This is a genomic window from Streptomyces sp. NBC_01717 (genome assembly GCF_036248255.1).
GTDB lineage: Bacteria > Actinomycetota > Actinomycetes > Streptomycetales > Streptomycetaceae > Streptomyces.
Map to the genome: position 1 here is coordinate 5610673 of NZ_CP109178.1, position 56585 is coordinate 5667257.

General features: G+C 70.2%; 53 protein-coding genes and 1 tRNA gene (2 of these 54 only partly in view). 32 read left to right on the plus strand and 22 right to left on the minus strand.

Annotated features, from left to right (window positions below; all coding sequences use genetic code 11):
* Positions 1-21: the beginning of an ABC transporter ATP-binding protein gene (locus tag OHB49_RS25455; protein WP_093776545.1), read on the minus strand. It extends 750 nt beyond the left edge of the window; the window shows 21 of its 771 coding nt (coding positions 1-21); its start codon is at positions 19-21; its stop codon lies beyond the left edge, outside the window.
* Between the two features lie 243 nt (positions 22-264).
* Positions 265-1284 (minus strand): LacI family DNA-binding transcriptional regulator, encoded by a 1020-nt coding sequence (locus OHB49_RS25460; protein ID WP_329163292.1) that lies wholly within the window; start codon positions 1282-1284, stop codon positions 265-267.
* Between the two features lie 223 nt (positions 1285-1507).
* Between OHB49_RS25460 and OHB49_RS25465 the strand changes: the two genes are divergently transcribed.
* From OHB49_RS25465 to OHB49_RS25500, 8 genes are all read left to right on the plus strand, one after another.
* Positions 1508-3244 (plus strand): ABC transporter substrate-binding protein, encoded by a 1737-nt coding sequence (locus OHB49_RS25465; RefSeq protein WP_030976947.1) that lies wholly within the window; start codon positions 1508-1510, stop codon positions 3242-3244.
* 86 nt (positions 3245-3330) lie between these two features.
* On the plus strand, positions 3331-4326 hold the full coding sequence (locus tag OHB49_RS25470; RefSeq protein ID WP_030926889.1) for an ABC transporter permease: 996 nt from the start codon (positions 3331-3333) through the stop codon (positions 4324-4326).
* Positions 4323-5222, plus strand: coding sequence for an ABC transporter permease (locus OHB49_RS25475; protein ID WP_329163295.1), 900 nt, complete (start codon positions 4323-4325; stop codon positions 5220-5222). Before OHB49_RS25470 ends, OHB49_RS25475 begins: the two co-directional genes overlap by 4 nt.
* 4 nt (positions 5223-5226) lie before the next feature.
* On the plus strand, positions 5227-6171 hold the full coding sequence (locus tag OHB49_RS25480) for an ABC transporter ATP-binding protein (RefSeq protein WP_329163296.1): 945 nt from the start codon (positions 5227-5229) through the stop codon (positions 6169-6171).
* On the plus strand, positions 6153-7064 hold the full coding sequence (locus OHB49_RS25485; RefSeq protein WP_329163298.1) for an ATP-binding cassette domain-containing protein: 912 nt from the start codon (positions 6153-6155) through the stop codon (positions 7062-7064). The genes OHB49_RS25480 and OHB49_RS25485 overlap by 19 nt, the downstream gene beginning before the upstream one ends.
* Positions 7061-9469, plus strand: coding sequence for a glycoside hydrolase family 2 protein (locus OHB49_RS25490; RefSeq protein ID WP_329163300.1), 2409 nt, complete (start codon positions 7061-7063; stop codon positions 9467-9469). Before OHB49_RS25485 ends, OHB49_RS25490 begins: the two co-directional genes overlap by 4 nt.
* Before the next feature lie 415 nt (positions 9470-9884).
* Positions 9885-9970: transfer RNA gene (locus OHB49_RS25495), tRNA-Leu, on the plus strand.
* 148 nt (positions 9971-10118) lie between these two features.
* Positions 10119-11006, plus strand: coding sequence for a Bax inhibitor-1/YccA family protein (locus OHB49_RS25500; RefSeq protein ID WP_329163301.1), 888 nt, complete (start codon positions 10119-10121; stop codon positions 11004-11006).
* Between the two features lie 78 nt (positions 11007-11084).
* Here the strand turns inward: OHB49_RS25500 and OHB49_RS25505 are convergent, their stop codons facing one another.
* Complete coding sequence (locus OHB49_RS25505; RefSeq protein WP_030976961.1) at positions 11085-11312, minus strand: DUF4287 domain-containing protein; 228 nt, start codon at positions 11310-11312, stop codon at positions 11085-11087.
* A 100-nt stretch (positions 11313-11412) separates the two neighbouring features.
* Between OHB49_RS25505 and OHB49_RS25510 the strand changes: the two genes are divergently transcribed.
* Positions 11413-11730, plus strand: coding sequence for a hypothetical protein (locus OHB49_RS25510; RefSeq protein WP_329163304.1), 318 nt, complete (start codon positions 11413-11415; stop codon positions 11728-11730).
* Between the two features lie 101 nt (positions 11731-11831).
* On the opposite strand, the gene OHB49_RS25515 is transcribed toward OHB49_RS25510, so the two are convergent.
* The 3 genes from OHB49_RS25515 to OHB49_RS25525 all read right to left on the minus strand — a co-directional run bounded on the left by OHB49_RS25515 (position 11832) and on the right by OHB49_RS25525 (position 15757).
* The gene (locus OHB49_RS25515) at positions 11832-12662 is read right to left on the minus strand and encodes a hypothetical protein (RefSeq protein WP_030976965.1); all 831 of its coding nucleotides are present in this window, start codon (positions 12660-12662) and stop codon (positions 11832-11834) included.
* A 506-nt stretch (positions 12663-13168) separates the two neighbouring features.
* Positions 13169-14389 carry an acetyl-CoA C-acetyltransferase gene (locus OHB49_RS25520; protein ID WP_313937637.1) on the minus strand — a complete coding sequence of 407 codons (1221 nt, stop codon included), beginning with the start codon at positions 14387-14389 and terminating at the stop codon, positions 13169-13171.
* Between the two features lie 198 nt (positions 14390-14587).
* Positions 14588-15757: a GDSL-type esterase/lipase family protein gene (locus OHB49_RS25525; protein WP_329166615.1), complete on the minus strand. Its 1170-nt coding sequence runs from the start codon at positions 15755-15757 to the stop codon at positions 14588-14590.
* A 156-nt stretch (positions 15758-15913) separates the two neighbouring features.
* Here OHB49_RS25525 and OHB49_RS25530 point away from each other — a divergent pair, with 156 nt between their 5' ends.
* A complete protein-coding gene (locus OHB49_RS25530; protein ID WP_030976970.1) occupies positions 15914-17317 on the plus strand; it encodes a cystathionine beta-synthase in 1404 nt (467 codons plus the stop codon).
* Positions 17318-17615: 298 nt separating this feature from the next.
* On the opposite strand, the gene OHB49_RS25535 is transcribed toward OHB49_RS25530, so the two are convergent.
* Entirely contained in the window at positions 17616-18452 is an 837-nt protein-coding gene (locus OHB49_RS25535; RefSeq protein WP_329163307.1) for a helix-turn-helix transcriptional regulator, read from the minus strand.
* 152 nt (positions 18453-18604) lie between these two features.
* On the opposite strand from OHB49_RS25535, the gene OHB49_RS25540 reads away from it, so the two are divergent.
* On the plus strand, positions 18605-19366 hold the full coding sequence (locus OHB49_RS25540; protein WP_329163309.1) for an SDR family oxidoreductase: 762 nt from the start codon (positions 18605-18607) through the stop codon (positions 19364-19366).
* An 11-nt stretch (positions 19367-19377) separates the two neighbouring features.
* On the opposite strand, the gene OHB49_RS25545 is transcribed toward OHB49_RS25540, so the two are convergent.
* The 6 genes from OHB49_RS25545 to OHB49_RS25570 all read right to left on the minus strand — a co-directional run bounded on the left by OHB49_RS25545 (position 19378) and on the right by OHB49_RS25570 (position 24823).
* Positions 19378-19800: a hypothetical protein gene (locus OHB49_RS25545; RefSeq protein ID WP_030976976.1), complete on the minus strand. Its 423-nt coding sequence runs from the start codon at positions 19798-19800 to the stop codon at positions 19378-19380.
* Between the two features lie 190 nt (positions 19801-19990).
* Positions 19991-21397 carry a purine-cytosine permease family protein gene (locus OHB49_RS25550; protein WP_329163311.1) on the minus strand — a complete coding sequence of 469 codons (1407 nt, stop codon included), beginning with the start codon at positions 21395-21397 and terminating at the stop codon, positions 19991-19993.
* A gap of 17 nt (positions 21398-21414) precedes the next feature.
* On the minus strand, positions 21415-22374 hold the full coding sequence (locus OHB49_RS25555) for an ABC transporter substrate-binding protein (RefSeq protein WP_329163313.1): 960 nt from the start codon (positions 22372-22374) through the stop codon (positions 21415-21417).
* Between the two features lie 11 nt (positions 22375-22385).
* Positions 22386-23048 (minus strand): ABC transporter permease, encoded by a 663-nt coding sequence (locus OHB49_RS25560; protein ID WP_313937631.1) that lies wholly within the window; start codon positions 23046-23048, stop codon positions 22386-22388.
* A 3-nt stretch (positions 23049-23051) separates the two neighbouring features.
* Positions 23052-23696 (minus strand): ABC transporter permease, encoded by a 645-nt coding sequence (locus OHB49_RS25565; protein ID WP_030976984.1) that lies wholly within the window; start codon positions 23694-23696, stop codon positions 23052-23054.
* Positions 23693-24823 (minus strand): ABC transporter ATP-binding protein, encoded by a 1131-nt coding sequence (locus OHB49_RS25570; protein ID WP_329163314.1) that lies wholly within the window; start codon positions 24821-24823, stop codon positions 23693-23695. The genes OHB49_RS25565 and OHB49_RS25570 overlap by 4 nt, the downstream gene beginning before the upstream one ends.
* A 156-nt stretch (positions 24824-24979) precedes the next feature.
* Here OHB49_RS25570 and OHB49_RS25575 point away from each other — a divergent pair, with 156 nt between their 5' ends.
* The 3 genes from OHB49_RS25575 (at position 24980) to OHB49_RS25585 (ending at position 28169) form a co-directional block, all read left to right on the plus strand.
* On the plus strand, positions 24980-26557 hold the full coding sequence (locus OHB49_RS25575; RefSeq protein ID WP_329166617.1) for an aromatic amino acid ammonia-lyase: 1578 nt from the start codon (positions 24980-24982) through the stop codon (positions 26555-26557).
* Positions 26554-27396 (plus strand): MurR/RpiR family transcriptional regulator, encoded by an 843-nt coding sequence (locus OHB49_RS25580; protein ID WP_030976990.1) that lies wholly within the window; start codon positions 26554-26556, stop codon positions 27394-27396. The genes OHB49_RS25575 and OHB49_RS25580 overlap by 4 nt, the downstream gene beginning before the upstream one ends.
* Before the next feature lie 185 nt (positions 27397-27581).
* Positions 27582-28169, plus strand: coding sequence for a hypothetical protein (locus tag OHB49_RS25585; RefSeq protein WP_329163319.1), 588 nt, complete (start codon positions 27582-27584; stop codon positions 28167-28169).
* Between the two features lie 16 nt (positions 28170-28185).
* On the opposite strand, the gene OHB49_RS25590 is transcribed toward OHB49_RS25585, so the two are convergent.
* The 4 genes from OHB49_RS25590 to OHB49_RS25605 all read right to left on the minus strand — a co-directional run bounded on the left by OHB49_RS25590 (position 28186) and on the right by OHB49_RS25605 (position 30412).
* The gene (locus tag OHB49_RS25590; RefSeq protein ID WP_030976993.1) at positions 28186-28560 is read right to left on the minus strand and encodes a hypothetical protein; all 375 of its coding nucleotides are present in this window, start codon (positions 28558-28560) and stop codon (positions 28186-28188) included.
* Positions 28561-28638: 78 nt separating this feature from the next.
* Positions 28639-29106, minus strand: coding sequence for a roadblock/LC7 domain-containing protein (locus tag OHB49_RS25595; RefSeq protein ID WP_329163321.1), 468 nt, complete (start codon positions 29104-29106; stop codon positions 28639-28641).
* A 38-nt stretch (positions 29107-29144) separates the two neighbouring features.
* On the minus strand, positions 29145-29888 hold the full coding sequence (locus OHB49_RS25600; protein WP_329166619.1) for a helix-turn-helix domain-containing protein: 744 nt from the start codon (positions 29886-29888) through the stop codon (positions 29145-29147).
* A gap of 95 nt (positions 29889-29983) precedes the next feature.
* On the minus strand, positions 29984-30412 hold the full coding sequence (locus OHB49_RS25605; RefSeq protein ID WP_329163323.1) for a hypothetical protein: 429 nt from the start codon (positions 30410-30412) through the stop codon (positions 29984-29986).
* Positions 30413-30680: 268 nt separating this feature from the next.
* Here OHB49_RS25605 and hutU point away from each other — a divergent pair, with 268 nt between their 5' ends.
* The 4 genes from hutU to hutI all read left to right on the plus strand — a co-directional run bounded on the left by hutU (position 30681) and on the right by hutI (position 36281).
* Positions 30681-32342, plus strand: coding sequence for a urocanate hydratase (gene hutU, locus OHB49_RS25610; protein ID WP_329163325.1), 1662 nt, complete (start codon positions 30681-30683; stop codon positions 32340-32342).
* Positions 32343-32485: 143 nt separating this feature from the next.
* Positions 32486-33700, plus strand: a complete 1215-nt coding sequence (locus OHB49_RS25615; protein ID WP_329163327.1) for an allantoate amidohydrolase — start codon at positions 32486-32488, stop codon at positions 33698-33700.
* Positions 33691-35076: a formimidoylglutamate deiminase gene (locus OHB49_RS25620; protein ID WP_030977002.1), complete on the plus strand. Its 1386-nt coding sequence runs from the start codon at positions 33691-33693 to the stop codon at positions 35074-35076. Before OHB49_RS25615 ends, OHB49_RS25620 begins: the two co-directional genes overlap by 10 nt.
* A 32-nt stretch (positions 35077-35108) precedes the next feature.
* Positions 35109-36281, plus strand: coding sequence for an imidazolonepropionase (gene hutI / locus OHB49_RS25625; protein WP_329163330.1), 1173 nt, complete (start codon positions 35109-35111; stop codon positions 36279-36281).
* 113 nt (positions 36282-36394) lie between these two features.
* Here hutI and OHB49_RS25630 read toward each other — a convergent pair whose 3' ends face one another.
* Entirely contained in the window at positions 36395-37363 is a 969-nt protein-coding gene (locus tag OHB49_RS25630; protein ID WP_329166620.1) for an RNA polymerase sigma factor SigF, read from the minus strand.
* Between the two features lie 320 nt (positions 37364-37683).
* On the opposite strand from OHB49_RS25630, the gene OHB49_RS25635 reads away from it, so the two are divergent.
* From OHB49_RS25635 to OHB49_RS25660, 6 genes are all read left to right on the plus strand, one after another.
* Positions 37684-38052, plus strand: a complete 369-nt coding sequence (locus OHB49_RS25635) for an STAS domain-containing protein (RefSeq protein ID WP_030977008.1) — start codon at positions 37684-37686, stop codon at positions 38050-38052.
* Positions 38053-38299: 247 nt separating this feature from the next.
* Positions 38300-38803 carry an ATP-binding protein gene (locus OHB49_RS25640; protein WP_030977009.1) on the plus strand — a complete coding sequence of 168 codons (504 nt, stop codon included), beginning with the start codon at positions 38300-38302 and terminating at the stop codon, positions 38801-38803.
* A gap of 189 nt (positions 38804-38992) precedes the next feature.
* On the plus strand, positions 38993-39658 hold the full coding sequence (locus tag OHB49_RS25645; RefSeq protein WP_030977011.1) for a peptidase: 666 nt from the start codon (positions 38993-38995) through the stop codon (positions 39656-39658).
* A gap of 120 nt (positions 39659-39778) precedes the next feature.
* Positions 39779-40768: a COG1470 family protein gene (locus OHB49_RS25650; RefSeq protein ID WP_329163333.1), complete on the plus strand. Its 990-nt coding sequence runs from the start codon at positions 39779-39781 to the stop codon at positions 40766-40768.
* A gap of 17 nt (positions 40769-40785) precedes the next feature.
* Positions 40786-41925, plus strand: coding sequence for a hypothetical protein (locus tag OHB49_RS25655; protein WP_329166621.1), 1140 nt, complete (start codon positions 40786-40788; stop codon positions 41923-41925).
* Positions 41926-41939: 14 nt separating this feature from the next.
* A complete protein-coding gene (locus OHB49_RS25660) occupies positions 41940-43343 on the plus strand; it encodes a hypothetical protein (RefSeq protein ID WP_329166622.1) in 1404 nt (467 codons plus the stop codon).
* Between the two features lie 106 nt (positions 43344-43449).
* Here the strand turns inward: OHB49_RS25660 and OHB49_RS25665 are convergent, their stop codons facing one another.
* Positions 43450-44940, minus strand: coding sequence for an oligopeptide:H+ symporter (locus OHB49_RS25665; RefSeq protein ID WP_030977018.1), 1491 nt, complete (start codon positions 44938-44940; stop codon positions 43450-43452).
* Between the two features lie 486 nt (positions 44941-45426).
* Between OHB49_RS25665 and OHB49_RS25670 the strand changes: the two genes are divergently transcribed.
* Entirely contained in the window at positions 45427-46104 is a 678-nt protein-coding gene (locus OHB49_RS25670) for a response regulator transcription factor (RefSeq protein ID WP_030926954.1), read from the plus strand.
* Between the two features lie 15 nt (positions 46105-46119).
* Entirely contained in the window at positions 46120-47385 is a 1266-nt protein-coding gene (locus OHB49_RS25675; RefSeq protein WP_030977021.1) for an ATP-binding protein, read from the plus strand.
* A gap of 130 nt (positions 47386-47515) precedes the next feature.
* On the opposite strand, the gene OHB49_RS25680 is transcribed toward OHB49_RS25675, so the two are convergent.
* On the minus strand, positions 47516-48019 hold the full coding sequence (locus OHB49_RS25680) for a GtrA family protein (protein WP_030977022.1): 504 nt from the start codon (positions 48017-48019) through the stop codon (positions 47516-47518).
* Between the two features lie 167 nt (positions 48020-48186).
* Between OHB49_RS25680 and OHB49_RS25685 the strand changes: the two genes are divergently transcribed.
* From OHB49_RS25685 to OHB49_RS25695, 3 genes are read left to right on the plus strand one after another with little or no spacing between them, the layout of a single operon-like run.
* Positions 48187-49326, plus strand: coding sequence for a 5-(carboxyamino)imidazole ribonucleotide synthase (locus tag OHB49_RS25685; RefSeq protein WP_078852935.1), 1140 nt, complete (start codon positions 48187-48189; stop codon positions 49324-49326).
* A complete protein-coding gene (purE, locus tag OHB49_RS25690) occupies positions 49323-49862 on the plus strand; it encodes a 5-(carboxyamino)imidazole ribonucleotide mutase (RefSeq protein ID WP_030977026.1) in 540 nt (179 codons plus the stop codon). The genes OHB49_RS25685 and purE overlap by 4 nt, the downstream gene beginning before the upstream one ends.
* Positions 49863-49883: 21 nt before the next feature.
* Positions 49884-51125: a dipeptidase gene (locus OHB49_RS25695; RefSeq protein WP_329163338.1), complete on the plus strand. Its 1242-nt coding sequence runs from the start codon at positions 49884-49886 to the stop codon at positions 51123-51125.
* A 113-nt stretch (positions 51126-51238) separates the two neighbouring features.
* On the opposite strand, the gene OHB49_RS25700 is transcribed toward OHB49_RS25695, so the two are convergent.
* Positions 51239-52582, minus strand: a complete 1344-nt coding sequence (locus OHB49_RS25700; protein ID WP_329163340.1) for a UDP-glucose dehydrogenase family protein — start codon at positions 52580-52582, stop codon at positions 51239-51241.
* A gap of 189 nt (positions 52583-52771) precedes the next feature.
* On the opposite strand from OHB49_RS25700, the gene OHB49_RS25705 reads away from it, so the two are divergent.
* From OHB49_RS25705 to OHB49_RS25715, 3 genes are all read left to right on the plus strand, one after another.
* Positions 52772-53929 (plus strand): acyl-CoA dehydrogenase, encoded by a 1158-nt coding sequence (locus tag OHB49_RS25705; protein WP_093776593.1) that lies wholly within the window; start codon positions 52772-52774, stop codon positions 53927-53929.
* A 157-nt stretch (positions 53930-54086) separates the two neighbouring features.
* Positions 54087-54563 carry a hypothetical protein gene (locus tag OHB49_RS25710; RefSeq protein WP_329163342.1) on the plus strand — a complete coding sequence of 159 codons (477 nt, stop codon included), beginning with the start codon at positions 54087-54089 and terminating at the stop codon, positions 54561-54563.
* Complete coding sequence (locus OHB49_RS25715) at positions 54560-55366, plus strand: class I SAM-dependent methyltransferase (RefSeq protein ID WP_329163345.1); 807 nt, start codon at positions 54560-54562, stop codon at positions 55364-55366. Before OHB49_RS25710 ends, OHB49_RS25715 begins: the two co-directional genes overlap by 4 nt.
* A gap of 92 nt (positions 55367-55458) precedes the next feature.
* On the opposite strand, the gene OHB49_RS25720 is transcribed toward OHB49_RS25715, so the two are convergent.
* Positions 55459-56585, minus strand: partial view of an LCP family protein gene (locus OHB49_RS25720; RefSeq protein ID WP_329163347.1) — the 3' portion only. It continues 178 nt past the right edge of the window; only the last 1127 of its 1305 coding nucleotides appear in the window; its start codon lies beyond the right edge, outside the window; its stop codon occupies positions 55459-55461.

Here is a 56585-nt window from a genome sequence, read left to right on the forward strand (position 1 = left end):
AGCGGTGGACATGGTGGTCACGGGAGACTCCTGGGTCGGGGCTCGGTTCAGGTACGGGGCCTTCTGCAAGGCACCGCTTCATCCTCTCCGCCGATTCGCCGCCGGTCGTCAGCCCCCGTGCCCGTTCCGGAGGCCCTCTTGAGTCGCATCGGCGGGGTACGCGCGTCCTCCTGCGGTATGACGGCGACCCCGAGGCAGTAGCACGCACGTCACGTGCGGGACGTCACCTCCGGCACGTCGCGCCGGCCGCCCCGCACCCGGCGGTCAGCGCGGCGGCGCCGTGGAGCCGCGCGGGACGAGGCGGGCGGCGGAATCCTCGAATCCGGGTGCGCTGCCCTCCGTGACCAGCGCCATCAGCGTGCGCGCCGCATGACTTCCGTACGCCGGGATGTCCCGGCTCAGCGCGGTCAGTGGTGGCCGGACCACCCGGGAGAGCTGGGAGTCGTCCCAGGCGACCAGGGAGAGGTCGCCGGGGACGTCGAGCCCCATCTCCTGGGCGACCGAGAGACCGGCCACGGCCATGATGTCGTTGTCGTAGATGACGGCGGTGGGCCGCGCGGCGGAGCTGATCAGCCGCCGCGTGGCATGTGCCCCGTCGTCGCCGGAGTAGTCGGTGTGGACGATCAGCGGTTCGCCCAGACCCAGTTCGGTGCAGATCTCGCGCTGGGCCCGGTCGCGCAGCTGCGTGTGGATCAGATCGGGGAGCCCCGCCACCCGGGCGACGGACCGGTGGCCCAGCGCGGTCAGATACGTGAGGGTGTCGCGCACCGCCGCTGCGTCGTCCGACCATACGGAGGTGAGCGGGCCGGCCGCCGAGGGGTGGCCGATCACCACGGCAGGCATCCCGAGTTCGGCGACGCCCTCGATCCTCGGGTCGGGGCTGCGCAGGTCGGCGAGGAACACCCCGTCCACCCGGCCCTCGCCCCACCAGCGGCGGTACACCTCCAGCTCCTGCACCGGATCGTTGACGACCTGGAGCAGCAGGGCGCAGCCCCGCGCGGAGAGCTCGCTCTCGATGCCGCTGATCAGCTCCATGAAGAACGGCTCCATGCCGAGCAGCCGGGCGGGCCGGCACAGCGCGAGGCCGACGGCGTCGGCGCGGGCCCGGGTGAGGGCGCGGGCGGCGCTGTTGGGCCGCCAACCGATCTCCTGCGCGATGGCTTTGATCGAGGCGCGGGTCGCCGGGGAGACCCCCGGCCGGTCGTTCAGCGCGTACGACACCGCGACCTTGGAGACCCCGGCGCGGCGCGCGATGTCCGCGATCGTAGGACGGTGTTTGGGCATGCGACCTCGCTTAACCGGTTCCTGTTCCTCAGCCATCCTAACGACCGATTCTGCCGCCCTGCGATCTCCTGGAGAAGGTCGATGATCGCTCAACTTGCCTGAAAACAAAAGGGATGGGAGCGCTCCCGCTCTCTTGACACGGCCTCTCGGCGGTCTTAACTTCACGGCACTTACCCGGTTCAGTAACTCCGCTCGGCAGGGATGGCGGGGAAAGGGAGAGATGATGGGTACGGGATTCCGGGGACGGATCGCGACCACGCTCGCCGTGATCGGACTCGCCGCCACCGCGTGCACGGGAGGCGGCTCCTCGTCGGGTGGATCGGGCGGCTCCGGCGGCGGTTCGGGCGGCGCGCTTCCGCGTAACGAGACGCTCTACACGACCGGTACGCAGTGGGGGCCGCCGGCCAACTACAACCCGCTGCACGACTGGGACCACGCGACCGGCACCAAGGGGCTGGTCTACGAGACGCTGTTCCACTTCGACCCCGAGGCGGGCAAGCTGACGCCCTGGCTGGCCCGGTCGGGCAGCTGGACCGACGACAGGACCTATGAGCTGAAGCTGCGACCGGGCATCACCTGGTCCGACGGCAAGCCGCTCACCGCTGAGGACGTCGCCTACTCCTACGGGATCGGCAAGATCGAGGCGTCGTCCTTCCACAACCTGTGGACCTGGCTCGACAAGGCGGAGGCGGTGGACGCCACCACCGTCCGCTTCACCTTCAAGCAGGCCCGGTACCAGGAATGGGACTTCACCCTCTACGGCCGCCCGATCGTCCCTGAGCACATCTGGAGCAAGCGCTCCGACAAGGAAGTCCTCGACGGTGTCAACGACAAGCCGGTCGGGACCGGGGCGTACACCCTCAAGAGCCACACCCAGGACCGTGTCGTGTGGCAGCGGCGCGACGACTGGTGGGGTGCCAAGGCGCTCGGCATGAAGCCGGCCCCCCGCTACATCGTCGACGTCTCCAACCCCAGCAACGAAGTGGTCATCGGCCAGCTGGGCCAGGGCCAGCTGGACCTGAGCAACAACTTCCTGCCGGGCGCCTCCTCGCTGATCAAGAGCAAGAAGGTCGTCTCGTACTACGACAAGCCGCCCTACATGCTCTCCGCCAACACCGCCTGGCTGGTGCCCAACACCAAGAAGAAGCCGATGAACGACGCGGCCTTCCGCAAGGCGCTCGCCGCGTCCGTCGACGTCGGGAAGATCGTCAAGGGGGTGTACGGAGAGCTGGTCAAGCCCGCCGACCCGACCGGACTGCTCCCGCAGTGGAACCAGTTCGTCGACCAGGGCCTGGTGGCGAAGGAGGGCTTCTCCTACGACACGGGCAAGGCCAAGCAGATTCTCGCCGACGCCGGGTACAAGGACACCGACGGCGACGGGTTCGTGGAGAACACGGACGGCTCGAAGATCAGCCTCAAGCTGGCCGTGCCGACCGGCTGGACCGACTGGATGGAGGCCGCGAAGGTCATCGCCGCCTCGGGCAAGGCCGCGGGCATCCGGATCACCACCGAGTTCCCCGACCAGAACGCCCTCAACGAGCAGCGCGGCAAGGGCGATTTCGACCTCGTCATCAACAACGAGCGCCAGCTCTCCAACACCCCGTGGACGTACTACGAGTACATGTTCCAGCTGCCGGTCCAGAAGCAGCAGAACACGGTCAACTTCGGCCGGTACGAGAACAAGGAAGCCTGGAAGCTGGTGCAGCAGCTCGGCGGGGTGAAGACCGACGACACCGAGGGCATGAAGCAGGTCATCTCCAAGATCCAGGACATCCAGCTCAAGGAGATGCCGGTCATCCCGCTCTGGTACAACGGCCTCTGGTCGCAGTCCACCACCGGGACCTGGACCAACTGGCCGTCGGACGCCTCGGGAGCGCCCAAGTACGCCCCCGCCCTGTGGCGCAACTGGCTGGAGATGGGCGGCTTTGAAGCGCTCACGCAGCTCAAGCCTGCCAAGTGACACGGCCGTTCTGATTCCATGACCGCCCCGCCGTGCGCGCGCCCTGGCCGCTGTCCGCACGGCGGGGCTCTCCCCGGGGAGCCCCCTTGCGCCGCTACTTCGCCAGAAAACTCCTGATCTATGCGCTGACCTTCGTCGTCGCCGTCACCGTCAACTGGATGATCCCGCGCTTCATGCCGGGTGACCCGGTGTCGGCCATGGTGGCCCGCGCCCGGGTCTCCCAGCCCGAGGCCGTGGAGGCGATGCGCTCCTACTACAACGATCTGTTCGGCTTCGACGAGCCGGTCTGGCAGCAGTATCTGCACTTCTGGAGCGCCCTCCTGCGGGGCGACTTCGGGCTTTCCATCTGGGTCTTCCCCAAACCCGTCGCCGACGTCCTGCTCGACGCGCTCCCGTACACCCTGGGTCTGATGATCCCGGCCATCCTGCTCAGCTGGTTCGTCGGCAACTGGGCCGGCGCCCTCGCGGCCCGCCGCAAGGTCCTGGACAACACACTGCTCCCGGCCGGATATCTGCTGACCGCGATGCCGTACATGTGGATCGCCGTCATCCTCGCCTGGGCGCTGGGCTCCAAGGCCGGCTGGTTCCCCCTCTCGGGCGGCTACAGCCTGAACATCCAGCCGAGCTACAGCATCGACTTCGCCGTGGACCTGCTGCAGCACTGGGTGCTGCCCTTCCTCTCCCTCTTCCTGGTCGCGCTCGGCGGCTGGGCGATCGGCATGCGCAACATGATCATTTACGAGCTGGAGTCCGACTACTCGTCCTATCTGTCGGCCCTCGGCGCACCGCAGCGCCTCATCCGCCGCTACGCCTTCCGCAACGCCGTACTGCCCCAGATCACCGGCCTCGCACTCCAGTTGGGCGTCCTGGTGGCCGGAGCGCTCGTGACCGAGATCGTCTTCGCCTATCCCGGCCTCGGTTCGCTCATCCTGGCGGCGATCCAGAACCAGGACTTCTTCCTGCTCCAGGGAGCCTTCCTGTTCATCGTCATCGGAGTGCTGATCGCCAACTTCCTCATCGACATCGTGTACGTCGTCGTCGACCCCCGTACCCGTACCGGCATGGCAGGAGGCCAGTCGTGAGCACCGTGCCCGAACCGGCCACCGACACCGTCGCCGCACCCGCGCCCCAGCCCACCCGCGAGACGCTCCACTACGCCCTGCGCAACCCCAAACTGCTCGTCGGCTTCACGGTCGTCGCGCTGCTCCTGGTCGTCGGCATCATCGGCCCGCCGCTGCTCGACAACGCCGACCCCAACGAGTACGTGGGACCGCAGGCCGCACCGCCGGACGGGACGTACTGGATGGGCACCACCACCTTCGGTCAGGACGTGTACGCGCAGTTCGTGCACGGACTGCGCGCCACCTTCCTGGTGGGCGTCGTCGGCGGAGCCATCGCCGCCGTCATCGCCATGCTCGTCGGATTCCTCGCCGGCTACCGCGGCGGAGTCGTCGACGAGATCCTCAACATGGTCACCAACGTGGTGCTGGTCCTGCCCGCTCTCGCCGTCCTGCTGATCATCAACGCCTATCTCGGGGTGCGGTCCGTCGCCGTGCAGGGATTGTTCATCGGACTCACCTCATGGCCGTGGGCGGCGCGCGCGATCCGTGCGCAGACCTTCTCGCTGCGCACCCGGGAGTTCGTCGACCTGGCCCGGCTCAGCGGATGCTCCACCTGGCGGATCGTCTTCCGCGAGATCGCGCCCAACATGAGCTCGTACCTCTTCATGATGTTCATCCTGCTCTTCGGCGGCTCCATCCTGATCGCCTCCTCACTGGACTTCATCGGGCTCGGCCCCACCGAGGGCGTCTCGCTCGGACTGATGCTGCAGAGCGCGCAGCAGTGGAGCGCACTCCAACTCGGCATGTGGTGGTGGTTCGTTCCGCCCGGTGCCGGGATCACCGCGATCGTGGGCGCGCTCTACGTCGCCAATGTCGGCCTCGACGAGGTCTTCAACCCGAAGCTGAGGGAGGCCTGAACACATGACCCTGACCGTCACCGATCTGCGGGTCCACTACCGCACCCTGCGGGGCGAGGTCCGGGCGCTGGACGGCGTCAGTTTCGACCTGGCCGACGGGGAGATCCTGGGACTGGCGGGCGAGTCCGGCTGCGGCAAGACGACACTGGGTAAATCGCTCATCCGCCTCGACGGCCGGATGCGGCACGCCGGCGGCACCGTGACCCTCGACGGCGACGACGTCCCGATCGCCGACGACCGCGCCATGAACGCCTTCCGCTTCCACCGGATATCGCTCGTGCCGCAGTACTCGATGAGCGCCCTCAACCCGACCCGGCGCATCGGCCGCATGATCCGCGAACTCCTCGCCTCACGTGGCGTCGGAGTCGACACCGACGAACTGCACCGCCGCCTGGATCTGGTGGGCCTGGACCACGACGTCCTGGACCGCTACCCCATCGAGCTGTCCGGCGGGATGAAGCAGCGCACCGTCATGGTGATCTCCACCCTGCTCGACCCGGCCGTCCTCATCGCCGACGAGGTCACCTCCGCCCTCGACGTCTCCACCCAGCGGGCCGTCGTCGGCGCACTCACCGGGCTGCGCGACAAGGGCCTGGTCACGAGCATGATCTTCGTGACCCACGATCTCGGACTGACCTCGCACATCGCCGACTCCATCATGGTGATGTACGCGGGAAAGATGGCGGAGAAGGCACCCGCGAAGGTCCTGACGACCGAGCCCCGCCACCCGTACACCAAACTCCTGCTCGGCTCGCTCCCGGAGGTCGGGGCCCGGTACGCGGACAAGCCGCTGAAGGGCATCGCGGGCTCTCCGCCCTCCCTGCTCGACCCACCGGCCGGCTGCCGCTTCCGCGACCGCTGCCCCCTCGCCGACGCCCGGTGCGCCGAAGAGCCCCCCGTCGTCGAGGTGGCACCCCGTCACTCCGTCGCATGCTGGAAGGCGGCCTGATGCTGACCCTCGACCGTGTCACCAAGACCTACCGGGCCGGTGCCTTCGGCGGCGGCTCCGTCACCGCCGTCGACCGGGTCTCCTTCGATGCCGCCCCGGGCGAGGTCGTCTCGCTCATCGGCGAGAGCGGCAGCGGCAAATCCACCATCGGCCGGATGATCCTCGGCCTCACCGAGGTCAGCGACGGCCGCCTGACCCTCGACGGGAAGTCGGTCCGCCCCGGCAAGGACTTCTACCGCCGGGTCCAGGGCGTCTTCCAGGACCCCTTCTCCTGCTACAACCCCGTCTTCAAGGCCGACCGAGTCTTCGCGCTCGTCCGTCGCGCCTACCACCCCGGAGTACCGGACAAGGAGTGGGCCGACCGCATCGAGCAGGCGGTACGGGATGTGCGCCTGGACCCCGGACAGGTGCTCGGCCGCTACCCGCACCAGCTCAGCGGCGGCCAGCTGCAACGCCTCCTGATCGCCCGAGCCCTCCTGCTCGATCTGAGCTTCCTGGTCGCCGACGAGATCACCAGCATGCTCGACGCCTCCACCCGCATCGACGTCCTCAACCTCCTGGCCGGGCTCAAGGAGCGCGGCCTCGGCGTCCTCTACATCACCCACGACCTCTCGCTCGGCACCTATCTCGCCGAGCGGACCGTGGTGCTGCGCCGCGGCAGGATCGTCGAGCGCGGCGACACCCAGAAGGTGTTCGGCAACCCGCTCCACCCCTACACCCGCACCCTCCTGGCCGCCGTGCCCCGGCTCAACACCCCGTGGACCCTGCCCGCGCCCGTGGAGACCTGCGCCTTCCACGAGGCGGGAGAGCAGGGCAGCGATCTGCACGAGACCGAACCGGACCACTTCGTCGCCTGCGCCCAGCTCCCCGACTGCGGAAGGACCCCGGCGTGACCCTTCGCAACCTGCTCCTGCACGACGGCTGGACGCTGGGCGCCGACGGCCCCGTGCCCCTCGGGCTCCCCACAGGAGGCGTGCCCGCCACCGTGCCCGGCTGCGTCCACACCGATCTGCTCGCCGCCGGACTCATCGACGACCCGTACCTGGACGACAACGAGACCCGGCTCGACTGGATCGGCCGGACCGACTGGACGTACCGCACCGCCTTCGACTGGACGGACGACGGCCACGACCACGCGGACCTGTGCTTCGACGGGCTCGACACCGTCGCCACCGTCCTGCTCAACGGTACCGAGGTGGGCCGCACCGCCAACCAGCACCGCAGCTACCGCTTCGCCGTCCGCCCGCTGCTCGTCGAGGGCGCCAACACGATCGACGTACGGTTCACCGCTCCGTACACCTACGCCGAGGAGCTGCGGGAACGGCTCGGCGACCGGCCGGGCGCGTACACCGAGCCGTACCCCTTCATCCGCAAGATGGCGTGCAACTTCGGCTGGGACTGGGGGCCGACCCTGGTCACCTCCGGCATCTGGCGGCCGGTCGCGCTTCAGTCGTGGACCGGGCCGCGGATCGCCTCGGTGAAGCTGCTGGCCGACCTCGCGGACGACGGGGTGCCCCGGCTGAGCGTGACCCTGGACGTGGACCGGAGCGGCGACCGGGGCGCGCTGCAGGCCGTCGCGGAGGTGGCCGGGGAACGGGCCGAGCTCACCGTCCCGGCCGGGCAGGACAATGCCACCACCACTCTCCTCGTGCCGCACGCCGAGCCCTGGTGGCCGCACAGCCACGGCGAGCAGCCCCTGTACGAGGTGACCGTCCGCCTCGGCGGCCACACCTGGCACGGCAGGACGGGCTTCCGCTCCGTGTCCCTGGAGCGCGAGGCGTTCCGGATCGCCGTCAACGGCGAACCTGTCTTCGTGCGCGGCGTCAACTGGATCCCCGACGACTGCTTCCCGGCCCGCCTCACCCGGCAGCGGATCTCCGACCGCCTCGATCAGGCGCTGGCCGCAGGCGTCAACCTGATCCGGGTCTGGGGCGGCGGCCTCTACGAGAGCGACGACTTCTACGAGCTGGCAGACGAGAAGGGACTCCTCGTCTGGCAGGACTTCCCGTTCGCCTGCGCCGCCTACCCGGAGGAGCAGCCGCTGTACGACGAGGTGGCGGCCGAGGCCCGCGAGAACGTGGTCCGCCTCGCCCCGCACCCCTCCCTCGTCCTGTGGTGCGGCAACAACGAGAACCTGGAGGGCCACGCGGACTGGGGCTGGCGCAAGGAGCTCGGTGACCGGACCTGGGGCCACGGCTACTACCACGAGCTGCTGCCCGCGATCTGCGCCGAGACCGATCCCACCCGCCCGTACTGGCCCGGCTCGCCCTACTCCGGCTCGCCGGACCTGCACCCCCAGGACCCGGCCCGCGGCACGATCCACATCTGGGACGTCTGGAACCGGGCCGACTACCGCGCCTACGCAGACCGCGTCCCCCGCTTCGTCGCCGAATTCGGCTTCCAGGGCCCGCCCGCCCACGCCACCCTGCGGCGTGCCGTCAGCGGCCCTCTCGCCCCCGACGCCCCGCTGCTCACCCACCACCAGAAGGCCGAGGACGGCAACGCCAAACTGCTCCGCGGCCTCGGCGACCACCTGCCGCAGCCGGGCGGGTCCTTCGACGACTGGCACTGGCTCACCCAGCTCAACCAGGCCCGCGCGGTCGCCTTCGGCGTCCGGCACTTCCGCTCGCACACCCCGTACTGCATGGGAACCGTGGTCTGGCAGCTCAACGACTGCTGGCCGGTCGTCTCCTGGTCCGCAGTCGACGGCGACGGCCGCCGCAAGCCCCTCTGGTACGCGCTGCGTGCCGTGTACGCGGACCGGCTGCTGGTCGTGCGTGACGGCGCGCTGCACCTGGTCAACGACGCGGACCGGCCGTGGGCGGGCACGCTGCGCCTGACCCGGCACGATCTGGACGGCAGCGTGCTGGCCGGGGAGGAGCTGAGGGTGAGCACGGCCCCGCGCCAGGTCACCCGGCTCACTCTGCCGCCGTCCGTCGCGGAGCCGGCGGACCGGACGCGGGAGCTGCTGGTGGCACGGCTGGGCGAGGTGCGGACAGTCGAGTTCTACGAGGAGGACACCCGGCTGGCCCTGCCGCCCGCCCGTTACGACGTGAGGATCACCCGGAGTGAGGGCGATGCGTCCGCATACCGTGTCGAGGTGACCGCCCGGACACTGCTGCGGGATCTCGCGCTCTTCCCCGACCGGCTCGATCCGGCGGCCGAGGTGGACGAGATGCTCGTCACCCTGCTGCCGGGGGAGAGCACCGTCTTCCGGGTGACCGGCGCGGTGATCGAGGACCCGGGGGCACTGGGGACCCGCCCGGTTCTGAGGTGTGTCAACGACACACCGGCCTGAGGGCTGCCCCGTATCCCCGGTGGATCAGCGCGCGGCGTCGGATGCGGTGCATCGCAAGGCGGAGGGACGTCCTCATACCGGTCGTATTCGGGCACCCCGGCAACGCGGCGAGGTGCCGTAGCTGTCGTCGTGCGCCCACCGGGGATGACGGGACAGCCCTTGGCCGGGTGGCGGACCCATGGCGAACCGTGGCGCACCCATGGCGCACTGGGCTGTCCGGGTGCGGCGAGTTTCCGTCAATCCCGATTGTGGGTCTTGGTACCCACTACCCCGGCCAGGCATGTGCCGATGCCCTCTCAGCTATGCTGACGGTCCCTCAAACGGTCAATAAAATAAGACAACATCGAGCCACAGTTCCGCTGATCGGGGGACGTCCACGGATAGGGTCATGTGCCAACGCGGAGCCGCGCGCCAGGCCCGGATGGTGGAATGCAGACACGGCGAGCTTAAACCTCGCTGCCCCTCGGGGGCGTGCCGGTTCGAGTCCGGCTCCGGGCACCACTGCGACATTCAGTGAGGGCACCGGTCCGGACAGGCGTTACTTCAGCGATCAACCTTCATAAAGATCCTCCCCTGGCACTAGGGTGATTCTTTTGCCTACCCATTACTCTTGTGGGAAGGCCACGCAGGGTGGCCATGGAGGAGAGCAATGAGGAGCAGCAACCCGGTCTTCTCGCGACGGGGGTTCAGCCGCGACAACGGCTACGCGGGCTTCAACGCGGCGCCGCAGGCCGGGGCCCCTGTGACGGGCGCCGACCCGTACGCGCAGGGCACCGCCGCGAACCCGTACGCCACCAACCCCTACGCCCAGCAGGACACCCGGTACGGCGTCCCGCAGGCGCCCGCGCGCACCGGCGCGATGACGATCGACGACGTCGTCACGCGTACCGCGATCACGCTGGGCACCGTGGTGCTCGGCGCGGCCCTCGCCTGGGCCCTGCTGCCGGTCGACGAGGCCAACCTCGGCAAGTCCTACGGCATCGCGATCGGCGCTGCCCTGGTGGCGTTCGTCCTGTCGCTCATCCAGTCGTTCAAGCGCAAGCCGGTCCCGGCGCTGATCGTCTCCTACGCGGCCTTCGAGGGTGTCTTCCTCGGAGTGATCTCCAGCGCGGTCTCCACGTACATCGGTCCCGGCGTGGTGATGCAGGCGGTGCTGGGCACCATGTGTGTCTTCGCCGGTGTGCTTCTCGCGTACAAGATGCGCTGGATCCGCGTCACCCGCCGCTTCTACGGCTTCGTGATGGCCGCCGCCATGGGCTTCATGCTCCTGATGGTGGTCAACCTGCTGTTCGCCGTCTTCGGCGGGGGCGACGGCCTGGGCTTCCGCAGCGGCGGTCTCGGCATCCTCTTCGGCGTCATCGGGATCATCCTCGGTGCGTGCTTCCTGGCCCTGGACTTCAAGCAGGTCGAGGATGGCATCGCGTACGGCGCTCCGCGCGAGGAGTCCTGGCTGGCGGCCTTCGGCCTCACCATGACCCTGGTGTGGATCTACCTGGAGATGCTGCGTCTGTTCTCCATTCTCAGCGGCGACGACTGACAGTCACAGCCCCGCACGACGGAACGGCCCGCAGGCAAACCGCCTGCGGGCCGTTCCGCTTGTCCGGATCTCGTACGCCTAGAGCAGCTTCCGTGCCGCCCGCCTCAGGTCGTACTCGTGGATGAGTGCCTTCGCGTGTCCATAGGCGAGGTCGTGTTCGCTCCGCAGCCAGCTGACCTTCTCGTCGAACCGGAGGGCAGGGCCTTCGTCGACGGTGCGGAGCCAGTCGGAGACTTCACGACCGGTGCAGCGGGGGATTCGGGAGAGCAGATTGCGATGGGTCTCTTCGGAGAAGACATGGTTCATCGGCGCCTCCGACGCATTGCGCGTTGCTGGTCCTTCCCGACACCGTGCCTGAGCGTTGGCCCGTTGGCAACCATCACGGACCGGCGCGTAGGGTCACTGGGTGCTCGATACGACCCCGCTGATCACCGCCGTGGACCGATTTGCCGACCGGCTGCGTGCCGCTCCGCAGAGCAGGCTGCAGCGCGGAGCCGCCGCCGAAGGGCTGGCCACGGCCAGGGAATTGGCCGTACGGGCCCAGCGCATCGAGGCGCCGGACCGTGAGCCGCGCATCCTGCCGGACGTCGGGATGTTCGCCATCGGTGACCAACTCGCAGTCGCGGGGCGGGACTTGGCGGTGGCACTGGAAACGGCCCCGTCCGTGGAGCTGGACGAGGCCGTGCGATTCGTCGAGGAAGCGACCGCCCGGGCATTCGCGTAGCGGCCTTCGGGCAGCGGCCGGCGGGAGTCGCTGCGGGGAACCCGGGCTTCCCGGGGGGGGGTCCCGGGGGCGCCAACGGTTCCGGGAGTGCTTCCGGTGGGTCAGAACGAGGCGATGACGCGGTCGGCGAGAATGTAGACGTTCTCCTTGCCGCAGGAGAACGTCAGTGCGTATGCACCGGAGACGCCGGAGCCGCCCAGCAGCACCGGGTGCTCGCCGGCCAGCAGCGCTCGGCCGAGCTGTTCGGCCGTCTCGCGGTGGCCGGGGGTCATGCAGAGCGTGGTGCCGTCGGCGAAGACATAGACATCGAGGGTGCCGAGCGGGCCGGGGCGGACGTCGGCGAGCTCGGTGCGGCGGTCGGCGAGCTCCTCCAGCCGGTTCACGGTGCGCTCGTGGTCGGTGACGACCGGGGTCTGCACCGGCACGAAGTCGGGGTGCGAGGGGTGGCGGCGACGGGCCGCGGCCAGCTCGGGGGAGTCCTCGGGGAACTCCGCCGTCTCGGGCAGCTCGGTTATCTCCGCCAGCTCGGCCAGTTCCGTCAGCTCTTCGAGTGCCTCGGTGGCGTCGAGGTCCATGGCCTCCAGGCCCGCGAAGTCGGCCTGGCGGGGCAGGAAGAACGGCGCGTCCTCGCCGATCCCGGAGAGACCGCCCAGCAGGGACGGGGCGTCGGCGGCGTCGCGTGCCTCCTGGGAGGCCCAGAAGGCACGGGCCTCGGCGAGCTCGCGCTCACGCTCCTCGGCGAGTGCTTCGGCCACAGCGGCGCGTATTTCGGCGGCGGGGGTAGCCGTGGCGCGGCTCTGCGGCGGCACCGAGGCGGTACGGGCGTGGCCCGCGGCCAGTTCGATGCGCAGGGCCGTGACCTGCTTGCGCAGCCCGTGAGCAGCGTGCAGCGCAGCAGCGCCCACAGCCGTCGCGGCGGCGGTGGTCAGCAACAGGGCAAGAGGCATGATGCTCACTGACATACTCCCGGTTTCAATTGATCCCACGACTTCCTACATCAGCTTGGCCCGCACCTGTGCCCGTTGTCAGTGCATTACGTCACGAATTGGACAGTTCTTTGGGGCTCGTGTTTACCCCTGATGTGGGTGTGACCTGCAAAAACACCTCTCCCCCAGGAGATAGGTCACATCCTGGGGGAGATTCGGTCACGGTCGGGGCTCGGAACCAGCCATGTCGTGGGTGGGCAAGCGACCGGGAGAGGTGGACCCGGCAGCTCCGGAAGTGATCAGCTCACTTCGGCTCAGCTCAGCCGCTCGGGCCTGTGCTCGCGTTCGCTTCGCTTCCGCTGCGGGCAGGTGCCGCCTTCGTACCTCAGGCGACCCCTACCCTCCGCTGCAGCTCAGCTCAGCCGCTCGGACCTGTGCTCGCGTTCGCTTCGCTTCCGCTGCGGGCAGGTGCCGCCTTCGTACCTCAGGCGACCCCTACCCTCCGCTGCAGCTCAGCTCAGCCGCTCGATAACCATCGCCATGCCCTGGCCGCCGCCCACGCACATGGTCTCCAGACCGAACTGCTTGTCGTGGAACTGCAGGCTGTTGATCAGCGTGCCGGTGATCCGGGCGCCGGTCATGCCGAAGGGGTGGCCGACGGCGATCGCGCCACCGTTGACGTTGACCTTCTCCAGCGGCAGGCCGAGGTCGCGGTAGGAGGGGATCACCTGGGCGGCGAACGCCTCGTTGATCTCGGCCAGGTCGATGTCGTCGATGGTGAGTCCGGCGCGCTTCAGGGCCTGCTTGCTGGCCTCCACCGGTCCGTACCCCATGATCTCGGGGGACAGGCCGGAGACGCCGGTGGAGACGATCCGGGCCAGCGGGGTCAGACCCAGCTCGCGCGCCTTCGTGTCGGACATGATCACGAGCGCGGCGGCGCCGTCGTTGAGCGGGCAGCAGTTGGCGGCGGTGACCAGGCCATCGGGGCGGAAGACCGGCTTCAGGCCCTGCACGCCCTCCAGCGTGACGCCTGCGCGCGGACCGTCGTCCTGGGAGACGACCGTGCCGTCGGGGGTCGTGACCGGGGTGATCTCGCGCGCCCAGAAGCCGTTCTTGATGGCTTCCTCGGCGAGGTTCTGCGACCGTACGCCGAACTCGTCCATGTCCTGACGGGTGACGCCCTTGAGCCGGGCCAGGTTCTCGGCGGTCTGCCCCATCGCGATGTACGCGTCCGGGACGAGGCCGTCCTCGCGCGGGTCGTGCCAGCTCGCACCGGTCTCCTCGGCGCGCGCGGCGGTGCGGGCCTCGGCCTCGGCGAAGAGCGGGTTGTGCGTGTCCGGCAGGCTGTCGGAGTTGCCCTTCACGAAGCGGGACACCATCTCGACACCGGCCGAGATGAAGACGTCGCCCTCGCCGGCCTTGATGGCGTGCAGCGCCATGCGGCTCGTCTGCAGGGAGGACGAGCAGTAGCGGGTGACCGTACAACCGGGAAGGTGGTCCATCCCCATCTGTACGGCGATGATGCGGCCCAGGTTGTTGCCCTGCTCGCCGCCGGGGAGGCCGCAGCCGAGCATCAGGTCGTCGATGTCCTTCGGGTCCAGCTCGGGGACCTTGGCCAGCGCGGTCTGGATGATCGTGGCGGTCAGGTCGTCCGCCCGCAGGTCCTTCAGCGAACCCTTGAAGGCCCGGCCGATGGGGGAACGGGCAGCAGAGACGATCACGGCTTCAGGCATCACGCGGCTCCATGAGGGCTGGAAGGCTGGCTGTCCGGCAGGACTGACCGGCAGACCTGACGGGCAGGACTGCCTTGGAAGTTACCCGGCCGTATCGCTGAGGTCACCCGGCAGGCCATGTGATGCGGACCTCTTTTCTAAGCGACCGCTCAGTCGAATGGATGAGGTCGGTGGACGGGGTCGAGTGCATGCGGATGTTCAGGCGTGCCGGGGCGCGGGATCCGTGCCCGCGTCCCCGCCTGTGCGTGGGTCCCCGTCCTGGCGCACGTCGGGGTGTTTGCCGTCGGGGTGCTGCCCGTCCGGACGCTGCCCGTCCGGACGCTGCCCGTCCGGACGCTGCCCGTCCGGACGCTGCCCGTCCGGATGGGGACGGGACCGCGCCAGGGGCTGCGACTGCGGCTCAGACTGCGGCTCCGTGGCCGCAGGCAGACGGCGCCGCCTGCGGTGCTTGAGCAGGGCCCAGGGCGCCCGCGCGCCCGTGACCTCCGTACCGGCCTCCCTGGCCGCCTGGGACGCCGCCTTGGCCACCGGCAGCATGTCCTCGCGGCGCGAGCCGTCGAGGCGGTCGGACTCCGGCCACAGCCCCAGCACGGCGCACAGGGTCGGCAGCAGCGCCATCGCCGCCGTCGCGTACCCCTCGGCCGACGGGTGGTAGTTGTCCGGGCCGAACAGCTCGCGCGGGTTCGCCTCGAACTCCGGCCCCAGCAGGTCGCCCAGCGACACCGTGCGCCCGCCCTGTTCCACCGAACCGATCGTCTGGGCCGCGGCCAACTGGCGGCTCGCCCGCCGGGCCAGCCAGCGCAACGGTTGGTAGACCGGCTCGATCGTGCCCAGATCAGGGCACGTGCCGACAACCACCTCCGCGCCCGTCGTACGCAGCCTGCGCACGGCGGTGGTCAGGCACCGCACCGAATGGGTGGCGGGCATCCGGTGTGTCACATCGTTCGCCCCGATCATGATCACGCAGACGTCGGGCGTACGGGAGGCGTCGGCCAGCAGCACCGACACCTGCCGCTCCAGATCGTCCGACCGGGCCCCCGGCTGCGCGACATTCCGCAGATCCACCGGACGCTCGGAGACCGCCGCGAGCCCCGAGGCGAGCAGCGCCCCGGGAGTCTGCCCGGCCCTGCGCACGCCCTGGCCGGCCGCGGTGGAGTCGCCGAGCAGGCCGAGCAGCAAAGGCTCCGCCGGACCGGTGAAGGCCACCCCGTACCGCCCGTCGGCACTCGGCGGGACGGGTGCGATACCGCCACCCACCTGCCGCTTCGCCAGCTGGACCTCCGCCAGCACCACGCCCACCGCCGCCGCACCGAGCAGTCCGATACTGCCGCCGCCGTAGGCGGCCCCTGCCGCGATCCGCCGTGCCACCCTTGCTCTTGACACAGTCCGGTCCACCTCCTCGTCGCCGTACCGCCGTACATAGAGCTAACTGCCCCGTAACGACCGTCGCCCAATCGCTTCGCCCAATCTCATCCCCGTACGCATACGCTTGCCGCACCATCTCGGAGACCCCGGAGTAACACGGTGCAATTTCACGATTCGATGATCAGTCTCGTTGGCAATACCCCGCTGGTGAGGCTGCGCAGTGTGACGGCCGGCATCGAGGCGACGGTGCTGGCCAAGGTCGAGTACTTCAATCCCGGCGGTTCGGTCAAGGACCGCATCGCCCTGCGCATGATCGAGGCGGCCGAGGAGAGCGGCGCGCTGCAGCCCGGCGGCACGATCGTCGAGCCGACGAGCGGCAACACGGGCGTCGGTCTGGCGATCGTCGCGCAGCAGAAGGGCTACAAGTGCATCTTCGTCTGCCCGGACAAGGTGTCCACGGACAAGATCAATGTGCTGCGCGCGTACGGTGCCGAGGTCGTCGTCTGCCCGACGGCCGTCGATCCCGAGCACCCGGACTCGTACTACAACGTGTCCGACCGGCTGGTCCGTGAGACGCCGGGCGCCTGGAAGCCCGACCAGTACTCGAACCCGAACAACCCGCGCTCGCACTACGAGACCACCGGTCCCGAACTGTGGGAGCAGACGGACGGGAAGATCACCCACTTCGTGGCGGGCGTGGGCACCGGTGGCACGATCACCGGCACCGGCCGCTATCTGAAGGAGGTCAGCGGCGACTCGGTCAAGATCGTCGGTGCGGACCCGGAGGGCTCGGTCTACTCCGGCGGCTCCGGACGCCCGTATCTGGTCGAGGGCGTCGGTGAGGACTTCTGGCCGAGCGCGTACGACAGCACGGTCACGGACGAGATCGTCGCGGTGTCCGACAAGGACTCCTTCCAGATGACGCGCCGGCTCGCCAAGGAGGAGGGCCTGCTCGTCGGCGGCTCCTGCGGTATGGCGGTCGTGGCGGCCCTGGAGGTCGCGCAGCGGCTCGGCCCGGACGACGTGGTCGTCGTACTCCTGCCGGACAGCGGCCGCGGCTACCTGAGCAAGATCTTCAACGACGAGTGGATGGCCGACTACGGCTTCCTGGAGGACACCGGCCCGTCGGCGCGTGTGGGGGACGTACTCGCCCACAAGGAAGGCCCGATCCCGACGCTCGTCCACATGCACCCGGAGGAGACCGTCGGCGAGGCGATCGACGTCCTGCGCGAGTACGGCGTCTCGCAGATGCCGATCGTGAAGCCGGGCGCCGGGCACCCGGACGTGATGGCCGCGGAGGTCATCGGCTCGGTGGTGGAGCGCGAACTGCTGAACGCGCTGTTCGCACAGCGCGCCTCGCTCACCGACCCGCTGGAGAAGCACATGTCGCCGCCGCTGCCGCAGGTCGGCTCGGGCGAACCGGTCGAGGACCTGATGTCGGTGCTCAGCGGTGCGGACGCCGCGGACGCGGCGATCGTCCTCGTGGAGGGCAAGCCGAAGGGCGTCGTGAGCAGGCAGGACCTGCTGTCGTTCCTGGCGAAGGACGCCGGTCCCAAGCAGTAGAGCGGGAATCGGGGCTTCGTGAAAACGGTACGAGCACGACACGTACCTGCAGCACCGGCTTAACACGGCTCCGGCAGATTGGTGGGTGTCGGCAGGGAAACCCGCCGGCACCCGAGACGGCGACACGGACTACGGAGCGGCTCCCGGACCTCCATTGTCGCCAGGACGCGATCAGCCGGCCCTGACCCGGACCCGCGTCCCTCGCGGGGACCGCCGTCGTCCCGCCCCCTGGGAAACCGGGGGTGCGGCGGTCCCTGCGACATACCTCCACGCGCGTCCACCAGCGGCCAAGGGCCCGTCATCCGGCGGGCGCGGCCGCCCAGCTCGCCAGGAGCGCGATCCGCTCGGCAGTCTCGGTGTCCGGCTCCGGCGTATAGACGACCAGCGACTGGTCGGGGTCGCCGGGCAGCGCCAGCGTCTCGTACGGAAGCGTCAGTTCACCCGCCACGGGATGCCGGATGCGCTTGACCCCGTACGTCTTCGCCTTGACCTGGTGGTCCGCCCACAGCCGCCGGAAGTCCTCGCTTCGCAACGACAGCTCGCCGACCAGCGTGGCGAGCTGTCTGTCCGTCGGGTGCAGCCCGGCATCCAGCCGTAGATGCGAGACCGTCTCCGCTGCCACTGCCGCCCACTCCGGGTACAGCTTGCGCGCCGCCGGTTCCAGGAACACCTGGCGCGGCATGTTGCGCACGGCGGCGGGCATCCGGGAGAAACCGACGACGGCGTCGCCCAGGGCGTTCCAGGCCAGCACGTCCATGCGGCGGCCCAGGATGAACGCGGGGGCCCGGTCGATGGTGTCCAGCAGCAGCCGCAGCCCGGGCCGTACCCGCTGCGCGGCAGCCGGCCGCTCGCCGCGTGCCTTCGTGCTCGGCCGGGCCACGGTGTGCAGATACGCCAGCTCCGTCTCGTCCAGCCGCAGCACCCGGGCGATCGCGTCGAGCACCGCGTCCGAGACGCTCGGTCCGCGCCCCTGTTCCAGCCGGATGTAGTAGTCGACGCTCACTCCCGCGAGCTGTGCGACCTCCTCGCGGCGCAGCCCCGGCACCCGGCGTCGGCCGTACGCCTGCAGGCCTACGTCCTCGGGCTGGATCCGTGCTCGTCGCGAGCGGAGAAAGTCTCCGAGGTCCCCATCCATGCGTTCGATCCTAGGAGACGGGCCGGAGCGGAGCCTGGTACTGCCGGACCCAGGAAAGACGCATCCCTGGGTAACGGGTGCCGGGCGGCGAAGAGTGGAACCCGCCACCGGGCAGACGCCCGGCGGACACCACGGAACACAAGGAGCACGCCATGTCGTACGAGACCCTCGCAGGCCGCACCGCTGTCATCACCGGAGCCGCCAGCGGCATGGGCGCCGCCACCGCCCTCCTGCTCGCCGCCCGGGGAGCCAGGGTGGCGCTGCTGGCCCGGCGGGCGGACCGGTTGGAGGAAGTGGCCGCCAAGGTCACGGCGGAGGGCGGCGAAGCCCTCGTCGTGGCGGCGGACGTCACCGACCAGGCATCCGTCGACGCGGCTGCCGAGCGTGTCCACACCGCCTACGGCGAGGTCGACCTGGTGGTCAACGCGGCCGGGGTGATGCTGCCGAACCCGGTGGCAGAGGGCCGTACCGACGAGTGGCAGCGGATGCTCGACACCAATGTGTCCGGCGCGCTGCGGATCATCCGTGCCTTCACCCCCGACCTGGTGGCGGCCGCCTCCGAAGGCCGCACCGCGGACCTGGTGAACATCTCGTCGATCGGCGCGCACATCGCGTTCCCCAACTACGCCGTGTACGGGGCGACGAAGGCGGCGCTCAGCTACCTGTCGGCATCCCTGCGCACGGAGTTCGGCCCGCGAGACGTCCGCGTCACGAACATCGAGCCGGGCCTCACCGACACGGAGCTGGGCAGCCACATCGACAACGCGGAGCTGTCGGGCGAACTGGACGGCATGTTCGACGCGATGGGCTCCCTGTCCGGCGACGACATCGCCGATCTGGTCGCCTACGCCACCAGCCGCCCGCGCCACGTCAACCTGCGCCAGCTGATCGTGCTCCCCACACGCCAGGCGTGACCGGCGGCCGCTCAGTCCTCCCAGTCGGACTTCGTGCGTCCCTCCGGGCGCCGGGACGACGGCCGACCGCGGACCACCTGGGCGACATTCACCCCGACGATCCCCAGCCAGGCCACGACGAGCCCCTCCATCCCGGCGTTCGCGACCCCGATCGCGGACAGCGGGATGGCCAGCACCAGCGAGATGATCCCGAACCCGAACCGTTCACCGAAGTTCGCCATCGGCTCCTGGGGCGCCCGGGCCCCTCGGGCGACCGTGATCTGCTGCTCGGCGAGATGACGCCGGACGCGACGGTCGAGTGTCTCGTCGAGACGCCGGTCGACCTTCTCCAGGAACGAGTCGATGAGCGCCGACTCGTACTCGGGCCCCAGCTCACTGCGGGCCTGCAAGGTGGCATTGAGCTCTTTCTCGAGCTCGGAGTCACGGGCTTCCATGGCCCAACGGTACGGAGCGAACAAGCCCGGCACAGTGGGGCTAGCCCCCCTGTTGGAGGTCGGGGGCGCCCCGGGCCGGCCCTCGGTGGAGATGGCCCACCCGTCGATGGTGACGACCTCGCTCTTGACGCCTCGGGCCGTTGCGCCATGGCCCACCGGGTCGTGGTCGGCGACCCGGTGGGGACCGGGCTCAGCCGGCCGGGACCCGGTCCGGCGAGGTGATCGTGGCCGTCGGGATGTGCGTCGTGTCGCGGCGGGCGAGCAGCCAGTACAGCAAGGCGGGTACGAGCAGGCCGATCACCCAGGAGATGTCCGCGCCGCCCAGCGGCTCCACCAACGGGCCGGTGTAGAAGGTCGTCGCCAGGAAGGGGAGCTGGGCGACGATGCCCACCGCGTACACCGACAGTGCGTCCCAGCGCCAGGCGCCGTAGCGGCCGTCGGGGTCGGACAGGGCCGGGATGTCGTACCGCTCACGCGAAATCAGGTAGTAGTCGACGAGGTTGATCGCCGACCACGGGGTGAAGAAGGTCAGCAGGAACAGCAGGAAGTCCTTGAACGAGGTGAGGAAGGTGTCCTTGCCGAGCAGGGCGACCGCCGTGCCCGCGATCATGATCACGGCGATGTACGCGGAGCGGCCGCGCTGCGAGAGCGCCCGCTGCCCGCGGAAGCCGCTGATGCCGGTGACCATCGACATGAACCCGCCGTAGGTGTTCAGCACGTTGATGGTCAGCTTGCCGAGCGCGATCACGAAGTAGAGCAGCGAGGCGATCAGGCCGGTGCCGCCCAGCGAGACGACGTAGCCGACCTGGTCGTCGAGGAACGCCTCGCCCGCGGATGCCGCGACCAGCACGCCGAAGGCCATGGACCACTGGGAGCCGAGCGTCGTGCCGGCCAGTGTCCACCAGAAGGTGGCGCGGGTGCTCGTGTGGCGCGGCAGGTAGCGCGAGTAGTCCGCGACGTAGGGCCCGAACGCCAGCTGCCAGGACGCCGCGATCGACACCGCGAGCAGGAACATCGGCAGGTCGAAGGCACGGTCGGCGAGGGCGGCGCCGAGATCGATCCGGTCCAGCAGCCGGATGCCGAGATAGACGAAGGCCAGTGCGCAGACCACGCTGGCGACCCGGCCGAGGACGTGGACGATCCGGTAGCCGATCGCCGCCATCAGCGCGGTGATCACGGCGAAGACGAGGATGCCGGGGGTCTGCCCGAGGTGGGTGAGCTCGCCGACCGCCTGACCGGCCAGCACGCTGCCGCTGGCGAAGAAGCCGACGTACATCACGACGACGAGGAGCAGCGGCACGACCGCGCCCCGCACCCCGAACTGTGCCCGGCTGGAGATCATCTGGGGCAGACCCAGCCGGGGGCCCTGCGCCGAGTGCAGCGACATCACCGCTCCGCCGAGCAGATTGCCCACCAGCAGGCCGATCAGGGACCAGAAGGCGCCGCCGCCGAAGATGACCGCGAGCGCGCCGCTGACCACTGCGGTGATCTGGAGGTTCGCGCCGAGCCAGAGGGTGAACTGGGAGAACGCGTTTCCGTGCCGTTCGTCGTCCGGTACGACGTCGATCGAGCGGCGCTCGACGAGAGAGTCGGCCATGAGGTGCTCCTTTTCGCTTACTTCTGTGTCAGGCCGTGCGCCGCGGCCCACTCGTGCGCCACGTCCTCCGGGTCCTTCTTGTCCTTGTCCACCAGGCGGTTCAGCTCCGTGAGGTCCTTCGTCGTGAGAGTGGCGCCCAGGCGGGCCAGTGCCTTGCGGACCGTGGAGTCCGCCGCGCGGTCCGCGATCAGGGGGACCACGTGCTGGCCGGGGATCAGGTTCTTGGGGTCGGTGAGGACCACCCAGCCCTCGGCGGCGATGTCCGTGTCGGTGGTGAAGAGGTTGGCGACGTCGACGTCGCCCTTCTTCAGGGCCCCCTTGACCAGCGGGCCGGAGGAGTCCAGCGACTTGAACTCCTTGAACTCGACTCCGTACACGTCCTTCAGGCCCACCGCCCCGACCGTCCGCTTCTTCACCTCGGGGGCCGCGCCGATGACGAGCTTCCCGTTCTGCTTCGCCAGGTCGGCGAGGGAGGACAGACCGTATTTCCTGGCCGTCCTCGTGGTGACCACGAAGGCGTCCGAGTCCTCGGCCATGCCGTACGGGAGGATCTGGAGGCCCTTGGGGAGGGCGATGGCCAGGGCGTTCTGCATCTCGCCCTCCTCGGTGGCTTTCGCCTTCGGGTCGAGGTAGTGCAGGAGGGCGCCCTGGTACTCGGGGAGGAGGTCGATGTCGCCGCCCTCGAGGGCGGGGATGAGGATCTCGCGGGTGCCCAGGTTGGCGCGGACCTCTGTCTTCACTCCGGCGGCCTGCAGGGCTTCGGCGTACAGGTAGCCGAGCACCTGGTTCTCGGTGAAGTTGGCCGTGCCGATCGTGATGCCGCCGGCGCTGGAGCCGGCGCCGCTGCTGCTGCCTCCGCCCTGGCCGTCGAGCGAGGTGATGCCGCTGCTGCAGGCCGCGAGTGCGGGGACGGCGGCCGCGGCGAGGAGGCCGCCCAGCAGGGAGCGACGGGTGGTGCTGTGGGGCTGGTGGGTCATGGGTGGTCTCCTCAGGCGGTGCGGTGACGGAAGAGGATGCGCTGCAGTCCGGACAGGACCAGGTCCAGGGCGACGGCCACGACCGCCACGAGGACCGCGCCGCCCAGTACCTGGACGAGGTCACGCTGGGCCAGGCCGTCGAAGACGTACCGGCCGAGGCCGCCGAAGCTGACGTACGCGGCGACCGTGGCGGTGGCGACGACCTGGATCAGGGCGAGGCGCAGGCCGGTCATGATCAGGGGGAGGGCGAGGGGGAGTTCCACCTGCCACAGGATCTGGTGGCCACGCATGCCCTGGCCGCGGGCGGCGTCCTTCACCTCCGGGTCGACGGCGGTCATCCCGGCGTAGGTGTTGGTGACGATCGACGGGACGGCGAGGGCGACCAGCGCCACGTACACCGGGGTCATCGACAGGCCGCTGGCCAGGAAGACCAGCACCACCAGGCCGACCGTGGGGAGCGCCCGGCCGAACGACGAGAGGTTGATGGCGAGGAACGCGCCGCGCCCCGTGTGGCCGATGAGCAGGCCGATCGGGAGCGCGATCGCCGTGGCGATCAAGGTGGCGAGGAGCGAGTACTGGAGGTGCTCGGCAAGGCGGTGTGCGATGCCGTCCGGGCCCTGCCACTGTTCGGCGCTGGTCAGCCAGGTGCCGAGGTTCGCGAAGAGTTCGTACATCGGTCAGGCCCTCTGCTTCCGCTTCCAGGGGGTGAGCACGTACTGCACGGCCACCAGCGCCGCGTCCGCGACCAGCGCGAGCAGCAGGGTCAGGGCGATGCCGACGACCACCGGGGTCGGGAAGTTGCGCTGGAACCCGTCCGTGAAGAGCTGGCCGAGGCCGCCGTCGCCGATGTACGTGGCCACGCTGACCAGCGAGATCGACATGACCGTGGCGATCCGTACGCCCGCCATGATCACGGGGAGGGCGAGGGGGAGCTCGACGGTGAGCAGGATGCGCAGTGGGCGGGTGCCCATCGCCTTGGCGGCCTCCCTGGTGCGCGCCGGGACGGAGTCCAGGCCCTCGACCGTGTTGCGGAGGAGCACGACCAGTGTGTAGACGGTCAGGCCGATCACCGTGGTGGTGCGGGTGAGGCCGGACACCGGCAGGAGAAGGACGAAGACCGCGATGGACGGGATCGTGAAGAGGATGTTCGACAGGCCCAGGAGGAAGCCGCGCAGGGGGCGTACCCGGTGGGCCAGGACGGCCAGCGGGAGCGAGATCAGCAGGCCGAGGAGCACGGCGGTCAGGGCGGCCTGGAGGTGGGAGACGGTGAGGGTGGCGAGGTCGCTCGCGTGGTCGGAGATCCACGACCAGTCGATGGTCATGCGCTGCCCTTTCCGGCCGGAGCCGTCGCGGGCAGGGGGGCCGCGACCGCTGCGGTGTGGGCGTCCCCCGCCCGCGCGTGGACGGCCTCGCGCGCGGTGACCCCGGTCAGTACGCCCGTGTCGTCGACCCGGGCTATCAGGCCGGCCGGGGAGGCGACCGACTCGTTCAGCGCGGAGAGCAGCGAGTCGGTGTCGCGCAGCGGACGTACGGGGAGGAGCGGGGCGTCGCCCGCCGGGCCCGACGGAGCGGCTGCCGGGTCCAGCCAGCCGAGGGGTTCGCCCTTGGCGGAGACGACCAGCTGCCAGTCGGCGCGCCCGGCGGGGGCGGGTTCGTCGGCCCGTACCGTCCTCGCCGGCTGCCGGGGGAGATCTGCGAGCGTGCTCAACGAGAGCAGCTTCAGGCCGCGTTCGGCGCCGAGGAAGTCGGCGACGAAGTCGTCGGCCGGGCGCGCGAGCAGTTCGGCGGGCGGTGCGCACTGCACCAGATGACCGCCGGTACGGAACACGGCGATCCGGTCGCCGAGCCGGACCGCCTCGTCGATGTCATGGGTGACGAAGACGATGGTCTTGTTCAGCTCCTGCTGGAGGCGGAGCAGCTCGTCCTGGAGCTGGGTCCGGACGACGGGGTCGACCGCGCCGAACGGCTCGTCCATCAGCAGCACCGGCGGATCCGCGGCGAGCGCACGCGCGACACCGACGCGCTGCTGCTGGCCGCCGGAGAGCTGGTGCGGGTAGCGCTTGGCGGCGTCCGCCGGAAGCCCGACCGTCTCCAGCAGTTCGGCCGCGCGGGCCCGGGCGCGCTTGCGCCCGTGGCCCAGCAGCAGCGGGACCGTGGCGATGTTGTCGAGGATCGTGCGGTGCGGAAAGAGCCCGGCCTGCTGGATGACGTATCCGATGCCCCGGCGGAGCTCGGCGGCGTCCGCTTCGAGGATGTTCCGGCCGCCGAGCGTGATCGTGCCGGAGCTCGGATCGATCATCCGGTTGATCATCCGGAGGGTGGTGGTCTTGCCGCAGCCGGACGAACCGACCAGGACGGTGATGCCGCCCTCCGGCATGGTGAGGCTGAGCTCATGAACTGCTGTTGTGCCGTTCGGGAAACGCTTGTTCACTGCGTCGAATTTGATCATCGGTCGTCCCTTGCCCCGGCTGCATATAGTCATGCAGAGTTCTCGTTGACTGAATAGGTTGTCAATGCCTCGGGGTAAAACACTGGTTACAGAAGCCCGAGCGGCGAGATGTTGTGTCTGAATGAGGAGGGTTCGCGCATGATGTCGTCCCACATGATGGACTCCTCGCCCTTCGGTGGCTGGGCCGCGGACCATGCCGTCGCCGTCGTCGAGCTCGATGGCCGGACCCTGCCCGTCGCCGACGTCGTCCGGATCGCCCGTGGTACCGCCCGGCCCGTGCCCGGTGCCGAGGCGATGAAGCGTGTCGACCGGTCCTGGTCCGCCGCCCGGGAGCTCGCCGCGACCGGGCGAGTCTACGGGCGCTCCACCGGGGTCGGCGCCAATCGCAACGAGGGCGTTCCCACCGAGGCCGCCGCCGATCACGGGCTGCGCCTGCTGCGCAGCCACGCCGGGGCCATCGGTGACCCGCTGCCCGCCCGCGAGGTCCGCGCCATGCTCGCCGTGCGCGCCAATCAGCTGCTTGCGGGCGGTGCCGGACTGCGGCCCGGCGTCGTCGTGGGTCTCTGCGAGGCGCTGGAGGCCGGCGCGCACCCGGTGGTCAACGAGTTCGGTTCGGTCGGTACCGGGGACATCGCCGCCCTGGCCCAGGTCGGCCTCGCACTCGCCGGGGAGCATCCCTGGCAGGGGCCCGGCGCCGCGCCCGAGCCCCAGTCGCTCGACAACAACGACGCCCTTGCCCTGATCAGCAGCAACGCCCTCACCCTCGGTCAGGCCGCCCTCGCGCTCGACGAGCTGCGCCGGCTCGTCACCGCCACCGAAGCGGTCGCCGCGCTCTCGCTGCTCGCGGTCGACGGTTCGTACGAGGCGTACGCCGAACCGGTCCACGCCGCCCGTCCGCACCCCGGCTCGTACCAGGTCGCGGCGCGGATGCGGCAGTTGCTCGGCGCTCCCGACCGCCCGGGGCCGCCGCTCGGCCGGATCCAGGACCCGTACGGTTTCCGCTGCCTGCCGCAGATCCACGGCCCCGCGCAGGACGCCGCCGACGCGCTCGAACGCGTCCTCGCCGTCGAGATCAACGCCGCCGCCGAGAACCCGCTGATCTGCCCGGACGCCGGTCTCAACGGCAGCCCTGCCGCCTACCACCACGGCGGCTTCTACATGGCCCAACTCGCCCTGGCTCTCGATCACTTCAGGCTCGCGGTCACCCAGGTCGCCCGGCTCTCCACCTCTCGGCTCTCGGCTCTCAACGAGCCGTCCTTCACCCGGCTGCGGCCGTTCCTCGCGGACGGCGAGCCCGCCGCCTCGGGCGTGATGATCCTGGAGTACGCGGCCGGGGCCGCCCTCGGCGATCTGCGGGCGTTCTCCGCGCCCGCCTCGCTCGGTCATGCCGTGCTCTCCCGCGGCGTCGAGGAGCAGGCCAGCTTCGCCTCGCTGGCCGCCCGTCAGACACTGCGCGTCTGCAGCGCCTACCGGCAGGTCGTCGCCTGCGAACTCGTCTCCGCCGTAAGGGCGTTGCGCCTGCGCGACCTGCGGCCCGATCCTGAGCTGCCGGTCGGGCGGGCGTTCGCGCTGGCCGATTCGTTGCTCGACGCCGAGCTCGCGGACCGGCCGCTCACCGATGATGTGAAGGCGGCGGCCGGGGAACTGCTCGACCGCTGCACGGATCTGTGGAACACCGGACTCACCGGAACGAGCCGGGACACCGGACTCACCAGTACAAGGGGGACAGCATGAGCAGCCCGGCCGCGCGGTTGCAGCAGCTCTTCGAGGGGCACCGGCTCACGCCCACCCAGCGGCGCATCGCGCACTCCATGGTCCGGCGGGCCGCCGATGTGCCGTTCCTGTCCAGCGTGGAACTGGCCGATCTGGCCGGGGTCAGCCAGCCGTCCGTCACCCGCTTCGCCGTCGCGCTCGGGTTCGACGGGTATCCGGCACTGCGCAAGCACCTGCGGGAGGTCGCCCCCGGACCCGGTGAGGCGGCGGGCGCCGTCGACGACACCTACAACGAATACCAGCAGGCCGTCCACGCCGAGATCGAGAACCTGCGGCACCTCGCCGACCTGCTCGCCGACCCCACTCCCGTCGAGCGGGCGGGGCGGCTGCTCGCCGCGTCGCGGCCGCTGCTCGTGCTCGGGCTGCGCGCCGCCTCCTCGCAGGCGCGTGGCTTCGGCTACTTCGCAGCCAAGGTCCACCCGGATGTGCGGGTGCTCGACGAGGGCGGCAGCATGCTGCGCGACCGCATCGACGCCGCGCGGCGGGCGGGGGCGAGCGCGCTGGTCTGCTTTGCGCTGCCACGCCACCCGAAGGAGGTCGTGGACGCGCTCGCGTACGCCCAGGAACAGGGTCTGACCGTGGTGTCGGTGGCCGACTCGGCGTTCACCCCGGTGGCCGCACACAGCGATCTGCTGATTCCGGCGGCCGTCGGCACCGGGCTCGCCTTCGACACCGCGTGTGCGCCGATGCTGCTGGGGCGGGTGCTGCTGGAGGCGATGTGCGACGACCTGCCCGATGCGCAGGCGCGGCTGGAGGAGTTCGACGCGCGGGCGGCGGCGCGCGGTCTGTTCGCCGAGTGAGCGTGGGGCCGGGGTTGGGACTGCTGCCGGGGAGGGGAGCGGTCCTGCCGGGCGGGGACGGCATGGCGGACGCCCGGTGGTGCCGAATGCTCGGCCGGGAGTCCAGGAATCACTGCGGATTTTCAGAAACTGCTCAGACGTTGCTCAGGCACGGCCATTAATCTGCGCCCACAGAAACAGCACCGATGGCTGTCGAGAGGGGTACGGACGTGGGGCGCGGAGCGCAGTCGCTGGCAAGGGTGGCCGTGATCGTACGGGCCGGAGCTGTACCGCTGTGGTGGCCGGGGCTGCTCGCCGCCGCCGTCGGCGCGCTCGTCCCGGGGCTCACCGGCCGGCGGATCGGACTGCTGGCCGGAGCCGCGCTCTTCCTGGTCACCGCAGTGGTGGTGGCGCTCGCCCGCGGGGGCAGGTACGCGGAATTGGCCCGGGCCGCCACCCGCGCCGGGCGGACCGACTTCCTCCAGGACCGGGCCGTGACCGTACGCAACTGGCGTCGCGGGCACCGGTGGTGGCTGCTGGGCGGGTTCCTCGTGGCGATCACCGGCGGGTTCCTGCTGCCCGGCGCCGGTGGGCTGGTGCTCGCGGGTGCCGGGGCGGGGCTCTGGCTCAAGGCGGTCCGGATCGGACGGCGGGAGCGCAAGGACGACGTCCTGTACTGGGTGCGGAGCGACTGGGTGGAGAAGGGGCGGCCCGCGGGCAAGCAGGTCGCGGCGTACCGGACGACCGGGCCGGTGGCGGGCGACGCCGCGCCCGGTGGGGCGCGGCGTCGCTGAGGGTGTGCTGCGGAGGTCAGACCTCCAGTTCGGCCTCGATCCGCTTCAGCTGGTGGCGGGCCATCGCCAGGTTGGCGCGGGCGGCGTCCAGCACCAGGTAGAGGAAGAGACCGTTGGTGCCGCGCGCCTTGAGCAGCCGGATCAGGTGGTACTGGGCGCCGAGGGTGATCAGGATGTCCTCGATCTCGTCCTTGATGCCGAGGTGTTCCATCGTGCGGAGTTTGGCACGTACGACATCGGTGTTGCCCGCGGCCGCGACATCCAGGTTGAAGTCCTTGCCGCCGCCGAGGGTGCCCAGCGCCATGCCGCTGGTGTAGTCGACGAGTGCGACACCGAGGGTGCCCTCGATGGAGGTCATCGCTTCCTTGAGTGACGCTTCGGTGTTGGCCATGAGTGCTTGTTTCCTTTCCTTGCCGGTCGAGGCGACCGGCTCCGATATCTGGCGTTCCTGGTGCGGATGAGGCTGGTATTACGTGCGGTGCGGGAGCGGGCCGCCGGCGGGCGGGGTGCGGGGGCGCGGGGCGTGCGACACGGGCGCGGGTTGTGCGGTGCGTCGCAGGGCGGTGTCGACCAGTTCGCCGATCCGGGTGCTCGCCCGGCGGCCTTCCAGGTGGAGCCGGCCGACGTTGATCCGGTCCTCGGCCAGGAGCGTGAGCACTGCGGAGGAGCCCGCCGCGTACGTGGCGATGTAGCCGGTCTCGCCTCGTACGAGCAGTTCGCGGAAGCCGCCCCGGCCCGTCGCCTCCGTCATCCGGAGCGCGACGCCGAGCGAGGCCGCGGTCAGTGCGGCGACGCCCTCCGCCTCCACTCCCGGGGTGTCCTGGGCCAGGACGAGTCCGTCGGTGCTGGCCGCCAGCGCGCCCGCGAGGAGCGGAACCCGGGCGCGTAGCCGCTGGAGTTCGGCCAGGACGTCCTGGACTTCGGCCTCGGGAACCATCAGTTGTCTCCTCCCGGCACGCTGTCTGAGCGCGCGTATCACAGGGCCTCCAATGCGTCTCTGAGCCGGCGCAGCAGGGCGACGTCGGGGTCGGCCGTGACCTCGGGAAGCGTGATCCGGCCGGGCGCGGAGGCGGACGGGGCTGCCGTCTGCCGGACCGCTTCGACCAGTCCGGCGGCCGTGAGCCGCCGCAGGTCGACGAGGATGTGGAACGCCGAGCGGCCCAGGTGCTGTGCGATGTCGGATGCCGTACGCACTCCGTCCACCAGGTCGAGTACGCGGCGCCGACGTGCGGGGACGGGGGCGTCGACGGGACGGGCCGCCCGGACGAGCGGGGCGGTGTCGGTCATCGCGTCGGGCCAGATCCGGTCCAGCAGCTCCCGGCGCCGGAGCGTCTCGCGCTGCACGGCATCGACGGGGACGGGGTGCACGGGACCGATCCAGTGCGAGACCCCGTAACGGAACCGGGCCGGGGTCCGGGTGGGGGCGAGGGCGAAGAAGGCGGCGTCGTACAGCGCTCCCAAGTGGCAGAGCTCCAGGGCGCCGCCGGGTATCCGTCCGCTGTCCACCAGGTAGCGGCCGACCCGCTGCCCGGCGCCCGCCTGGGCGACCGCGTCCCACCAGCCGTCGCGGTGCAGGGTGCCGCCGGTGGTGAGCAGGATGTCGATGCCTGGTGTCGCGGGACTCTCGGCGTGCACGACCTGGCCGTCGGCGAGGTAGAGCGTGCCGCGGTCGCGCATCAGGGCGCCGGTGGCGCGCTCGGCGGCGAGGCGCTGGAGCATGGGGGAGAGGGCGGAGGCTGCTCTCACGGGGGAGGTTCTCTCGGGTGAGGTTCTGTGGGTTCTGTCGGGGGGTGTTCTCTCGGGCACGACGGTTCTCATGCCAGGACCAGCCGCTTTGCCATCTCACCCAGCCGTATCCGGGCGAGCGCCAGGTTGCCGTCGGAACGGTCGAGCCACAGATGCAGGAAGACGCTGCTGTCGAAGGCCGTCTCCACGAATCGGAGGATGTGGTAACCGGCGCGGGTGGTGACGATGACGTCCTCCACCGGAGGCGCCGCGCCCTTGGCCTTGACGTCGTTCTCCTCCGGGCCTGTTGAGGGTTCCGGGTCGGAGAGGGCGAACGCGGGCTGCTCCACCGCCATGCGCGCCACCTCGGCCGTCTCGGCGGCGGTCGCCTCGTGATCGCCGTTGGGCGATTCACCGATGGTGCCCAGGGCGAGACCACTCGTCCAGTCGACCACCGCGGCGCCGCGGGCACCGGGCAGCCTCATGACTTCGAGCAGGCACTCGTCGATTCCGGACACGCGGACTCCCTCCCCCGACCGGACGCACGGCTGTGACCCTGAGGCTACGCAACGTGCTCGCCCGGGGTGGGAGTTCTGGCATTTTCCATTGGTACATGCGGAAGACGGTCGGAAACGGTCGGACTCGTTGAGGCCCTTGTCATGTTCTGTCCGTCTTGGGTGCCGCTCCCTGTCTTCCGGGCAGGTCTTTCGGGCGCGCCTGTTGACTACAAGTATTCAGAGAGACAGGATGTGAATAGAAGCATCACAGAAGCGAGGAGGCATTGCCATGTCAGGACCCCGCCCCGTACGGGCACCGCGCGGTACGGAACTGAGCGCCCTGGGATGGCAGCAGGAAGCCGCCCTCCGCATGCTGCAGAACAACCTCGACCCCGAGGTCGCCGAGCACCCCGACAAGCTCGTCGTCTACGGCGGCACGGGCAAGGCGGCCCGCGACTGGCGCTCGTTCGACGCCATGGTGCGCACGCTGCAGACGCTCAAGCAGGACGAGACGATGCTCGTCCAGTCCGGGCGGCCGGTCGGCGTCATGCAGACCCACGAATGGGCGCCGCGCGTCCTGATCGCCAACTCCAACCTGGTCGGCGACTGGGCGAACTGGGAGGAGTTCCGCCGCCTGGAGGCGCTCGGACTCACCATGTACGGCCAGATGACCGCCGGGTCGTGGATCTACATCGGCACACAGGGCATCCTGCAGGGCACGTACGAGACGTTCGCCGCCGTCGCCGCGAAGAAGTTCAACGGGACGCTGGCCGGGACGATCACCCTGACCGCCGGACTCGGCGGCATGGGCGGCGCCCAGCCGCTCGCGGTCACCATGAACGACGGCGTCGCGATCTGCATCGACTGCGACCCGCGTGCCATCGAGCGCCGCATCGAGCACCGCTACCTGGATGTGCGCGCCGACTCCCTGGAGCACGCGCTCCAGCTCGCCGTCGAGGCGCGCGACGCACGTAAGTCGCTCTCCATCGGGCTGCTCGGCAACGCGGCGGAGCTGCTGCCCCGGATGCTCGCCGAGGGCGCCCCGATCGACATCGTCACCGACCAGACGAGCGCGCACGACCCGCTCGCGTACCTCCCGATCGGCGTCGACTTCGACGACATGGCCGCGTACGCCGCCGAGAAGCCCGCCGACTTCACGCAGCGGGCCCGCGAGGCGATGGCCAAGCACGTCGAGGCGATGGTCGGCTTCATGGACGCCGGGGCCGAGGTCTTCGACTACGGCAACTCGATCCGCGGCGAGGCCAGGCTGGCGGGCTACGACCGGGCGTTCGACTTCCCCGGGTTCGTCCCCGCGTACATCCGGCCGCTGTTCTGCGAGGGCAAGGGCCCGTTCCGCTGGGCCGCGCTGTCCGGCGAGGCGTCGGACATCCACAAGACCGACAAGGCGATGCTCGAACTCTTCCCCGAGAACGAGTCGCTGCACCGATGGATCAAGATGGCCGGCGAACGCGTCCACTTCCAGGGGCTGCCCGCCCGGATCTGCTGGCTCGGCTACGGCGAGCGCGACCGTGCCGGTGAGCGGTTCAACGACATGGTGGCCAGCGGTGAGCTGGCCGCGCCGCTGGCGATCGGCCGCGACCACCTGGACTGCGGGTCGGTGGCGTCCCCGTACCGCGAGACCGAGGCGATGCTCGACGGGTCCGACGCGATTGCGGACTGGCCGCTGCTGAACGCCATGGTCAACGTGGCGTCCGGCGCCTCTTGGGTCTCCATCCACCACGGTGGCGGCGTCGGGATGGGGCGCTCCATCCACGCGGGGCAGGTGACCGTGGCCGACGGCACGAAGCTGGCGGGCGAGAAGATCCGCCGGGTGCTGACGAACGACCCGGGCATGGGCGTCATCCGGCATGTCGATGCCGGGTACGACATCGCGGAGTCCGTCGCCGCGGACAAGGGCGTGCGGGTGCCGATGACCGAGGGCGGGCAGTGACGGTGCCTGGCGCGGCCGGCTCGGTGGGGGGTTCGCTGTCGGGCGCGGGTTCGCCCGCGCCCACCCTCCGCCATGGCCCTGAAGGCGGGGGAGACACCTCCCCCGCCCCGCGGAACGAAGGCCCGCAAGTCTCCTTCCAGGGCATGTGGAAGGAGCTTGCCCCCATCGGGCGGCATCCCGGGAGCGGCGGCTACCGCCGCTACGCCTGGACCGCCGCCGACGGTGACTGCCGTGGCTGGTTCCGGGCGCAGGCCGAAGCCCGCGGGCTCGGGTACGAGGTCGACCGGAACGGGAACCAGTGGGCCTGGCTCGGGGACCCGCTCGGTGACGACGCCGTCGTCACCGGGTCGCACCTCGACTCCGTGCCCGACGGCGGTGCCTTCGACGGGCCGCTCGGTGTGGTCTCCTCCTTCGCCGCGTTCGATGAACTCCGCCGCAGGGGAGCGGAGTTCACCCGTCCGTTCGCCATCACCAACTTCGGTGACGAGGAAGGGGCCCGGTTCGGGCTCGCGTGTGTCGGGTCCCGGCTCGCCGCCGGGCAGCTGACCGTCGAGAAGGCGCACCAGCTCCGCGACGGCGACGGCATCACACTGCCGCAGGCCATGGAGGCCGCCGGCTACGACCCCGAGGCCATCGGGCCGGACCCTGAACGGCTGGCCCGTATCGGTGCGTTCGTCGAGCTCCACGTCGAACAGGGGCGCTCCCTCGACCTCACCGGCGACCCGGTCGGTATCGCCTCCGCCATCTGGCCGCACGGCCGCTGGCGGTTCGACTTCCGGGGTGAGGCCAACCACGCGGGCACCACCCGGCTCGTGGACCGGCGCGACCCGATGCTCACATACGCCGAGACCGTGCTGGCCGCCCGTCGCGAGGCGCAGCTCACCGGCGCCCTGGCCACCTTCGGCAAGATCGCCGTCGAGCCGAACGGGGTCAACGCCATCCCCTCCCTCGTCCGGGGCTGGCTCGACTCGCGCGCCGCCGACCAGGACACCCTCGACGCCGTCGTCACCGGCATCGAGCGGGCCGCCCGGGAACACGCCGAGCGCGCGGGCATCGATCTCGATGTCGTACGGGAGTCCTTCACGCCCGTCGTGGAGTTCCAGCACGCCCTGCGCGACGAACTCGGCAAGATCCTGACGGGCAGGGGCGGCGACGACGCGGGCCGCGCCGTGCCCGTCCTCGGTACCGGAGCCGGGCACGACGCGGGTATTTTGTCCGCTTCGGTGCCTACCGCCATGCTGTTCGTACGGAACCCCACCGGGATCTCGCACTCGCCGGCCGAACACGCCGCCGAGGACGACTGCGTGGCCGGGGTGATCGCACTCGCCGATGTACTGGAAGGTCTCGCGTGCAGCTGACAACGACACCGCCGGGAAAGCGCGACACCACGACCTTCTGGCTGTCCCACGCCTGGCTCGGCACCCATGTCGAGCCGGGCGTCGCCCTGGACGTCGCCGACGGGCGGATCGCCGGGGTGCGTACCGGCGTCGACGCCCCGCCGCCGGGCGCCACCGTGCTGCGCGGGCTCACTCTTCCCGGACTCGCCAACGCCCACTCGCACGCCTTCCACCGTGCCCTGCGCTCGACCGTCCAGGTCGGCTCCGGCACCTTCTGGACCTGGCGCGAGCTCATGTACCAGGTCTCGTCCAGGCTCACCCCCGAGACGTACTACGACCTCGCCCGGGCCGTGTACGCCGAGATGGCGCTGGCCGGCATCACCGCCGTCGGTGAGTTCCACTATCTGCACCACGCGCCGGGCGGAGTCCCGTACAACAACCCGAACGCGATGGGCGAGGCCCTGATCGCCGCCGCCGACGCGGCCGGTATCCGGATCACCCTGCTGGACACCGCCTATCTCGCCGCCGGGTTCGGGCAGCGGGCCGGGCAGTACCAGCAGCCCAACCAGCACCAGCTGCGGTTCTCCGACACCACGGCCGAGGCCTGGGCCGAACGCGCTTCCCTCCTCAAGGACACCGACCACGCCCTGATCGGCGCGGCCGTCCACTCCGTGCGCGCCGTGCCCGCCGGGCAGCTCGCCACCGTGGCCGCGTGGGCCGAGGGTCGGCGGGCCCCCCTCCATGTCCACCTCTCCGAACAGGTTGCGGAGAACGAGGCCTGCCAGGGGGCCCACGGCTGTTCCCCGACCCGGCTCCTCGCCGACCACGGAGTCCTCGGCCCGCGCACCACCGGCGTTCACAACACCCACCTCAGCGGCGAGGACATCACGCTGCTCGGCTCCTCGGCCACCGGCACCTGCATGTGCCCCACCACCGAACGCGACCTGGCCGACGGCATCGGCCCCGCCGTAGCCCTTCAGCGCGCGGGCTCGCCGCTCTCCCTGGGCAGCGACAGCCACGCCGTGATCGACCTCTTCGAAGAGGCCCGCGCGATGGAGCTCAACGAGCGGCTGCGCACCCAGGCCCGCGGCCACTGGACCGCGGCCGCACTGCTGCGCGCCGCCACCGCCGACGGACACGCCGCACTGGGCCGTCCCGACGCGGGCACCCTCGAACCGGGCGCCTTCGCCGACTTCACCACCGTCGCCCTGGACTCCGTCAGAACAGCGGGACCGGTGCCCCGACTGGCGGCCGAAGCAGCCGTATTCGCCGCCTCCGCCGCTGATGTGCGGCATACGGTCGTGGCAGGCCGGCACATCGTCCGCGACGGGCAGCACGCGCTCGTCGAGGACGTACCCGCAGCACTCGCCTCGGCCATCGCCGTCCTGCACGGCTGACGCCGGACCCTCGCAAGGAGAGCAGCCCCCCGATGACGACGACCGCCATCACCAACATCGCCAGTCTGGTCACCAACGACCCCTCCCTCGGTGACAATTCCCCCCTGGGCCTGATCCTGGACGCGGCCGTAGTCATCGAGGGCGACCGCGTCGTCTGGACCGGTGAGTCAAGCAAAGCACCCGCCACTGACAGCGCCGTCGACGCGAGCGGCCGCGCGGTGATCCCCGGGTTCGTCGACTCCCACTCGCATCTCCTCTTCGCGGGCGACCGCACCCAGGAGTTCAACGCCCGGATGTCCGGCCGTCCTTACACCGCGGGCGGCATCAGGACCACGGTCGCCGCCACCCGCGCCGCCACCGACGACGAGCTCTCCGCCAACGTCGTCCGCTATCTGACGGAGGCGCTCCGCCAGGGCACCACCACGTTCGAGACCAAGTCCGGATACGGGCTCACCGTCGAGGACGAGGCCCGCGCCCTGCGTATCGCCGCCCGCCACACCGACGAGGTCACCTACCTCGGCGCCCACGTCGTGTCCCCCGACTACGCCGACGATCCCGCCGGGTACGTCGACCTGGTGACCGGGCCGATGCTCGACGCCTGTGCGCCGTACGCCCGTTGGGTCGACGTCTTCTGCGAGAAGGGCGCGTTCGACGGCGACCAGGCCCGCGCGATCCTCACCGCCGGCATGGCCAAGGGCCTCCACCCCCGCGTCCACGCCAACCAGCTGAGCTACGGCCCCGGTGTCCAGCTCGCCGTCGAGCTCGACGCCGCGTCCGCCGACCACTGCACCCACCTGACCGACGCCGACGTCGACGCCCTCGCCCAGGGCAACACCGTTGCCACGCTCCTCCCCGGCGCCGAGTTCTCCACCAGGGCCGACTGGCCCGACGCCCGTCGCATCCTGGACGCGGGAGCCACCGTCGCGCTCTCCACGGACTGCAACCCGGGCTCGTCGTTCACCTCCTCCATGCCCTTCTGCATCGCGCTCGCCGTACGCGACATGGGCATGACCCCGGACGAGGCCCTCTGGTCCGCCACCGCGGGCGGCGCCGCGGCCCTGCGCCGCACGGACATCGGCCGCATCGCCCCCGGAGCCCGCGCCGACCTGGTCCTCCTCGACGCCCCCAGCCATGTCCACCTCGCCTACCGGCCGGGTGTCCCGCTGGTCCAGGCCGTCTGGCAGCGCGGCGAACGCACTCTCTGACCGAGTCGACAACGCGCCGACACCACGTCAATCATGCGGAAGGACCTGCCCGTTGCCGGGTCAGGTCCTTCCGCATGGTGAGGTCGCGCAACGGCGCTGAACGTGCCGGGGAATCATTCCTCCAGCGTCAGGCCCTTCCTGAGCTTGACCAGCGTCCGCGAGAGCAGCCGCGAGACGTGCATCTGGGAGATGCCGAGCTCCTCACCGATCTCCGACTGCGTCATGTTGGCGACGAAGCGGAGCGAGAGGATCTTCCGGTCGCGGCCGGGCAGCGCGGCGATCAGCGGCTTCAGGGACTCGACGTACTCAACGCCTGCGAGTCCGTGGTCCTCGTAGCCGATCCGGTCGGCCAGTGCACCCTCGGCGTCGTCCTCCATGGGCTTGGCGTCGAGTGAGCTCGCGGTGTACGCGTTGCTCGCGGCCATGCCCTCGACGACCTCGTCGTCGCTGAGTCCGAGGCGGTCGGCGAGTTCGCCCACGGTGGGCGCCCGGTCCAGGTGCTGGGCGAGTTCGTCGCCCGCCTTGGCCAGGTCGATCCGCAACTCCTGCAGTCGCCGCGGGACGCGCACGGACCAACTGGTGTCGCGGAAGAAACGCTTGATCTCGCCGATGATGGTGGGCATCGCGAACGTGGGGAACTCGACGCCCCGGCTGAGCTCGAACCGGTCGATCGCCTTGATCAGGCCGATGGTGCCGACCTGGACGATGTCCTCCATCGGTTCGCTGCGGGAGCGGAACCGGGAGGCGGCGAACTTGACCAGGGCCAGGTTGAGTTCGACGAGCGTGTTGCGTACGTACGCATGCTCGTGGGTGCCCTCTTCGAGGGATTCGAGCCGGGCGAAGAGCGTCTTGGAAAGCGCTCTGGCGTCCAGCGAACCCACTTCGGAGTACGGCGGGATCTCGGGAAGGTCTTCGAGACCGTCGCCGATGCTGCTGGTCGTGCTGGTGTTGCGGGTGGTGCTGGTGTTGCTGCTGCGCGGGCCGGGTACGGCAACCGCTGCAGGGGAGTCTGATTCGGTCAGTCCCTGAGGACATGCTGACGTTGCGTTGTGGGTACGCGGGCCGTCGAGCCGGGGCGACATGGTCTCCTCCATCGTTCTCGGCATATGGCTGCCGATGCCCTTACGTGTTCCTGCGGTGAAGCGGCGCCTCCAAAGCCGGCCGTGTTTCGGGTGTCCTCCTACCCTTACCCGGTCCGGGCGGCGAGTTACAACTGCCAATTGACGGCAAATGTCCGGTTTGTTGGGTTCCTTGGCTACCGCGTGGCGTACGGAACGCGTACTGTTTTACGAAAGCTGGCGACGGCTGCACACGCAACCGCATACACAGTGACAGTCGGTGACGCGTGAGCGATGATGCAGGCAGTGACACAGGCAATGGCGAACGGCGAAGAGGGACGGGCATGGACCGCCAGACGGTCGGCAGTGCGAATCGGGGTCGACTTCAGGTCGAGGTCCGGACCGAGGGGCGCAGCGAGGTCGTGACGCCGGTGGGTGAGTTGGATCACCACACCGCCGACCTGCTTCGCGAGCCCTTGGAGAGCGCGGTCGAGCAAGGGCGGGTGCGCCTGGTGGTCGACTGTTCGCGACTCGAATTCTGTGATTCCACCGGGCTGAATGTGCTGCTCGGTGCCCGCCTCAAGGCGGAGGCGGCCGGGGGAGGGGTCCATTTGGCCGGAATGCTGCCGGTGGTGGCGAGGGTCTTCGAGATCACCGGGGCCGAGGCGGTCTTCACCGTCCACGACTCCCTGGCAGAGGCTCTGGACACCTGATCGTGGCGCGGCATGTGGCATCGGGAGTCGCGTGTGTCGCCCGAGTCACGCGATCCGCGTAGGCGAAGTGGGTGTTGTCACGATTCGGGCGGGCAGGAGAGACCCCGCGAGCCCGGGACGACCTGCACACTCTGTAGCTGGTCGGTACCTGTACCGACCTGTGTCGGCGCCCGTAGCGGTCCCGAATCTGTATCTGTATCTGTATCTGTTCGATGGCGACATGGTGAATCGGTGAGGTGAAGCGCTGATGAGCACCACCCGGCAGCATCAGCCGGGCGACCTCGGCCGCGAGCCGGAGGGCACGGGCCACGGCGCCGACGCACCCTCCGCCGAGCCGGTCGAGCGACAGTGGCGCACGCTGCCGCTGCGGCAGGTCAGCGGCATCGTGCCGGCGGCCCGTGATTTCGCCCGCCAGGCACTCCACGACTGGGGCTGGCTCCCCGCGTCGAGCGCCGACCGCCGAGCGGCTGCCGAAGACGTCCTGCTGGTCGTCTCCGAGCTGGTCACCAACGCCTGCCTGCACGCGGAGGGACCCGAGGAGCTGCGCATCGGCTGCACCTCGAAGGTGCTGCGGGTGGAAGTTCTCGACGGCGGAGCGGGACAGCCCGCACCTCGCACCCCGCACCGTGCCGGCCGGCCCGGCGGGCACGGCATGTTCATCGTCCAGCGGCTCTGCCTGGACTGGGGGGTTCTGCGGGTGCCGGGTGAACCCGGCAAGACCGTCTGGGCGGAGCTGGCCGCCCCTGCGTAGTCACGGGCCCGCCTCCCGACTCCGTACCCCTGACTTCGCATCCCCGAGGAGCGCGCCGGATCGGCGCGCTCTTTGTCTTCCCTCCACAAGGCCTCAGGCGTACCTTGAGCGCCCAATCTGATGTGTCGTCAGTAACTTGCGTCGATGTGATGCGGCGTGCGGCGACCACCGGCAGGAGGGGAACTCGAGGTGTCGTACCCGAAGCGAACAGCTCTCGCCCTGGCGTCCGCGCTGGCCGGCTCGGTGGTGCTGCTGGCCGCGCCCGCCGCACACGCCACGGTCGTGGACGTCGACTACCAGTGCAAGACCCCGATCGGGGACAAGAGTGCCGTATCGCCCATCGACATCAAGGGCGTCAAGAGCGGCAACGGATACACGCTCACGATGTCCTTCCAGAAGGGCGTCTCGTCCAGCCCTGTCGAACTGGGCAAGGGCGCCATGAAACCCAGTGCGGTGATCCGGCTGGGCGGCGCCGAATCGGGCCAGGTACAGGTCTCGGGCCCGGCGAACGCCGCGGCGATCCCGGCCAACACCCCCATCAAGATCAGTGACTTGACGGGTACGTATACCCCGAAGAAGAGCGGCAAGGTCAGCTTCACCGCGGGGGTGCTCACCATCAAGGCTCTCGGCACGACCACGACCTGCACCCCGGGCAACAGCCCCAAGCCGTCGCTGGAGCTGGATGTGACGGCGGCGGGCGGCCCGCAGAACACGTCGGACGACGGCGGTCAGCTGCCGAAGACCGGTCCGCTCGACTCCGCGATGGCGCTCGGGACGCTCGGCGGCACGGTGCTGCTGACCGGTGCGGCCGGAGTGCTGTGGCTGACCCGGCGCGGGCAGCGGGCCACGGGCTGAGCCACCGACCGCGCCACCGCAACACCCCATGGCCGATACAGCCGCAGTCCCCGTCCGCGCGCCGTACGTACACGCCAGCCCGGTACGCACCAGCTCTGTACGCACCAGGGAGCCCCGCCCATGCCGTCGTCGACCGGTCAAGCCGCCCGAGCCGTTCTCGCCGTCCTCCTGTGCGCCTTCGCCATGACCCCGGCGGCGGCCGCCGACCGGGCGGAAAGTGCCACGGACTGGACGGCTCGGCCCGCCGCGAGCGGCGCCGCGACCCGGACCGGCGACGACGACGACGACGGCAGACCGTACTTCTACCTGGAGGGCGTGCCCGGCACCGTCCTGCAGGACCGGCTCGCCGTCACCAACCCGGGCCGCACCCCGGTCACCGTGCGGCTGCGCGGGGCCGACGCGTACAACGCCGAGGACGGTGAATTCGCGGTACGCGGATCGAAGGGCTCCGCCGGGACCGGCTCCTGGCTGCGGCTCGCGGCGGACCGGGTGACCGTGCCCGCCTGTACCCGTGCCGAGGTGCCGTTCTCCGTCACCGTGCCGACGAGTGCGCCACCTGGCGACCACCCCGGCGCGATCGTCGCCGAGAGCGCCGGCCGTTCGGTCGGGGTACGCGTCCACCTCCGGGTCAGCGGGCCGACCCTGGCCGCACTGACCGTCGAGGACGTCACCGTGTCCGGCCGGACCATTCACTACACCCTCGTCAACCGTGGCAATGCGGCCCTCGCTCCGCGCCTTGCCGTCAGCGCGGACGGGGTGTTCGGCGCGCTGCTGCGGCGTGAGGCCCGGACCCTGCCGGTGGAGCTGCTGCCCGGACAGCGGGCGAAGCTCACCGAACCGTGGCGGGACGTCCCCGCCCTCGACTCCGTCACCGTCCGACTGCGGGTCACTGCCGCGGGCGGCGCGCACAGCGAGGCGACCGGCTCGGTGGTCCTCGTCCCCTGGGCGCCGGTGACCGTCGGCGTACTGCTGTTCCTGTCCGCGGTCGCGGCCGGCGCGTACGCATACCGGCTGCGGCGCAGGCAGCGGCGGCCGCCGGACGGCGCCGGCCCGGTATCTCGACCCACGTCGGACGAAAGGCACTTGGTGAAGGCGGGAGCGGACAGGTGAGACGACAGACCGGACACATGGGTCGACGGACCGGACCGGCATCCCTCCGGCGCGGCAGCCACCGATGGGCCACCGCGCTGCTCGTGGCCCTGGTGCCCGCCCTGCTGCTCCTGCCCGCACCGGGCGCCGGTGCGGCGGACGGACGGCCCGCGGTCACCCTCTCGAAACAGCAGGCCGGCAAGGGCGGTGAGATCACCGTCAAAGGCAGCGGCTGGCGGCCCGACACCTTGCTGATGATGCTGATCTGCGGGCAGTCCTCGCCCGGCAGGGGCGTCATCGGTGGCACCAACTCCTGCTCCAACGCCGACGGACGCGCAGTCACCACCGATGCCAAGGGCGCCTTCAGCAAGAAGATGCCCGTCGCCGAGCCGCCCGAGCCGTGCCCGTGTGTGGTGCATGTCGCGACGGTCACCGGAGAACAGGCCACCGCCGACGCCGTGTTCGTCGTCGCGGGCCACCCGGTCGCCCCGCTGCCGAAGCAGACCGACGGCGGGAAGCTCGCCGTGCTCGCCACGACCCGGCTGGAGGGCGACAGCGGGATCCTCACCTGGTTCGGTGCCCCGCCCGCACGGAGGCTCGTCCTCACCGTCGGCAACCTCGGCACGGCACCCGTCAAGGACCCGGTCTTCCAGGTCGGGACGGCGCACGGCGTCTTCGCCCCGCAGTGGGAGGAACAGCAGTGGCGCGGCACCATCGCGCCCGGTCGCAAGGCGCAGATCGAACTCCCGGTCGAACTGACGGCGGGCGCGCACGGCGACTACCAGATCTCCCTGCGCTACGGGACGAAGGTGCTGGCCGAACAGCCGTGGGGGGTGGGCCGACCGTGGGGCGTCACCCTCTTCTGGATCCTGCTCTGCGTCGTCGTACCGGCCGCCGTGTTCCGGATCGGCATGGCGATCGTCGACAAGGTCCGGCCCCGCTCCCCGCATGCCTCGGTCCGGGCCGGACGTCACCGCCACCCACAGCTCACCGATGTGACCGCGAAGCTCACCAAGCTGCGCCGGGCACCGGGCACCACCCCTGTGAACCCCGCGGCGGAGGACCGGGCGGGTCGCGCCGGGTCCGCTGCGGGCGCGGCCGGCACGGCCGCGCTGCCGTGGTTCACACCGGAATCCGCACCGTCAGAGAACAGACCCACGACGAAGGGACATTCGTGAGCACCCAACGGAGGATGAGCGCGGCCGGGGTCGCGCTGATGCTCGGCGGCGCGGGGATCCTGCTGGCCGCGAGCCCGGCCCAGGCCGCCGACGTCTCGTACAAGACGGAGTGCATTCCGCCGTCCATCTCCGGGCTGCCGCCCGTACAGGGCACGACCAAGGTGCAGCTGACCGCGCCCGCCGAGGCGAAGGTCGGGGACACGGTCGAGGTGGTGTGGAAGACGGTCGCGGCCGCTTCCAGCAACCCCGACGTCCTCGACCTGGAGAAGGACACGGTCAAGCCGACCGGCACGATCAAGGTGGGCGGCGCGGCCAGTGGCGACCTGCCGATGGAAGGGCCCCGGCAGAACCCGCCGATCCCCAAGAACAGCCCCATGGTGCTGCCCGACATGAAGGGCATGCTGAAGCTGGAGAAGGCCGGCGAGATCACGCTGACGCCGGACGCGTACAACATCAACGTCTCCAAGCCGATCTCCACCGACACCAAGTGCTCCCCGAAGGAGACCGTGCAGCCGGGCGCGACGATCAAGGTCACGGACGGCGGCGGTACGACAGCGGGCGGCACGACCACCGGTACGACGGTGGGTGGCACCATCGCCGGCACGACGGTGGGTGGCACCATCTCCGGCACGACCACCGGCACCACCACCGGTTCCACCACCTCGGGCGGGACGACGGCCGACGGCGGGACCACGGCGGGCACGACGGCCGGCGGTACGGACACCGGAGGTACGGACTCCGGCGGCACCACCGCCGGGTCGAGCGGTGGCGGCGGCGGTCAGACCGACTTCGAGGGCAAGGAGGTGTCCGTCGCGTACGCCTGCAAGACGCCGATCGGTGACAAGAACGCCACCTCCCCGGTGAAGATCAACGCGAAGAAGAACGGCGGCAGCTTCGACCTCACGGTGAAGTTCAGCAAGTCGGTCATGGACAGTCCCGCCGACATCCCGGCCGATTCGGTGAAGCCCTCCATGGAGGTCAAGCTCGGCGGAGCCGACAAGGGCACGGTCCATGTCGAGGGCCCCACCAACAAGGAGCCCATCAAGTCCGGCGATCCGATCGAGATCCCCGATCTCACCGGTACGTACAAGCCGGGCGCGAGCGGCAAGTCCACCCTCAGCCCGGGTGTACTGACCGTGATGGCGCTCGGCACGACGACGACCTGCACCCCGCCCGCCGATGTCGCGGTCTCCCTGGAGCTGGACACCTCGTCCCAGCCCGGCGGGGCTGCCGGCGGCTCGGACGCGGGCGGCGCCACGAGCGGCGGCGGTACGGACTCCGGCGGCGGACTCGCAGCCACCGGCGCCGAGGACAACGGCACGCTGCGCGCGCTCGGCCTGGTAGCCGGTACGGCGATCCTGCTGGGCGGCGCCGTGTTCACGTTCACCCCCTGGCGCCGGCTGCGCGGCACCCGGTGAGCTGAGCTCCGTACCAGGGCAACGCGAAGGGCCGTCGCACCGGTCAACCGGTGCGACGGCCCCTCGTACGAGCGGTCAGCGCATCAGCGCATCAGCGATCGGTGCGTCAGCGCACATCGCCCATGAGCTGCTTGACCTTGTTGCGGTACATGAATATCGCAACACCCGCGGCCACCGCGAGGGCGGCCTGCAGAGTGACCACACCGGTGCCGTTGAGGTCGACACCCGCGATGGAGAGCAGACCCGTGGTGCAGTCACCGGCGGTGACGGCCAGGAACCAGACACCCATCATCTGGCTGGCGTACTTGGCCGGAGCCATCTTCGTCGTGACGGAGAGACCCACCGGGGACAGCGTCAGCTCGGCGACCGTCTGGACGAAGTAGATCGCGACCAGCCACATGGCGGCGGCCTTGTGACCGTCGGTGGCGATCGTCAGCGGCATCAGGAAGAGGAAGAACGACGCACCGACCAGTACCAGGCCGGAGCTGAACTTCACGATGGTGCTGGGCTCCTTGTCGCGCCGGTTCAGCGACAGCCAGAAGGCGGCGAAGACCGGGGCCAGCGCCATGATCAGGACCGGGTTGACCGACTGGTACCAGGAGACCGGGAAGTTCCATCCGAAGACGCTGTTCTCGGCCGAGGAGTCGGCGAAGATCGCCAGGGTCGAACCGCCCTGGTCGTAGATCATCCAGAAGATGGCGGCGGCGACGAAGAACCAGATGTAGCCGGACATCTTCGACTGCTCGGCGGCGCTGAGCTCCTTGTCGCGCTTGATGCGCGCCAGGACCAGGACTGGGATGACCAGGCCCGCGACGGTGATCGGGACGAGGATCCAGTTGAGCGTGTAGACGCCGGTGACGACCGTGACGATGTAGAAGACCGCGGCGACTGCCATCCAGATCATGCCCTTGCGCAGCGTGCTCGTGCGCTCGGCGGCGGACAGCGGCTTCGGGACGACGAGGCTGCGCTCGTTCAGGTGGCGGGTGCCCAGCAGGAACTGGACGAGACCCAGCGCCATGCCGGCCGCGGCGAGCGCGAAGCCCAGGTGCCAGTTCACGTTCTCGCCGACGGTGCCGATGGCCAGCGGCGCGGCGAAGGCGCCGACGTTGATGCCCATGTAGAAGATCGTGAAGCCACCGTCGCGGCGCGGGTCGTCCGGGCCGTCGTAGAGCTGGCCGACCATCGTCGAGATGTTGGACTTCAGCAGACCGGAGCCTATGGCCACCAGGCCGAGACCGACGAAGAACGTGCCCTCCGTGGGCAGCGCCAGCGCCAGGTGGCCGATCATGATGACCCCACCGGCGACGGCGACGGTCTTGCGGGGACCCCAGACGCGGTCACCGAACCAGCCACCGGGCATCGCGAGCAGGTACACCAGCGACACGTAGACCGAGTAGATCGCCGTGGCCGTGGCCGGGTTCATGTGAAGCCCGTTGGGGGCGATCAAGTAGAGGGGGAGCAGGGCCCTCATGCCGTAGTAGCTGAAGCGCTCCCACATCTCGGTCATGAAGAGAGTGGCCAGGCCGCGGGGGTGGCCGAAGAAGGTCTTCTCGGAGCCAGACGTGCTGGCTGAGTCCTTCGTCAGGCTGGACGCCATGGTCGATCCTTGCTTGCTCGGGACGCGACGCCTTGTGAGCGTTGAGCGCCCGGTGGGGGGAGGCCGGCACCGATGTGGCTGCGCCCACCCCTCACGCCTGAGAGGGGATTCGCTCCGGGACCCCGTACCTGGGTACGGAGTCGGAGTCGCGGGACGGACCGCATCGGGATCCACGCCCGGAGTACTTCATTGCGCTCCGGGCCCGGCCACAGGTCATTCACTGAACCAAAGGCTGGCGAATACCAGCCCGCATACAAAAGAGACCCTCGGCGCTTAAAGCTGCCCAAAGGTCCTTGAGTGGTGCAACAGGCGTCGAGCCACCATACGACACCACACTGCCGGATATGGAAGGACTTGAGAGATGGATCACAGGGATGAATGCAACCAGGCTCGCATATTCGAAGGCATGCCTCGGTTCAGGCCACGGACCCGCAGGCCTTGTCGATCACCTCACGACAGCCGCCTCATGCGGACTACCATCACCCCATGACCCGTGTACTGCTCGCCGAGGACGACGCCTCCATCTCGGAGCCCCTGGCTCGCGCCCTGCGTCGGGAGGGTTACGAGGTCGAAGTCCGCGAAGACGGTCCGACCGCTCTCGACGCCGGCCTCCAGGGCGGCATCGACCTGGTCGTGCTCGACCTGGGCCTGCCCGGGATGGACGGCCTCGAAGTGGCCCGAAGGCTCCGCGCCGACGGCCACACCGTGCCGATCCTGGTGCTCACCGCCCGCGCCGACGAGGTGGACACCGTCGTCGGCCTGGACGCCGGAGCCGACGACTACGTCACCAAGCCGTTCCGCCTGGCCGAGCTCCTCGCCCGGGTCCGGGCGCTGCTCCGGCGCGGTGCCACGGAGCCCTCGCCGCAGCCCGCCACGCACGGCGTGCGAATCGACGTCGAGTCGCACCGGGCCTGGATGGGCGACGAGGAACTCCAGCTCACCGCGAAGGAGTTCGACCTGCTGCGGGTCCTGGTCCGCGACGCGGGCCGGGTCGTCACCCGCGACCAGCTGATGCGCGAGGTCTGGGACACCACCTGGTGGTCGTCGACGAAGACCCTCGACATGCACATCTCCTGGCTCCGCAAGAAGCTCGGTGACGATGCCGCCAACCCCCGCTACATCGCGACCGTCCGGGGCGTCGGCTTCCGCTTCGAGAAGAGCTGACGTACAGAAACAGTCATGCGCCGCCGACTGATCAACTCCACCCTCGCCGTGGTGCTCGTGGTGATCGCCGTCTTCGGCGTCTCCCTCGTCATCGTCGAGACCCGCACCATCAGCAACAGCGCCCAGGAGAGCGTCGACTCCGAGGCGCTGCGGCTGATCAGCGTCGTCGAGAGCCGGCTCCTCGGGGCCGAGCGGATCAACCCCTCGGTGCTGGCCGAACAGGTCGACGACAACCGGTACGCGCTCGTCAGGATCCCCGGCCGTGCACCCCTCGAGGTGGGCACGCGCCCCACCGGCAGAGTGATCAGCAGTACGGCGTCGGGGGAGCAGGGCGAGAAGGTCACCGTCGAGGAGTCCAGCTCGGCCGTCACCCGTGAGGTCGGCCGCACCCTGATGATCATCGGCGCGGTGGCGCTCCTCGCGATCGTCTCCGCGGTGCTCCTCGCGGTACGCCAGGCCAACAAACTGGCCTCGCCGCTCACCGACCTCGCCGAGACGGCGGAACGCCTGGGCTCCGGCGATCCGCGACCGCGCCACAAGCGGTACGGGGTGCCGGAGCTGGACCGGGTCGCCGACGTCCTCGACTCCTCCGCGGAGCGGATCGCGCGGATGCTGACCGCGGAGCGCCGGCTCGCCGCCGACGCCTCCCACCAGCTCCGCACCCCGCTGACCGCGCTCTCCATGCGGATCGAGGAGATCTCCGTCACCGACGACCCGGACACGGTGAAGGAAGAGGCGAACTTCGCCCTCACCCAGGTCGAGCGCCTGACCGACGTGGTGGAACGGCTGCTGACCAACGCCCGCGACCCGCGCACCGGCTCCGCGGTCGTCTTCGACCTCGACGAGGTCGTCAAGCAGCAGATCGAGGAGTGGCGCCCGGCCTACCGCGGCGAGGGCCGGGCCATCGTCCGCTCCGGCAAGCAGGGCCTGCGGGCCGTCGGCACCCCGGGTGCGGTCGCCCAGGTGCTGGCCGCACTGATCGAGAACTCACTGATGCACGGTGGTGGCACGGTGGCGCTGCGCACCCGGGTCACCGGCAACCAGGCGGTAGTCGAGGTGACGGACGAGGGCCCCGGGGTCCCGCCCGACCTGGGCGCCCGGATCTTCGAGCGGACGATCAGCGGCCGCAACTCCACGGGGATCGGCCTGGCGGTGGCCCGCGACCTGGCCGAGGCGGACGGCGGCCGTCTGGAACTGCTCCAGCAGCAGCCGGCCGTCTTCGCCCTGTTCCTGAGCCGAGTGCCCGCCCCCCGCCAGGAGCCGGAACGCCCGGTGCGCTGACTCGAGCGAGGTCCGGCCTGCACAGACGCAGGACGGCATCAGCCGAAACCGAGCCCGTCGAAGGGGCCTCATGCCCTTGGGGCTCAGGGGGAGGCCGAGGGCGGACCGGTCACCGGGCGGCCCCGGTGCCTCAACGCCGTACCGCTTCCGCCGGCGCCACCGGAGCCCGCCCCTGCGCCACCACACCTAGACCGTCTTTGGCAGGCAGCGCCTTGAAGACCCAGCTCCGGTAGGACCAGAACCGGAACAGCGTCGCGATCCCGATTCCAAGGATCTTGAACACGTTGCTCTGGACGGGGCTGTTCCACCCGAACCCGTACGTCGCCGCGTACAGCACACCGTTCTCGATCACCGCGCCCGCCGCGCTGAACAGCAGGAACAGCATCAGCTCCCGGGTCCGGCCGGTCTTGTCACGGTCCCGGTACGTCCAGTAACGGAAGCCCACGTAGTTGAAGAGGATGGCGACGAACGTCGCCAGCAGACTGGCCCGCACCACCTGAAGGTTCGTGGTGTGCCGCAGCAGGTTGAAGACCGCGATATTGACCAGCAGGCCCAGCGCGCCGACGGCGCCGAACTTGGCGACCTCCCGGGCCAGCCGATCCAGCCGGGTTCGCAGTGCGCCCCGTTCGCTCATGGTGATCGCTCAGCCCCGTCCGTGGATTCGGTCAACCCGGTCATGCTAACCAGCACCCCTGTGGGATGCCTGTGAGCTGACGCGGAACCCGGCGACGTGGAACCGTCTCGGGACCGCCCGCAGGGGCGTCGTCCGATGGTCCCCGGGACGCCGGATACCCTGGAGGAGTGACGTTTCCGGTAGTCGGCATGGTCGGCGGCGGTCAGCTCGCCCGTATGACCCACGAGGCGGGCATCCCCCTCGGCATCAGATTCAAGCTCCTCAGCGACACCCCTCAGGACTCGGCGGCCCAGGTGGTGAGCGAAGTCGTCGTCGGCGACTATCGCGACCTGGACACCCTGCGTGCCTTCGCGCGCGGCTGTGACGTGATCACCTTCGATCACGAGCACGTCCCGACCGAGCACCTGCGGGCCCTGGAGGCGGACGGCATCCCCGTGCGCCCCGGTCCCGACGCGCTGGTGCACGCCCAGGACAAGGGGGTGATGCGCGCCAAGCTCTCGGCGATCGGTGTGCCCTGCCCCCGCCACCGCATCGTGACGGACCCGGCCGACGCCGCGGCGTTCGCGGCCGAGGTCGGCGGCTTCCCGGTCATCCTGAAGACGGTCCGCGGCGGATACGACGGCAAGGGTGTCTGGGTGGTCCGCTCCGAGGAGGACGCGGCCGAACCGTTCCGGGCCGGTGTCCCGGTCCTCGCCGAGGAGAAGGTGGACTTCGTACGGGAGCTGGCGGCGAACATCGTCCGCTCGCCGCACGGCCAGGCCGTCGCCTACCCGGTCGTCGAGTCGATCCAGGTGGACGGGGTCTGCGACACGGTCATCGCCCCGGCCCCCGAGCTGAGCGAGAAGCTCGCCGGCGAGGCCCAGCAGCTGGCGCTCCGGGTCGCCGCCGAGCTCGGCGTCGTCGGGCACCTCGCGGTCGAACTCTTCGAGACCGGCGACGGCCGCATCCTCGTCAACGAGCTCGCGATGCGCCCGCACAACTCCGGGCACTGGACCCAGGACGGCGCGATCACCTCGCAGTTCGCCAACCACGTCCGGGCCGTCCTCGACCTGCCGCTCGGCGACCCGCGCCCGCGCGCCACCTGGACGGTCATGTCCAACGTCCTCGGCGGCGACTACCCGGACATGTACCAGGCGTATCTGCACTGCATGGCCCGCGACCCGCAGCTCAAGATCCACATGTACGGCAAGGACGTGAAGCCCGGCCGCAAGGTCGGACACGTCAACACCTACGGCGACGACCTGGCGGACGTGCGGGAGCGCGCCCGGCACGCGGCCGACTACCTGCGAGGAACGATCACCGAATGACTCCCCCCGCCTCCGCCGCGCCCCTCGTCGGCATCGTCATGGGCTCGGACTCCGACTGGCCCGTCATGGAAGCAGCGGCCAAGGCCCTCGACGAGTTCGAGATCCCCTACGAGGTCGACGTCGTCTCCGCCCACCGGATGCCGCGCGAAATGATCGCGTACGGGGAGAACGCGGCGGAGCGCGGCCTCAAGGCGATCATCGCGGGTGCCGGCGGCGCCGCCCACCTGCCCGGCATGCTGGCCTCCGTCACCCCGCTGCCCGTCATCGGTGTCCCGGTCCCGCTGAAGTACCTGGACGGCATGGACAGCCTGCTCTCCATCGTGCAGATGCCGGCCGGTGTCCCGGTCGCGACCGTCTCGGTCGGCGGCGCACGCAACGCGGGCCTGCTCGCCGCGCGTATCCTCGCCGCCCACGACAGCGAGCTGCTGGCCCGGATGCGCGAGTTCCAGCAGGAGCTGAACGACCAGGCGACGGAGAAGGGCAGGCGGCTGCGCAACAAGGTCGAGGGCAGCGACTCCTTCGGCTTCGGCAAGTAGCGGCAGAGGGGGAGGGCGACCATGGATCACAGCGCCGACAACATCGCGGACCGCACTGCCGACCGCATCGCGGAACGGCTCACCCGGGCCGGGGAACTGCTTGCCGAGTACCCCGTCGTCGACGGCCACAACGACCTGCCCTGGGCACTGCGGGAACAGGTCGGCTACGACCTGGACGCCCGGGACATCGCGACCGACCAGTCCGCCCACCTCCACACCGACATCCGACGGCTGCGCGCCGGTGGCGTCGGCGCCCAGTTCTGGTCCGTCTACGTACGGTCCGACATGGCCGGTGACGCCGCCGTCAGCGCCACCCTCGAACAGATCGACGTGGTCGCCGAGCTGCTGGACCGCCACCCCGCCGACCTGCGGCGTGCCCTGACCGCCGACGACATGGAGGCAGCCCGCGCCGAGGGCCGTATCGCCTCCCTGATGGGCGCCGAGGGCGGCCACTCCATCAACAACTCGCTGGGCACCCTGCGCGCCCTGCACACGCTCGGCGTCCGCTACATGACGCTGACCCACAACGACAACATCGCGTGGGCCGACTCGGCGACCGACGAACCGGGGGTCGGCGGACTCTCCCCGTTCGGCCACGAGGTCGTACGGGAGATGAACCGTACCGGGGTGCTCGTCGACCTCTCGCATGTGGCGGCCACGACGATGCGCGACGCGCTCGCCACCTCCACGGCGCCGGTGATGTTCTCGCACTCCTCGGCACGGGCGGTCTGCGACCACCCGCGCAACATCCCCGACGACGTCCTCGCGCAGCTCCCGGCCAACGGCGGCATCGCCATGGCGACCTTCGTACCGAAGTTCGTCCTGCCGGCCGCCGTCGCCTGGACCCGGGCCGCGGACGAGAACATGCGCGCCCATGGCCTGCACCATCTCGACACCACCTCGCAGGCGATGAAGATCCACGCCGCGTTCGAGGCGGCCAACCCGCGCCCGATGGCCACGGTGGCGACGATCGCCGACCACCTCGACCACATGCGTGAGGTCGCCGGGATCGACCACATCGGTATCGGCGGCGACTACGACGGCACCGCGTTCCTCCCCGCCGGTCTGGAGGACGTCTCGGGCTACCCGAACCTGATCGCGGAACTCCTGGGCCGCGGCTGGTCCGCCGCCGACCTCGCCAAGCTCACGTGGCGCAACGCGGTACGGGTGCTGCGCGACGCGGAGGACGTCGCCCGCGAGCTGCGTACGCGGCGCGGTCCGTCCCACGCCACGATCGACGAACTCGACGCTCCCGAGGCCTGAGAACAGCCTGACAACGGCCCGAGAACGGCCCGAGCGCTTCAAGGGAGGCGGTTCGGGCCCTCAACGGCTCAGGGGCGGACCGGCCCTCAGCGGCCGGCCCATGAACCAGTGACTCAGGCGCGGGGCCGGCCCATCGCCCGGTACGTCCAGCCCGCCTCGCGCCACACCGCGCTGTCCAGCGCGTTACGGCCGTCCAGAATGATCCGGTGCGCCGCGGCCTCGCCCAGCGCCACCGCGTCCAGCTCACGGAACTCGCGCCACTCCGTCAGGTGCAGCACCACATCCGCGCCGCGCACGGCGTCCAGCGCCGACTCCGCGTACCCGAGCGTCGGGAAGAGCCGCCGGGCGTTGTCCATGCCCTTCGGGTCGTACACGGTGACCTGGCCGCCCTGGAGGTGGATCTGCCCGGCCACGTTCAGCGCGGGCGAGTCGCGTACGTCGTCCGAGTCCGGCTTGAACGTCGCACCCAGCACGCCCACCCGCTTGCCGAGGAACGAGTCGCCGCCCACGGCCTCCCGGGCCAGCTCCACCATGTGGCCGCGGCGCCGCATATTGATCGAGTCGACCTCGCGGAGGAACGTCAGCGCCTGGTCCGCGCCCAGCTCACCGGCGCGCGCCATGAACGCGCGGATGTCCTTGGGCAGACAGCCGCCGCCGAAGCCGATCCCGGCCCGCAGGAACTTGTTGCCGATCCGCTCGTCGTGGCCGATCGCCTCGGCGAGCTTCTTCACATCACCGTCGGCGGCCTCGCAGACCTCAGCCATGGCGTTGATGAACGAGATCTTGGTCGCCAGGAACGAGTTCGCGGCGGTCTTCACCAGCTCGGCGGTCGGGAAGTCCGTCACCACGAAGGGCGACCCCTCCACGACCGGAACCGCGTACACCTCGCGCAGCAGCTTCTCGGCCCGCTCGCTCTCCACACCGACGACGATCCGGTCGGGGCGCAGGGTGTCCTTCACGGCGAAGCCCTCGCGCAGGAACTCCGGGTTCCAGGCCAGCTCCGCGTCCGTACCCACGGGCGCCAGCTCGGCCAGCCGCGCCGCGAGCCGGGCCGCGGAGCCCACCGGCACGGTCGACTTCCCGACGACCAGTGTGGGCCGGGTCAGCTGCGCCGCCAGCGACTCGAAGGCGCTGTCCACATAGGACATGTCGCAGGCGTACTCGCCGTGCTTCTGCGGGGTGTTCACGCAGACGAAGTGCACATCACCGAAGGCACCCACCTCTTCCCACGAGGTGGTGAACCGCAGCCGGCCGGTGGATCCCTCGATGCCCGCGACGTGCTTGCGGAGCAGCTCTTCGAGACCCGGCTCGTACATCGGGACCTTGCCGACGCTCAGCATCTCGATCTTCTCGGGCACGACATCGAGCCCGAGCACTTCGAAGCCGAGCTCCGCCATGGCCGCGGCGTGGGTGGCGCCGAGGTAGCCGGTGCCGATCACAGTGATCCTGAGGGCCATGAAGTGCTCCTGGGAGATGCGGACGGACGTGCGGTGAACGAGCATAGTCGTGCCCCCTGACGCCCTGTTTTACCGGTCTTGCGGACCCCTGTCGCGTAGCTCACGTACGGCTCGCATAGGTCTTTGCGGGGCACGGCGCCTAAAATTGGGTTACTTAACGGTAGTTAGCATCCCTGGGGAGTGAGAGTCTTGGCGGGTTCCACCGATTTCGACCTGTACCGTCCGGCCGAGGAGCACGACATGCTCCGCGAGACGGTCCGTGCGCTCGCCGAGGCGAAGATCGCCCCGTTCGCGGCGGCGGTCGACGAGGAGGCCCGCTTCCCGCAGGAGGCGCTGGACGCCCTGGTCGCCTCCGACCTGCAGGCCGTGCACGTCCCCGAGGAGTACGGCGGCGCCGGTGCCGACGCCCTCGCCACCGTGATCGTGATCGAGGAGGTGGCCCGCGTCTGCGCCTCCTCCTCCCTGATCCCAGCCGTGAACAAGCTCGGCTCGCTCCCGGTGATCCTCTCCGGCTCCGAGGCGCTGAAGAAGAAGTACCTGGGCCCGCTCGCCAAGGGCGACGCGATGTTCTCGTACTGCCTCTCCGAGCCCGACGCGGGCTCCGACGCCGCCGGCATGAAGACGAAGGCCGTCCGCGACGGCGACTTCTGGGTCCTGAACGGCGTGAAGCGCTGGATCACCAACGCGGGTGTCTCCGAGTACTACACGGTGATGGCCGTCACCGACCCGACCAAGCGCTCCAAGGGCATCTCGGCGTTCGTCGTCGAGAAGTCGGACGAGGGTGTCTCCTTCGGCGCCCCGGAGAAGAAGCTCGGCATCAAGGGTTCCCCGACCCGCGAGGTCTACTTCGACAACGTCCGGATCCCCGCCGACCGCATGATCGGTGAGGAGGGCACCGGCTTCGCCACGGCGATGAAGACCCTGGACCACACCCGCATCACGATCGCGGCCCAGGCCCTCGGTATCGCGCAGGGCGCCCTCGACTACGCCAAGGGGTACGTCCAGGAGCGCAAGCAGTTCGGCAAGCCGATCGGCGACTTCCAGGGCGTCCAGTTCATGCTCGCCGACATGGCGATGAAGCTGGAGGCGGCCCGCCAGCTCACCTACTCGGCCGCCGCCAAGTCCGAGCGCCTCGACGGCGACCTGACGTTCTTCGGCGCCGCGGCCAAGTGCTTCGCCTCCGACGTCGCGATGGAGATCACCACGGACGCGGTCCAGCTGCTCGGCGGCTACGGCTACACGCGGGACTACCCGGTGGAGCGGATGATGCGCGACGCCAAGATCACGCAGATCTACGAGGGCACGAATCAGGTCCAGCGCATAGTCATGGCGCGGAACCTGCCGTAACCCGGCGGGTTCTCCCGGCTCAGGCGTCCGTCCCGAACGGATTGCGACCATTGACCGGCCCCCGGCTCCCTGCCGGGGGCCGATCGCGTTTCCCCGGTGCAGCGGGTTCGTGAACGCTGCGGGAGCGGCGGCTCGCGATGGCGTAACTTCCCTGTCCATGACCGACATCGACAAGCTCACCGGCCTGTTCGAAGCGCTGGGGGCCGACGACGCACCGGGCTGGGCCGACTCGGAAGTCGAGGAGAACATTCCGCAGCTGGCCCGCTACCGGTTCCTGCGCAAGGTCTGGCAGGACATCGACGCCTGGAGCTCGGCGGCGCCCGACTGGGTCGAGGCGTACCGGAAGGAGGGCCTCGCGGGCGGCGCCGTCGAGCGGGCGGTGCGGCTCGGGCTGACCCCCGGTGAACTGGGCGAGATAGCCCGTGAGGTGGCGAAGGAGACCGCGTTCGGCCTGCTCTACAGCCTGGCCGATCCGACGGACGGTGACCTTCCGCCCGAGGTCGAGGAACAGCTGCCCGGCTGGTGCGTGGCGGAGCTGTCCCCGCAGGGCAAGCCCACGGGGCGGATTCTGGATGCGCTGTACGAGGATCTGGACGAGCTCGAACCGCAGGGACCTGTGGAAGGTGTGCGGTGACCGCGTTCGATCTGAGTGAGCGGCGGATCTGGGACGGCCGGGCCGAGGCCTACGCGCTCACCTTCGCGGGCCTGTGCGCTCACCCCGTGCCTGCGCTGCTGGACGCGGCCGGGGTCGGTACCGGGACACGGATGCTCGATGTGGGGTGCGGCAGTGGCAGTGTGACGGTGGCGGCCGTCGGGCGCGGTGCGGTCGTACGGGCCGTGGACGCCGAACCCGGCATGGTCGAGGCCACCCGCCGGGCCGCGCCCGGAGCTGATGTCCGACTCGGCCGGCTGCCCGAACTTCCTTACCAGGACTGCGAGTTCGACGCAGTCGTGGCGAACTTCGTGCTCAACCACGTGGGCCGTCCGGAGGCCGCCATCGAGGAGCTGCGCCGGATCACCCGTCCCGGCGGCCTGGTCGCGGTCACCATCTGGCAGGTGCCGAACGGCGCCGGGCAGGCACTGGTGGGACGGGCCGCGCAGGCGGCGGGGCTGACCCGACCGCAGTGGCTGGCCACGGTCGACGCCGAGCACGACTTCCCGCGCACCCGGGAAGGGCTGGGTGCGCTGATGTCCGCGGCCGGCCTCGCAGACGTACGGACCGAGACCCTCGCCTGGGATCACCACGTGGGCGCGGAGGACTGGTGGGCGGGCCCCGCCTCCGGGGTCGCCGCGATCGGGCAGCAGGTCAACAGCAGGGGGCCGGAGGGAGTGGCCGCGGCCAAGCGGGAGTACGACGTGCTGTGCGCCGAATTCGCCAAGGAGGACGGCGAGTTGGCACTGCCGCATGTGGCGCTGCTGGCGCGGGGGAGCGTGTAGCGGCGGCGGGCCGCGGCCGCACGTGCGGTGGCGACCGTGGCGTGCGGCGGGGCCCGGTCGGCGAACCGTCCGGGCCTCGCTGCTGTCTGCCGTCAGTTGCCGGAGACGGTGACCTTCTCGTCGTTGTTGAGCTGCTGCACCAGCTGCTTGACCTTGGCCTTGTCCCAGACCAGGTTCCCGCCGGTGCTGCCAGAGATCGGCATGTTCATCGACTTGCCGTCACCGCCCGTGACGCCCTTCATCGCGAAGAACATGTTGCCCAGGTCCCACAGCGACATGTCCTTGTCGACGATGAGGGTGTCGAGACCGGCGCCCATCGTCGGGTACAGCTTGAACGGGTTGAGGATCGTGGACGGCGTCGCGGTCTGGCTCGCCAGCGCCGCGAGGAACTTCTGCTGGTTCTTCGTACGGTCCAGGTCGCTGCGCGCGAACGCGTACCGGGTCCGTACGAAGGCGAGCGACTGCTCGCCGTTCAGCGTCTGCTTGCCGGCCTGGAAGTCGGCGCCGGAGTTCTTGTCCTTGAACGCCTTGGGGATGTCGAGTTCCACCCCGCCGATCGCGTCCACGATCTTGGCGAAGCCGCCGAAGCCGATCTCGACGTAGTGGTCGATGTGCAGGCCGGTGTTGAACTCGACGGTACGCACCAGCAGTTCGGGGCCGTCCTCCGCGTAGGCGGCGTTCAGCTTCACCATGCGGCCCGTGCCCTTGAAGGTCTTGCCGGATTCCGAGCCGACGAAAGTGGGGATCTCGACGTTCGAGTCACGCGGCAGGGAGACCAGCGTCGGGCCGTTCGAGCCGTCGTGCAGGATCATCATCGAGTCGGTCCGCTTGCCTTCGGCGGAGCCGGTGTGGAGCCTCTTCTTGTCCTCGGCCGACATGCCCGCGCGGCTGTCGGAACCGACGATCAGATAGTTGGTGCCGTCGCCCTCGCCGGGACGCTCGATCACCTTGGAGAGGTCGACCTCGCGCTTCAGCTTGGAGTCGGCCCAGAAGTACGTGCTGATGGAGACGGCCAGTACCACGACCACGAGGGTCAGGGCGCCGATCTTTATTCGACGGCGCCAGTCCGGCGCGGGCCGGCCCTGGACGTAACCGCCGTCACCGCCGCCGTATCCCCGGCCGCCGCCGTTGCCGCCGCCGTAGACCTGACCGTTGCTGTAACCGTTGTCGTACCCAGCGTTGTCGTCATAGCCGTCGGCGTACCGCGGCGGCTCCGGAC

What these genes read in the sequence shown, in the direction of transcription:
- OHB49_RS25595 (WP_329163321.1), bottom strand. Translation starts at nt 29,106, where the DNA reads ATGGTTCCCGAGGCCGAAGTCCAGGACGTCCTGGCCGAACTCCAGCGG.
- OHB49_RS25675 (WP_030977021.1), top strand. Translation starts at nt 46,120, where the DNA reads ATGCGCCGCCGACTGATCAACTCCACCCTCGCCGTGGTGCTCGTGGTG.
- OHB49_RS25550 (WP_329163311.1), bottom strand. Translation starts at nt 21,397, where the DNA reads ATGGCCGACTCTCTCGTCGAGCGCCGCTCGATCGACGTCGTACCGGAC.
- OHB49_RS25575 (WP_329166617.1), top strand. Translation starts at nt 24,980, where the DNA reads ATGGACTCCTCGCCCTTCGGTGGCTGGGCCGCGGACCATGCCGTCGCC.
- OHB49_RS25650 (WP_329163333.1), top strand. Translation starts at nt 39,779, where the DNA reads ATGCCGTCGTCGACCGGTCAAGCCGCCCGAGCCGTTCTCGCCGTCCTC.
- OHB49_RS25695 (WP_329163338.1), top strand. Translation starts at nt 49,884, where the DNA reads ATGGATCACAGCGCCGACAACATCGCGGACCGCACTGCCGACCGCATC.
- OHB49_RS25505 (WP_030976961.1), bottom strand. Translation starts at nt 11,312, where the DNA reads ATGAACCATGTCTTCTCCGAAGAGACCCATCGCAATCTGCTCTCCCGA.
- purE (WP_030977026.1), top strand. Translation starts at nt 49,323, where the DNA reads ATGACTCCCCCCGCCTCCGCCGCGCCCCTCGTCGGCATCGTCATGGGC.
- OHB49_RS25520 (WP_313937637.1), bottom strand. Translation starts at nt 14,389, where the DNA reads ATGCCTGAAGCCGTGATCGTCTCTGCTGCCCGTTCCCCCATCGGCCGG.
- OHB49_RS25590 (WP_030976993.1), bottom strand. Translation starts at nt 28,560, where the DNA reads ATGGCCAACACCGAAGCGTCACTCAAGGAAGCGATGACCTCCATCGAG.
- OHB49_RS25710 (WP_329163342.1), top strand. Translation starts at nt 54,087, where the DNA reads ATGACCGACATCGACAAGCTCACCGGCCTGTTCGAAGCGCTGGGGGCC.
- OHB49_RS25560 (WP_313937631.1), bottom strand. Translation starts at nt 23,048, where the DNA reads ATGTACGAACTCTTCGCGAACCTCGGCACCTGGCTGACCAGCGCCGAA.
- hutI (WP_329163330.1), top strand. Translation starts at nt 35,109, where the DNA reads ATGACGACGACCGCCATCACCAACATCGCCAGTCTGGTCACCAACGAC.
- OHB49_RS25465 (WP_030976947.1), top strand. Translation starts at nt 1,508, where the DNA reads ATGGGTACGGGATTCCGGGGACGGATCGCGACCACGCTCGCCGTGATC.
- OHB49_RS25555 (WP_329163313.1), bottom strand. Translation starts at nt 22,374, where the DNA reads ATGACCCACCAGCCCCACAGCACCACCCGTCGCTCCCTGCTGGGCGGC.
- OHB49_RS25535 (WP_329163307.1), bottom strand. Translation starts at nt 18,452, where the DNA reads ATGGATGGGGACCTCGGAGACTTTCTCCGCTCGCGACGAGCACGGATC.
- OHB49_RS25640 (WP_030977009.1), top strand. Translation starts at nt 38,300, where the DNA reads ATGAGCACCACCCGGCAGCATCAGCCGGGCGACCTCGGCCGCGAGCCG.
- OHB49_RS25480 (WP_329163296.1), top strand. Translation starts at nt 5,227, where the DNA reads ATGACCCTGACCGTCACCGATCTGCGGGTCCACTACCGCACCCTGCGG.
- OHB49_RS25580 (WP_030976990.1), top strand. Translation starts at nt 26,554, where the DNA reads ATGAGCAGCCCGGCCGCGCGGTTGCAGCAGCTCTTCGAGGGGCACCGG.
- OHB49_RS25630 (WP_329166620.1), bottom strand. Translation starts at nt 37,363, where the DNA reads ATGTCGCCCCGGCTCGACGGCCCGCGTACCCACAACGCAACGTCAGCA.
- OHB49_RS25600 (WP_329166619.1), bottom strand. Translation starts at nt 29,888, where the DNA reads ATGCTCCAGCGCCTCGCCGCCGAGCGCGCCACCGGCGCCCTGATGCGC.
- OHB49_RS25635 (WP_030977008.1), top strand. Translation starts at nt 37,684, where the DNA reads ATGGACCGCCAGACGGTCGGCAGTGCGAATCGGGGTCGACTTCAGGTC.
- OHB49_RS25500 (WP_329163301.1), top strand. Translation starts at nt 10,119, where the DNA reads ATGAGGAGCAGCAACCCGGTCTTCTCGCGACGGGGGTTCAGCCGCGAC.
- OHB49_RS25565 (WP_030976984.1), bottom strand. Translation starts at nt 23,696, where the DNA reads ATGACCATCGACTGGTCGTGGATCTCCGACCACGCGAGCGACCTCGCC.
- OHB49_RS25585 (WP_329163319.1), top strand. Translation starts at nt 27,582, where the DNA reads ATGGCTGTCGAGAGGGGTACGGACGTGGGGCGCGGAGCGCAGTCGCTG.
- OHB49_RS25460 (WP_329163292.1), bottom strand. Translation starts at nt 1,284, where the DNA reads ATGCCCAAACACCGTCCTACGATCGCGGACATCGCGCGCCGCGCCGGG.
- OHB49_RS25665 (WP_030977018.1), bottom strand. Translation starts at nt 44,940, where the DNA reads ATGGCGTCCAGCCTGACGAAGGACTCAGCCAGCACGTCTGGCTCCGAG.
- OHB49_RS25545 (WP_030976976.1), bottom strand. Translation starts at nt 19,800, where the DNA reads ATGGAAGCCCGTGACTCCGAGCTCGAGAAAGAGCTCAATGCCACCTTG.
- hutU (WP_329163325.1), top strand. Translation starts at nt 30,681, where the DNA reads ATGTCAGGACCCCGCCCCGTACGGGCACCGCGCGGTACGGAACTGAGC.
- OHB49_RS25540 (WP_329163309.1), top strand. Translation starts at nt 18,605, where the DNA reads ATGTCGTACGAGACCCTCGCAGGCCGCACCGCTGTCATCACCGGAGCC.
- OHB49_RS25670 (WP_030926954.1), top strand. Translation starts at nt 45,427, where the DNA reads ATGACCCGTGTACTGCTCGCCGAGGACGACGCCTCCATCTCGGAGCCC.
- OHB49_RS25570 (WP_329163314.1), bottom strand. Translation starts at nt 24,823, where the DNA reads ATGATCAAATTCGACGCAGTGAACAAGCGTTTCCCGAACGGCACAACA.
- OHB49_RS25660 (WP_329166622.1), top strand. Translation starts at nt 41,940, where the DNA reads ATGAGCGCGGCCGGGGTCGCGCTGATGCTCGGCGGCGCGGGGATCCTG.
- OHB49_RS25700 (WP_329163340.1), bottom strand. Translation starts at nt 52,582, where the DNA reads ATGGCCCTCAGGATCACTGTGATCGGCACCGGCTACCTCGGCGCCACC.
- OHB49_RS25655 (WP_329166621.1), top strand. Translation starts at nt 40,786, where the DNA reads ATGGGTCGACGGACCGGACCGGCATCCCTCCGGCGCGGCAGCCACCGA.
- OHB49_RS25615 (WP_329163327.1), top strand. Translation starts at nt 32,486, where the DNA reads ATGTGGAAGGAGCTTGCCCCCATCGGGCGGCATCCCGGGAGCGGCGGC.
- OHB49_RS25485 (WP_329163298.1), top strand. Translation starts at nt 6,153, where the DNA reads ATGCTGGAAGGCGGCCTGATGCTGACCCTCGACCGTGTCACCAAGACC.
- OHB49_RS25680 (WP_030977022.1), bottom strand. Translation starts at nt 48,019, where the DNA reads ATGAGCGAACGGGGCGCACTGCGAACCCGGCTGGATCGGCTGGCCCGG.